The 57,309-nt window shown below is 59.6% G+C and carries 53 protein-coding genes and 2 pseudogenes (1 of these 55 only partly in view); 48 read left to right on the forward strand and 7 right to left on the reverse strand.

The window, feature by feature from the left end; genetic code table 11:
• The 9 genes from ACN0SC_RS07830 to ACN0SC_RS07870 form a co-directional block, all read left to right on the forward strand.
• Positions 1 to 181, forward strand: partial view of an ABC transporter ATP-binding protein gene (locus tag ACN0SC_RS07830; RefSeq protein ID WP_417249105.1) — the end only. Its footprint begins 899 nt before the window's first position; only the last 181 of its 1,080 coding nucleotides appear in the window; the start codon falls outside the window, past its left edge; its stop codon occupies positions 179 to 181.
• A gap of 274 nt (positions 182 to 455) precedes the next feature.
• A complete protein-coding gene (locus tag ACN0SC_RS07835) occupies positions 456 to 2,897 on the forward strand; it encodes a beta-mannosidase (protein WP_417249106.1) in 2,442 nt (813 codons plus the stop codon).
• A complete protein-coding gene (locus ACN0SC_RS07840; RefSeq protein ID WP_417249107.1) occupies positions 2,894 to 3,583 on the forward strand; it encodes a D-lyxose/D-mannose family sugar isomerase in 690 nt (229 codons plus the stop codon). The genes ACN0SC_RS07835 and ACN0SC_RS07840 overlap by 4 nt, the downstream gene beginning before the upstream one ends.
• Before the next feature lie 67 nt (positions 3,584 to 3,650).
• Entirely contained in the window at positions 3,651 to 4,406 is a 756-nt protein-coding gene (locus ACN0SC_RS07845) for a sugar phosphate isomerase/epimerase family protein (RefSeq protein WP_417249108.1), read from the forward strand.
• A 23-nt stretch (positions 4,407 to 4,429) separates the two neighbouring features.
• Positions 4,430 to 5,569 (forward strand): Gfo/Idh/MocA family protein, encoded by a 1,140-nt coding sequence (locus ACN0SC_RS07850; RefSeq protein WP_417249109.1) that lies wholly within the window; start codon positions 4,430 to 4,432, stop codon positions 5,567 to 5,569.
• 180 nt (positions 5,570 to 5,749) lie between these two features.
• Positions 5,750 to 6,793, forward strand: a complete 1,044-nt coding sequence (gene mgrA / locus ACN0SC_RS07855) for an L-glyceraldehyde 3-phosphate reductase (RefSeq protein WP_417249110.1) — start codon at positions 5,750 to 5,752, stop codon at positions 6,791 to 6,793.
• A gap of 163 nt (positions 6,794 to 6,956) precedes the next feature.
• Positions 6,957 to 8,573, forward strand: coding sequence for a glycoside hydrolase family 43 protein (locus tag ACN0SC_RS07860; protein WP_417249111.1), 1,617 nt, complete (start codon positions 6,957 to 6,959; stop codon positions 8,571 to 8,573).
• A 104-nt stretch (positions 8,574 to 8,677) separates the two neighbouring features.
• Positions 8,678 to 9,520 carry a TolB family protein gene (locus ACN0SC_RS07865; RefSeq protein ID WP_417249112.1) on the forward strand — a complete coding sequence of 281 codons (843 nt, stop codon included), beginning with the start codon at positions 8,678 to 8,680 and terminating at the stop codon, positions 9,518 to 9,520.
• Complete coding sequence (locus ACN0SC_RS07870) at positions 9,498 to 10,847, forward strand: cytochrome-c peroxidase (protein ID WP_417249113.1); 1,350 nt, start codon at positions 9,498 to 9,500, stop codon at positions 10,845 to 10,847. The genes ACN0SC_RS07865 and ACN0SC_RS07870 overlap by 23 nt, the downstream gene beginning before the upstream one ends.
• Positions 10,848 to 10,853: 6 nt before the next feature.
• On the opposite strand, the gene ACN0SC_RS07875 is transcribed toward ACN0SC_RS07870, so the two are convergent.
• Positions 10,854 to 12,374 (reverse strand): CRTAC1 family protein, encoded by a 1,521-nt coding sequence (locus ACN0SC_RS07875; protein WP_417249114.1) that lies wholly within the window; start codon positions 12,372 to 12,374, stop codon positions 10,854 to 10,856.
• Complete coding sequence (locus ACN0SC_RS07880; protein WP_417249115.1) at positions 12,371 to 13,645, reverse strand: ROK family protein; 1,275 nt, start codon at positions 13,643 to 13,645, stop codon at positions 12,371 to 12,373. Before ACN0SC_RS07880 ends, ACN0SC_RS07875 begins: the two co-directional genes overlap by 4 nt.
• Before the next feature lie 257 nt (positions 13,646 to 13,902).
• Here ACN0SC_RS07880 and xylF point away from each other — a divergent pair, with 257 nt between their 5' ends.
• From xylF to xylA, 5 genes are all read left to right on the forward strand, one after another.
• Positions 13,903 to 14,931: a D-xylose ABC transporter substrate-binding protein gene (xylF, locus tag ACN0SC_RS07885; protein WP_417249116.1), complete on the forward strand. Its 1,029-nt coding sequence runs from the start codon at positions 13,903 to 13,905 to the stop codon at positions 14,929 to 14,931.
• Positions 14,932 to 15,147: 216 nt separating this feature from the next.
• The gene (locus tag ACN0SC_RS07890) at positions 15,148 to 16,443 is read left to right on the forward strand and encodes a sugar ABC transporter permease (RefSeq protein WP_417249117.1); all 1,296 of its coding nucleotides are present in this window, start codon (positions 15,148 to 15,150) and stop codon (positions 16,441 to 16,443) included.
• A 1-nt stretch (position 16,444) separates the two neighbouring features.
• The gene (locus ACN0SC_RS07895) at positions 16,445 to 17,209 is read left to right on the forward strand and encodes an ATP-binding cassette domain-containing protein (protein ID WP_417249118.1); all 765 of its coding nucleotides are present in this window, start codon (positions 16,445 to 16,447) and stop codon (positions 17,207 to 17,209) included.
• Positions 17,209 to 18,648, forward strand: a complete 1,440-nt coding sequence (gene xylB / locus ACN0SC_RS07900; protein ID WP_417249119.1) for a xylulokinase — start codon at positions 17,209 to 17,211, stop codon at positions 18,646 to 18,648. Before ACN0SC_RS07895 ends, xylB begins: the two co-directional genes overlap by 1 nt.
• Positions 18,645 to 19,949 carry a xylose isomerase gene (xylA, locus tag ACN0SC_RS07905; RefSeq protein ID WP_417249120.1) on the forward strand — a complete coding sequence of 435 codons (1,305 nt, stop codon included), beginning with the start codon at positions 18,645 to 18,647 and terminating at the stop codon, positions 19,947 to 19,949. Before xylB ends, xylA begins: the two co-directional genes overlap by 4 nt.
• Before the next feature lie 108 nt (positions 19,950 to 20,057).
• On the opposite strand, the gene ACN0SC_RS07910 is transcribed toward xylA, so the two are convergent.
• Complete coding sequence (locus ACN0SC_RS07910; protein ID WP_417249121.1) at positions 20,058 to 20,963, reverse strand: sugar kinase; 906 nt, start codon at positions 20,961 to 20,963, stop codon at positions 20,058 to 20,060.
• 2 nt (positions 20,964 to 20,965) lie between these two features.
• Entirely contained in the window at positions 20,966 to 21,652 is a 687-nt protein-coding gene (locus ACN0SC_RS07915) for a GntR family transcriptional regulator (RefSeq protein ID WP_417249122.1), read from the reverse strand.
• 267 nt (positions 21,653 to 21,919) lie between these two features.
• On the opposite strand from ACN0SC_RS07915, the gene uxaC reads away from it, so the two are divergent.
• From uxaC to hypE, 28 genes are all read left to right on the forward strand, one after another.
• Positions 21,920 to 23,329: a glucuronate isomerase gene (uxaC, locus tag ACN0SC_RS07920; RefSeq protein WP_417249123.1), complete on the forward strand. Its 1,410-nt coding sequence runs from the start codon at positions 21,920 to 21,922 to the stop codon at positions 23,327 to 23,329.
• 45 nt (positions 23,330 to 23,374) lie between these two features.
• Positions 23,375 to 23,692 (forward strand): cupin domain-containing protein, encoded by a 318-nt coding sequence (locus ACN0SC_RS07925; RefSeq protein WP_417249124.1) that lies wholly within the window; start codon positions 23,375 to 23,377, stop codon positions 23,690 to 23,692.
• Between the two features lie 71 nt (positions 23,693 to 23,763).
• The gene (gene kduI, locus ACN0SC_RS07930; RefSeq protein ID WP_417249125.1) at positions 23,764 to 24,591 is read left to right on the forward strand and encodes a 5-dehydro-4-deoxy-D-glucuronate isomerase; all 828 of its coding nucleotides are present in this window, start codon (positions 23,764 to 23,766) and stop codon (positions 24,589 to 24,591) included.
• A gap of 9 nt (positions 24,592 to 24,600) precedes the next feature.
• Positions 24,601 to 25,344 carry a 2-dehydro-3-deoxy-D-gluconate 5-dehydrogenase KduD gene (gene kduD / locus ACN0SC_RS07935; protein ID WP_417249126.1) on the forward strand — a complete coding sequence of 248 codons (744 nt, stop codon included), beginning with the start codon at positions 24,601 to 24,603 and terminating at the stop codon, positions 25,342 to 25,344.
• A gap of 60 nt (positions 25,345 to 25,404) precedes the next feature.
• Complete coding sequence (locus ACN0SC_RS07940; protein ID WP_417249127.1) at positions 25,405 to 26,856, forward strand: mannitol dehydrogenase family protein; 1,452 nt, start codon at positions 25,405 to 25,407, stop codon at positions 26,854 to 26,856.
• Positions 26,849 to 28,039: a mannonate dehydratase gene (uxuA, locus tag ACN0SC_RS07945; protein ID WP_417249128.1), complete on the forward strand. Its 1,191-nt coding sequence runs from the start codon at positions 26,849 to 26,851 to the stop codon at positions 28,037 to 28,039. Before ACN0SC_RS07940 ends, uxuA begins: the two co-directional genes overlap by 8 nt.
• Before the next feature lie 69 nt (positions 28,040 to 28,108).
• Entirely contained in the window at positions 28,109 to 29,803 is a 1,695-nt protein-coding gene (ade, locus tag ACN0SC_RS07950) for an adenine deaminase (RefSeq protein WP_417249129.1), read from the forward strand.
• A 595-nt stretch (positions 29,804 to 30,398) separates the two neighbouring features.
• On the forward strand, positions 30,399 to 31,460 hold the full coding sequence (locus ACN0SC_RS07955; protein ID WP_417249130.1) for a Hint domain-containing protein: 1,062 nt from the start codon (positions 30,399 to 30,401) through the stop codon (positions 31,458 to 31,460).
• A gap of 319 nt (positions 31,461 to 31,779) precedes the next feature.
• Positions 31,780 to 33,111, forward strand: coding sequence for a sensor histidine kinase (locus ACN0SC_RS07960; protein ID WP_417249131.1), 1,332 nt, complete (start codon positions 31,780 to 31,782; stop codon positions 33,109 to 33,111).
• Complete coding sequence (locus ACN0SC_RS07965; RefSeq protein WP_417249132.1) at positions 33,108 to 34,100, forward strand: HupU protein; 993 nt, start codon at positions 33,108 to 33,110, stop codon at positions 34,098 to 34,100. Before ACN0SC_RS07960 ends, ACN0SC_RS07965 begins: the two co-directional genes overlap by 4 nt.
• Complete coding sequence (locus tag ACN0SC_RS07970; protein WP_417249133.1) at positions 34,097 to 35,527, forward strand: nickel-dependent hydrogenase large subunit; 1,431 nt, start codon at positions 34,097 to 34,099, stop codon at positions 35,525 to 35,527. The genes ACN0SC_RS07965 and ACN0SC_RS07970 overlap by 4 nt, the downstream gene beginning before the upstream one ends.
• Positions 35,527 to 37,749 carry a carbamoyltransferase HypF gene (hypF, locus tag ACN0SC_RS07975; protein WP_417249134.1) on the forward strand — a complete coding sequence of 741 codons (2,223 nt, stop codon included), beginning with the start codon at positions 35,527 to 35,529 and terminating at the stop codon, positions 37,747 to 37,749. Before ACN0SC_RS07970 ends, hypF begins: the two co-directional genes overlap by 1 nt.
• Positions 37,750 to 37,942: 193 nt before the next feature.
• Positions 37,943 to 39,031 carry a hydrogenase small subunit gene (locus ACN0SC_RS07980; RefSeq protein ID WP_417249135.1) on the forward strand — a complete coding sequence of 363 codons (1,089 nt, stop codon included), beginning with the start codon at positions 37,943 to 37,945 and terminating at the stop codon, positions 39,029 to 39,031.
• A 3-nt stretch (positions 39,032 to 39,034) separates the two neighbouring features.
• Positions 39,035 to 40,825 carry a nickel-dependent hydrogenase large subunit gene (locus ACN0SC_RS07985; protein WP_417249136.1) on the forward strand — a complete coding sequence of 597 codons (1,791 nt, stop codon included), beginning with the start codon at positions 39,035 to 39,037 and terminating at the stop codon, positions 40,823 to 40,825.
• A 16-nt stretch (positions 40,826 to 40,841) separates the two neighbouring features.
• Positions 40,842 to 41,414: a HupE/UreJ family protein gene (locus ACN0SC_RS07990; protein ID WP_417249137.1), complete on the forward strand. Its 573-nt coding sequence runs from the start codon at positions 40,842 to 40,844 to the stop codon at positions 41,412 to 41,414.
• A 10-nt stretch (positions 41,415 to 41,424) separates the two neighbouring features.
• A complete protein-coding gene (cybH, locus tag ACN0SC_RS07995; RefSeq protein ID WP_417249138.1) occupies positions 41,425 to 42,174 on the forward strand; it encodes a Ni/Fe-hydrogenase, b-type cytochrome subunit in 750 nt (249 codons plus the stop codon).
• 272 nt (positions 42,175 to 42,446) lie between these two features.
• A complete protein-coding gene (locus tag ACN0SC_RS08000) occupies positions 42,447 to 43,055 on the forward strand; it encodes a HyaD/HybD family hydrogenase maturation endopeptidase (protein WP_417249139.1) in 609 nt (202 codons plus the stop codon).
• A gap of 2 nt (positions 43,056 to 43,057) precedes the next feature.
• Positions 43,058 to 43,378 carry a HypC/HybG/HupF family hydrogenase formation chaperone gene (gene hypC, locus ACN0SC_RS08005; RefSeq protein ID WP_417249140.1) on the forward strand — a complete coding sequence of 107 codons (321 nt, stop codon included), beginning with the start codon at positions 43,058 to 43,060 and terminating at the stop codon, positions 43,376 to 43,378.
• Positions 43,375 to 43,761, forward strand: a complete 387-nt coding sequence (locus ACN0SC_RS08010) for a hydrogenase accessory protein (protein WP_417249141.1) — start codon at positions 43,375 to 43,377, stop codon at positions 43,759 to 43,761. Before hypC (ACN0SC_RS08005) ends, ACN0SC_RS08010 begins: the two co-directional genes overlap by 4 nt.
• Before the next feature lie 14 nt (positions 43,762 to 43,775).
• Positions 43,776 to 44,615, forward strand: coding sequence for a hydrogenase expression/formation protein (locus ACN0SC_RS08015; protein WP_417249142.1), 840 nt, complete (start codon positions 43,776 to 43,778; stop codon positions 44,613 to 44,615).
• A complete protein-coding gene (hybE, locus tag ACN0SC_RS08020) occupies positions 44,612 to 45,457 on the forward strand; it encodes a [NiFe]-hydrogenase assembly chaperone HybE (protein WP_417249143.1) in 846 nt (281 codons plus the stop codon). Before ACN0SC_RS08015 ends, hybE begins: the two co-directional genes overlap by 4 nt.
• On the forward strand, positions 45,450 to 46,343 hold the full coding sequence (locus tag ACN0SC_RS08025) for a hydrogenase expression/formation protein HupK (protein WP_417249144.1): 894 nt from the start codon (positions 45,450 to 45,452) through the stop codon (positions 46,341 to 46,343). Before hybE ends, ACN0SC_RS08025 begins: the two co-directional genes overlap by 8 nt.
• Entirely contained in the window at positions 46,336 to 46,677 is a 342-nt protein-coding gene (gene hypA / locus ACN0SC_RS08030; protein ID WP_417249145.1) for a hydrogenase maturation nickel metallochaperone HypA, read from the forward strand. Before ACN0SC_RS08025 ends, hypA begins: the two co-directional genes overlap by 8 nt.
• Complete coding sequence (hypB, locus tag ACN0SC_RS08035; protein ID WP_417249146.1) at positions 46,677 to 47,504, forward strand: hydrogenase nickel incorporation protein HypB; 828 nt, start codon at positions 46,677 to 46,679, stop codon at positions 47,502 to 47,504. Before hypA ends, hypB begins: the two co-directional genes overlap by 1 nt.
• A gap of 4 nt (positions 47,505 to 47,508) precedes the next feature.
• Positions 47,509 to 48,996: a sigma-54-dependent transcriptional regulator gene (locus ACN0SC_RS08040; protein WP_417249147.1), complete on the forward strand. Its 1,488-nt coding sequence runs from the start codon at positions 47,509 to 47,511 to the stop codon at positions 48,994 to 48,996.
• A gap of 2 nt (positions 48,997 to 48,998) precedes the next feature.
• Complete coding sequence (hypC, locus tag ACN0SC_RS08045; RefSeq protein ID WP_417249148.1) at positions 48,999 to 49,289, forward strand: HypC/HybG/HupF family hydrogenase formation chaperone; 291 nt, start codon at positions 48,999 to 49,001, stop codon at positions 49,287 to 49,289.
• Positions 49,286 to 50,428: a hydrogenase formation protein HypD gene (gene hypD / locus ACN0SC_RS08050; protein ID WP_417249149.1), complete on the forward strand. Its 1,143-nt coding sequence runs from the start codon at positions 49,286 to 49,288 to the stop codon at positions 50,426 to 50,428. The genes hypC (ACN0SC_RS08045) and hypD overlap by 4 nt, the downstream gene beginning before the upstream one ends.
• Positions 50,425 to 51,459, forward strand: a complete 1,035-nt coding sequence (gene hypE / locus ACN0SC_RS08055) for a hydrogenase expression/formation protein HypE (protein WP_417249150.1) — start codon at positions 50,425 to 50,427, stop codon at positions 51,457 to 51,459. The genes hypD and hypE overlap by 4 nt, the downstream gene beginning before the upstream one ends.
• Before the next feature lie 93 nt (positions 51,460 to 51,552).
• On the opposite strand, the pseudogene ACN0SC_RS08060 reads toward hypE, so the two are convergent.
• Positions 51,553 to 51,811 (reverse strand): annotated as a pseudogene (locus ACN0SC_RS08060) (helix-turn-helix domain-containing protein); the annotation flags it as partial.
• Between ACN0SC_RS08060 and ACN0SC_RS08065 the strand changes: the two are divergent.
• The 5 genes and pseudogenes from ACN0SC_RS08065 (at position 51,810) to ACN0SC_RS08085 (ending at position 54,963) form a co-directional block, all read left to right on the forward strand.
• Positions 51,810 to 51,989: a helix-turn-helix domain-containing protein gene (locus tag ACN0SC_RS08065; RefSeq protein WP_417249151.1), complete on the forward strand. Its 180-nt coding sequence runs from the start codon at positions 51,810 to 51,812 to the stop codon at positions 51,987 to 51,989. The pseudogene ACN0SC_RS08060 and the gene ACN0SC_RS08065 overlap by 2 nt on opposite strands.
• Positions 51,990 to 52,000: 11 nt before the next feature.
• A pseudogene (locus ACN0SC_RS08070) lies at positions 52,001 to 52,261 on the forward strand (integrase core domain-containing protein); the annotation flags it as partial.
• A gap of 479 nt (positions 52,262 to 52,740) precedes the next feature.
• The gene (locus ACN0SC_RS08075; protein WP_417249152.1) at positions 52,741 to 53,628 is read left to right on the forward strand and encodes a LysR family transcriptional regulator; all 888 of its coding nucleotides are present in this window, start codon (positions 52,741 to 52,743) and stop codon (positions 53,626 to 53,628) included.
• Between the two features lie 310 nt (positions 53,629 to 53,938).
• A complete protein-coding gene (locus tag ACN0SC_RS08080; protein ID WP_417249153.1) occupies positions 53,939 to 54,571 on the forward strand; it encodes a hypothetical protein in 633 nt (210 codons plus the stop codon).
• Positions 54,568 to 54,963 carry an MFS transporter gene (locus ACN0SC_RS08085; RefSeq protein ID WP_417249154.1) on the forward strand — a complete coding sequence of 132 codons (396 nt, stop codon included), beginning with the start codon at positions 54,568 to 54,570 and terminating at the stop codon, positions 54,961 to 54,963. Before ACN0SC_RS08080 ends, ACN0SC_RS08085 begins: the two co-directional genes overlap by 4 nt.
• Positions 54,964 to 55,268: 305 nt before the next feature.
• Here ACN0SC_RS08085 and ACN0SC_RS08090 read toward each other — a convergent pair whose 3' ends face one another.
• Entirely contained in the window at positions 55,269 to 55,661 is a 393-nt protein-coding gene (locus tag ACN0SC_RS08090) for a hypothetical protein (RefSeq protein ID WP_417249155.1), read from the reverse strand.
• 76 nt (positions 55,662 to 55,737) lie between these two features.
• Between ACN0SC_RS08090 and ACN0SC_RS08095 the strand changes: the two genes are divergently transcribed.
• A complete protein-coding gene (locus tag ACN0SC_RS08095) occupies positions 55,738 to 55,983 on the forward strand; it encodes a hypothetical protein (RefSeq protein ID WP_417249156.1) in 246 nt (81 codons plus the stop codon).
• Positions 55,984 to 56,478: 495 nt separating this feature from the next.
• Here ACN0SC_RS08095 and ACN0SC_RS08100 read toward each other — a convergent pair whose 3' ends face one another.
• Entirely contained in the window at positions 56,479 to 57,231 is a 753-nt protein-coding gene (locus tag ACN0SC_RS08100; protein WP_417249157.1) for an outer membrane protein, read from the reverse strand.
• Positions 57,232 to 57,309: the final 78 nt, after the last annotated feature.

Below are 57,309 nucleotides of genomic sequence, written 5' to 3' on the forward strand. Positions count from 1 at the left end.
CACCGCCGAGATCGTCGAGCCGATGGGCGCCGACACTCTGGTTTGGACCCATGTTGAAGGCACTCCGTTCCGCATCCGCCTCGATGGTCAGGCGAATGTGAAAACGGGTGACAAGCTGATCGTCGGCTTCGATCCCGTACGGGCGTCGATGTTCGACAAAGCGACCGAAGAGCGGCTCTGAGCCGCACGGGTTGCCATATCAATTGCGGGGGCGTGTGAAGCGTGCCCCCGTGCAAGACCCAAAAAACTCTGGCGAGAAGATCAGGTAAACTGACACAAGAGCCGCGCACCAAAACACCACCGATGTCGTGTCGTCCCCGTCATGGGCGCTGCGATGTCACCAAGTCTTACCGCGTGATTGATCAAGCCTGCGGGCAGGTCAAACTCAAGGTACGCGTCGGACCTTTGACGTTTTCGGGTCTGTCGCGGGCTGCGCATTAATGGAAACGATATCCATGTCTTACCCATTGAATTTGCACAATAACTGGAACTTCCGTGATGATGCGGGCGAATATTCCGTCCCTGTCACTTTGCCCTTTGACGCCGTGAGCGCGTTGCACGCGGCAGGGAAGATCGCGGACCCTTATTGGGGGCGCAACGAATATGACCTGCGCTGGATCGCCGAGCGCGACTGGGTAGCCACGTCTACCTTCACGCTGGAAGAAACGGGCGTCGAATTGCTCGTCGAGGGTCTCGACGGGGTGGTCGAGGTTTTCGTCAACGGCATGCGCATTCTGGAGGCCGACAATGCCTTTCGCACATGGCGTCTCGATCTGTCGGAAGTGGCACGTGTTGGAGAAAACGACATCGAGTTGCGCTTCCGTTCGATTGTGAGCGAGGCCAACGCGCGTCAGGCGGCGCAGCAATGGCATATCCCGGGGATCGCGGATCGCGAGGACGGGACCGTGCCGATCAAGAACGGCAATATGGTGCGCAAGCCGCAGTGTGATTTCGGTTGGGACTGGAACATTGCATTGGCGCCCTTTGGCGTCACGGGCGGGCTTTCCATCGAGCCCAAGAAGGCCGCGCGCCTTGATCACGTCATGGTCGAGCAACAGCACCACGATATCGAGAGCGACAGTGTGACGGTGATCGTCACCGCCCATATCGCGGGCGATGCCGAGGGTGATACCGTTGAGATGGCTTTCGGTGGCCGCACCCGCGAGGTTCAAGTCGCAGGCCGCCTGGCGCAGGCGAAGTTCTTTGTCGAGGTGCCCGAATTTTGGTGGCCCGCAGGGCAGGGGATGCAGCCTCTCTACGATCTCGAAGTGCGTCTCGCCGAGGATGTGATCGAGAAGCGGATCGGCTTGCGCCAGATCGAATTGGTCACGCAAGAGGACGATCACGGGCTGGGCTTCAAATTCCGCGTCAACGGGCGCGACGTGTTCGCCAAAGGGGCCAACTGGATTCCCGCTGATGCGCTTTCGGGGCGCATTGACCGCGAGGCGGTGCGCGACCAGTTGCAGTCGGCTGTTGACGCCAACATGAACATGATCCGTGTCTGGGGCGGGGGACGTTACGAGCCGACATGGTTCTATGACATGTGCGACGAAATGGGGCTGATGGTCTGGCAGGACTTCATGTTCTCCTGCAATCTCTATCCTTCCGACGAGGCCTTCCTCGAAAACGTCGAGCAGGAGGTGCGCGAGAACGTGCGCCGTATGCATCACCACGCTTGTCTGGCGCTGTGGTGTGGCGACAACGAATTGGTCGGTGCGCTGACGTGGTTCAAGGAAAGCATCGAAAACCGCGACCTCTATCTCATCATGTATGACCGTCTTAACCGCACCTTGCAGACGACGCTCAAGGAGGTCGATCCGACGGCGAACTGGTGGTTCTCTTCACCCTCGTCTGGTCCGCTCAACTTCGGCGATGCGTGGCATGATGACAGCTCGGGCGATATGCACTTCTGGTCGGTCTGGCACGAGAACCGCGAGTTCGCGCATTACCGCGACGTGCGTCCGCGTTTCTGCTCGGAATTCGGGTTCCAGAGCTATCCGTCAAACAATGTGATCGAGAGCTTCTGCGGCCCTGAAGATCGCAACATCGCGGCGCCCGTTCTGGAGAGCCATCAGAAGAACGTGGGCGGCAATGAGCGGATCGCGGCAACGATGTTCCGCTACTTCCGCTTCCCCGTGGATTTCGAGAATTTCGTCTATCTCAGTCAGGTCCAACAGGGGCTTGCGATCAAGACTGCCGTGTCGTGGTGGCGCTCGCTCAAGCCGCATTGCATGGGAACGCTGATCTGGCAGCTCAACGACACGTGGCCCGTATGTTCGTGGGCCTCGCTCGACTACGGCGGCGGGTGGAAACTGCTGCACCACATGGCGGAGAAATTCTATGCGCCCGTGCTGGTGACGGTGGCGCCCGAAGAGGGCAAGGACGTGTTCAAGGTCATCAATGATGGTGCGGAAAACGTCGATGTCGCCGTGCAGGTAGCTGCCGTGAACATGGCAGGGCAGACGCGTCCCTTGGCGGATGCGACGATTTCTGCATGGCCCACGAAGGCATTGGAACTCCTGTCGCTGGAGCAAGACCTGCTGGCCGATGACGAGGTTTATGCCTTCACGTGGCAGGCCATGGATGAGGATGGTGAGGTCACGCATGGCGGTGATATCTACGCGCCGAAGCCGTGGAAAGCCTACGACCTTCTCGCGCCTAAGATCGCGCATGATGTGAAGGCGGTTGAAGGGGGCTATGAGATTACACTCACGGCGCAGGCTCTGGCGCTTTACGTCTCCTTGGAGGCGAGTGTTGCGGGACGTTTCTCGACCAATGCTTTCACCATTCTTCCCGGACAGGAGGTCAAAGTGATCTTCACGCCGAAAGACACGGAAACCACACCGGAATTCACGATCCGTGATCTGCATTCCGCCACCTACGGAGACGCAAAATGAAGCGGTCTATCGTCAACGAGATCATCGCCGAAAGCGATGCCTTCATGCGCAGCCACGGCTTCGTCATGCCGCCCTTTGCCTACCTCGATCCGAAGGGGTTGAAGGACTATGTGGCCACGGGTGGTGCGATGGTGCGCGACAATATGTTGGGTTGGGACATCACCGATTACGGTCAGGGGAATTACGAGGATCTCGGCCTCTTTCTCTTTACCGTGCGCAACGGCTCGGAGGCCAATGTGGCCAAGGGCATGGGGATGCTCTACGCCGAGAAGATGCTGATTTCCAACGAGAACCAGATCAGCCCGATGCACCATCATATCAAGAAGACCGAGGACATCATCAATCGCGGTGGTGCGCGGCTTGTTATCGAGCTGTTCACCCGCGCAGAGGATGGCTCCTGCGACCCGTCCGCGCCTGTCGAGGTGCTGACCGACGGACGGATGCGCAGGCTCAAGGCGGGCGAGCATCTCGTGCTGGAACCCGGCGAGAGCGTGACGCTTGAGCCGTGGCACTGGCATGCGTTCTGGGGCGAGGGCGGACGGGTTCTCATTGGCGAGGTTTCCAACGTCAATGACGACCGCACCGACAACATATTCCGCGAACCTATTGGGCGGTTTTCCACAATAGACGAAGACACTGATCCTACGCATCTACTCGTGTCGGATTACGAGACATGGCTCGCGTAAACGCGCGTGTCGAAGAGGTAGACTTGGCCCCGCGAAAGCTCGCGGTGGCCGTTTAAGGGAGAGAACTATGACCGACTTTTCATACCAGCTTTTTAGCTCGCGCAACTGGGGACAGGAGGAGACGCTCGATATGATCGGCGATCTCGGCTACGCCCAGTGCGAAGGCTATGGCGCCTTTTACAACGAGCTCGACCAGCTTGACGCGCTCAAGGAGCGTCTGGCCAAGAATGGTCTGCACATGAAATCGGGCCACTTCGCGCTTGATATGGTGGAGGACAACCCCGAGCGCGTTCTGCAAATCTGCCGCGAGTTGAACATCGAGCATGTCTATGTGCCATTCCTGATGCCTGACCAGCGTCCCACGGACGCCGATGGTTGGCGCGCGTTCGGCAAGCGTCTTGCGAAAGCGGGCGAGCCGATCGTAGCGGCAGGGCTGACATTCGGCTGGCACAACCACGACTTTGAATTTGTGGCGCTGCCGACAGGTGAGCTTCCCGAGGATCTGATCCTTGAGGGGGGCGATCACATCAATGTCGAACTGGACATCGCATGGGTCGTGCGCGGCGGGGCGGACCCCGTCGAGACGGTCAAGAAATACGGCAAGCGCATCACCGCGATCCACGTCAAGGATCTCGCCCCCGCAGGCGAGAAAGAGGACGAAGGCGGATGGGCCGACGCAGGCACGGGCACGATGGACTGGCCTGCGATCTGGGCTGCTGTGCAGGAACACACCTCGGCGGAGATTTTCGTGATGGAGCATGACAACCCCTCCGATCACGCACGTTTCGCCAAGACCGCCATTGCCAACGCGCGCAAATTCTAAGTCGCGTTTAAGGGAGAAAATACATGGAAAAACTAGGCGTTGGCATCATCGGATGCGGCAACATCTCAAAGGCCTATCTCGATCTGGCCCCCAACTTCAAAGCGCTCGAAGTGCGCGCTGTGGCTGATATCAACATGGACGCGGCCAAGGCGCGCGCAGCCGATTACGAGGGCGTGCGGGCAATCACCGTTGACGAGTTGATGGCGGCCGATGACGTGGATCTGATCATCAACCTGACGATCCCCGCGGCCCACTTTGAAGTGACCAAACGCGCGTTGGAGAATGGCAAGCACGCCTACTCGGAAAAGCCCTACGTTCTCAGCCTCGAAGAGGGCGAAGAGCTTCGCAAACTTGCTGAAGCAAAGGGTCTTCGCGTTGGCTCCGCGCCCGACACTTTCATGGGCGGCGCGCACCAGTTTGCACGTCACATCATCGACAGCGGACAGTTGGGTCAGATCACCTCCGGCACTTGTCACTTCATGGGGCCTGGCATGGAAATGTGGCACCCCAATCCCGACTTCTTCTTCCAGCCCGGCGGCGGTCCTGTGCTCGACATGGGACCCTATTACATCACCAACCTCGTGCAGCTGCTCGGACCGGTGAAGTCGGTTACGGCGATGTCGAACAAGGGCAAGGACAAGCGCACCATCACCACCGATTGCCCGCGTAAGGGTGAGGTGCTGGACGTGGTTGTTGACACCAATGTTCACGCGCTGGTCGAGTTTGTTTCGGGTGCCAATATCTCCATGACGCTTTCGTGGGATGTCTGGGGCCACAAGCATCAGAACATGGAGCTTTACGGCACCGAGGGTGCGATCTACGTGCCTGATCCGAACTTCTTCGGCGGGGAAGTGACCACTATCGGCACCGACTGCGAGGAAGTTGTGGAGGAGCAGTGGGATCATCCGTTCTCCATTCTCAACCACGATTTCGACAAGCCCATCCATCGCGCCAACTACCGCACCGCGGGCGTGGCTGACATGGCGCAGGCTATCGTCGAAGGGCGTCCGCATCGTTGTTCGATTGAGCTTGCCACCCATGTGATCGAGGTGCTGACTGCGATCCTCAAGTCGGGCGAGACCAACACCAATGTCGCGATGACCACGACCTGTGAACGTCCTGCGCCCGTCACTCCCGAAGAGGCGCACGCGCTTCTGGGCTAAGGCGGTCTGACTTTCCACATTGCTGGCCCGTCCCGATATCGGGGCGGGCTTTTTCATGCGCTGCGTTTCCCGTCATTTGCCTGCGTGTTTTCCGCCCTGCGCAAGGGGTGGGCGCAATCACCAGTGGCCGCAGGCCATTGATGCGCTAGAATGTCACCAAATGCATAAGGGAGAAGTTCAATGAAGCCATATGTCCCCGCCGCCGACCGATATGAAAAAATGGTTTATCGCCGCTGTGGCAATTCGGGCCTCAAGCTGCCCGCCATTTCGCTCGGCCTTTGGCACAACTTCGGAGGCGACACGCCGCACAATCTCAAACGCGAAATCCTGCGCACCGCTTTTGACCACGGCATCACCCATTTCGATCTCGCCAACAATTACGGCCCGCCTCCAGGCAGTGCCGAATTTGCCTTTGGTTCGATCCTGAAGGAAGACTTCAAAGGGCTGCGCGACGAGATGATCATCTCGTCCAAGGCGGGTTACTACATGTGGGATGGCCCCTACGGGGAGTGGGGGAGCCGCAAGAATCTCATGGCGTCCATCGACCAGTCTCTGACTCGCTTGGGGATTGATTACGTCGATATCTTCTACTCGCACCGTTTCGATCCCGACACGCCGCTTGAGGAAACCATGGGCGCGCTCGACAGCATCGTGCGTCAGGGCAAGGCGCTCTATGTGGGGATTTCGTCCTATAACTCCGACCGCACCCGCGAGGCTGTGCGTATCCTCAACGAGCTTGGCACGCCCTGCGTCATCCACCAGCCGAGCTATAACATGCTCAACCGCTGGGTCGAACGTGACGGGTTGAAAGACACTCTGCGCGAACTGGGTGTGGGGTCGATTGCCTTTACGCCGCTGGCGCAAGGGATGCTGACCAACAAGTATCTCGGCGGCATTCCCGAAGGATCGCGCGCCACACAAGGTAAGTCGCTTCTCCCCGAATTCATTTCGGATCGCACAGTGGAGAACCTCAACAAGCTCAACGATATTGCCCAGAAGCGCGGCCAGACGCTGGCGCAGATGGCGATTGCGTGGGTCTTACGCGAGGGCGGGATCACCACGGCGCTCATCGGTGCCTCCAAGCCGCAGCAGGTCATCGACTGTGTGGGTGCCGTCGGCAATCTGGAGTTCTCGGAAGAGGAGTTGAAGCTGATTGACGAATACGCGGACGAGGAGAAAATCAACCTCTGGGCCAAGTCCTCTGAGGAAAGCGGTGAATCCTAGGTTTTCGATTAATTTCGAGACTCGAAAAAATTAAATCGCGGAGCGCTGCAACCTGTGGCGCTCCGCTTTTTGATGGGGCAGTATGCCTCAGATCACGCGCGCTCAGGCCCGTGTGTGCGGGCCGATTGCCCGAAAATATATGCAGATCGCTGGAGGAGCACGCATGATCCGCAACCCTATTCTTCCTGGCTTTAACGCTGATCCGTCCTTTCTTCGTGTGGGCGATGATTACTATATCGCGACCTCGACCTTCGAGTGGTATCCAGGGGTGCAGATCCACCATTCGCGCGATCTTGTGAACTGGGAGCTTGTGAGCCGCCCACTCAACCGTGAGGCCCTGCTCGACATGCGCGGCAACCCCGATAGCTGCGGCATCTGGGCCCCTTGCCTGAGCCATGACGGGGAGAAGTTCTGGCTGGTCTATACGGATGTCAAACGTCTGGCGGGTAAGTTCAAGGACGCCCACAACTACATCACCTGTTGCGAGACCATCGACGGGGAGTGGTCGGACCCGTGGTATGTGAATTCGAGCGGCTTCGACCCGTCGCTCTTCCACGATGATGACGGCAAGAAATACTTCTTGAACATGCAGTGGAACCATCGCGGGGCGGGCACGGGCGGCAATCCCAAGCACTCTTCCTTCGATGGTATTCTCTTGCAGGAATGGTCGCCCGAGACGGGGCTGACGGGGGCGGTGAAAAACGTCTATCCGGGCACGGCGCACGGGCTCACCGAGGCGCCGCATATCTTCAAGCGCAACGGTTATTACTACATGACCACCGCCGAAGGTGGCACGGGTTATAACCATGCGGTCACGCTGGCGCGGTCCAAGTCGATCTGGGGGCCTTACGAGGATCACCCTGATCGGCACGTCATTTCGACCAAGGATGTGACGATCATCGACAGCCCGATCCAGCGCACGGGCCACGGGCAATATGTCGAGACCCCTGATGGCGAGGTCTATCACACCTTCCTGATGGGCCGCCCGATCCAGAAGAAGGGCGTGGGCGCGCTCTACTGTCCGATGGGGCGTGAGACGGGCATCGAGAAATGCGTCTGGCGTGATGACTGGCTCTATCTGGAGACGGGCGGCATGGTCCCGCGTGTCGAGCTTCCGGGGCTAGCCGATGTCGAGCCAACACCGCCGCGCGCCTCGGTCTACGACTTTGCGGGCACGGAGTTGCCTAAGGATTTCCAATGGTTGCGCCACCCGCATCCCGAACGCCTGTTCTATGTCGATGACGGGCTGCACATGATCGGACGGGAGAGTTTCGGCTCGTGGTTTGAAAACAGCCTCGTGGCGCGGCGTCAGGAGCATTTCACCTTCACCGTCGAGACCACGCTGGCGGAAGGCTATGATCCCGACACCTATCAGCAGGCGGCGGGGCTGACCTATTATTACAACACTCACAAGTTCTACAAACTTCTGGTGGGCTATGAGCCAGAGATCGGGCGTTGCGTGCAGCTTGTGGCCTGTCAGGGCGACTGGCAGCACAATGACCTGACGTGGCTCGACGACAAGTTCGCCATCGAAGACGGGGCGGTCGAGTTGAAAGTGGAAGTCGACCACGCCACCGTGCGGTTCTTCTACAAGCAGGAAGATGGCGACTGGGTCCAGATCGGCGGCGACGAGGATGCGACGCTGATCTCCGACGAGGCGGGCTTCGGCGAGCATGGTTCCTTCACGGGGGCTTTCGTCGGCGTCTATGCGATGGACATCACGGGGCAGGGCAAGGAAGCAACCTTCTCGCGCTTTGAATATCGCCCTGAAGGCGCGTAGGTTCGCCCGAGGGATTGTGACATCAGGGAAGGGCGCGCGAATACCGCGCGCCCGTTCCGCCACCTCCCGCGACCGTCGCGGAAGGGGCATATGGGAGGACAGGCATGGCCAATTGGACATCGCGGATCATGATCTACGACTTCGAGGAGGGGGCATCTTTTCCCGTTCTCGAAACAGATATGCACATTGAGGCACCCAACTGGACGCCCGATGGCGAGGCACTGATCGTCAACGGCGGCGGGCGACTGTTCTGGGTTGAACTGGATGCACCCGCGCTTGACGAGGTGGACACGGGGCTGTTGATCAAACTCAACAATGACCACGGCATCTCGCCAGATGGCAGCACGCTCATTATCTCCGATCATACGATGGGTGGTGGGTCGTCGATCTGGACGATGGACCTTGATGCAGAGGTAGCCGATCCCGTGCGCGTTACGGAGAAGACGCCGAGCTGGTGGCATGGTGTTTCGCCCGATGGCCGCACACTGGCCTATACCGCAATGCGTGAAGGGCGGTTCGGTATCTGGACCTGTCCGATTGAGGGCGGCACGGAGACATGCGTGATCGAGAGTGACCACCACTATGACGGGCCGGATTATACGCCTGACGGGCAGTGGATCTGGTTCAACTCGGAGCGGGGCGGGCCATCGTCCGACCTGTGGCGGGTGCGCGTGGATGGAAGTGATGCGCAGCAGATGACCGACGACGAGCGCGTCAACTGGTTCCCGCATCCAAGCCCTGATGGGGCCAAGGTGGTCTACCTCGCCTATCCTGCGGGGACGGAAGGGCATCCGCCCGATCTCGACGTGGAGTTGCGCCTGATCGGCCCCGAAGGTGGGACGCCCGAAACGCTTGTTTCGCTATTTGGCGGGCAGGGCACGATCAACGTGCCGTCGTGGTCGCCTGACAGCGGAGCCTTTGCCTATGTCGAATACGCCCGCAAATAGGCTGACCGCCGCGCTCGCGGCTCTCGCCTGTTTTGGCGGTGCGGCGGCGGCCGATGACCCGCGCGCCGCGCGTCTTCCCGCACCGCTGACGGATGCGGATTTCATGGTGGTGGATATGGATCAGGCGCGGCTGGGCCAGCTTCTGTTTTATGATCCGATCCTGTCGGGGAACAAGAATATCTCTTGTTCAACCTGCCACCATCCCAAGCACGGCACCTCGGACGGTCTGCCTCTGGGCATGGGCGAGGGGGGCGTGGGTTTGGGGCCTGTGCGTGTGGGCGATCCTGACAATCCTCCCGAGGCACGTATCCCGCGCAATTCGCCTACGCTCTATAACCTCGGTGCGCTGGAATACCGCGCGATGTTCCATGACGGGCGGGTGGAGACCCGCGCTGACGGCTCCCTGCGTGTGCCTATAGAAGACCCTTTCTTTGACGAGGTGTCGGGAGTTCTCGCCACGCAAGCTGCCTTTCCCGTGCTGTCGCCTGATGAAATGGCGGGGCAGGTGAACGAGAACGAGATTTCCAAAGCCGTGCGCAAGGGGCGTTTTTCGGACGAGGGTGGCGCGTGGGATCTGATTGCCAAGCGTGTGGCCGCGATCCCCACCTATGTAGAGATGTTCGCTGGGGCCTTCCCCGAGATTGCCGAAGGTCGCGAAATCCGTTTTGCCGATATTTCCAACGCCATCGCCGCCTTCATGGCCTTTGAGTTCCGTGCCGACGACAGCCCCTTTGACCGCTATTTGCGCGGGGAGGGTGAGCTCTCGGAGGAGGCGCTTGCGGGGGCGGAGCTGTTTTACGGCGATGCGGGCTGTGCCTCCTGCCATTCTGGCCCGCTTCAGACTGATCACGAATTCCACGCCATGGGCCAACCACAGTTCGGGCCGGGCAAGACCTTGCCCTTCGAGCGGGGAACGGCGGACCTCGGGCGGTTTCTGGTGACGGGGCGGGCCGACGATCTCTACGCCTTCCGCACGCCGTCCTTGCGCAATGTGACGCTGACCGCGCCCTACGGGCACACGGGAGCCTATGCGGACCTGTGGGAATTCGTCTCCGACCACGCCACCCCGCACGCGGCTTTCGAGGCGTGGCAGCGGGACTGGGTGACGATGCCCGAGATTGTGGACGTGTATGGCAAGGGCGATTGGGATGTCATGGATGACCCGCGCGAGCGCGCCGCCATTCTCGCCGCCATCGAAGTTGAGGATCGCGCCCTGAACGCCGAACAGGTCGACGCGCTGGTGGCCTTTCTACACGCGTTGGAGGATGAGCCTGAACGTCTCGGCGTGCCTGAGCAGGTGCCCTCGGGATTGCCCTTCGAGCGGTAGGCGACCCTAGCGGGTCAACTCGATCCAGCGGTTGAAGTCGGTGATTTCCCCCCAGTCGCTTTGCTCCCCGTCGGGCCATGTCACGCGCAACTGCGCCTTGACCGCATTGGCCAGACCGAAGTGCAAAGGCACCGCCGCACCCGAGACATGGCCGCCGCCGATGGTCACTTCCTGCACTTGGAGGCCGCGGTTGGTGAGGATTTCCACTGTGCTGCCGACCGCGCGAATGTTCGGGGCGGGTTGTTTGAGCGATATGGCGAGATATTGCCCCGCGCCTTCGGTGGTATTCTCGTATAGTTCCATCGGCCCGCCACGGTTCACCACCACCAGATCAAGCCGCCCGTCGCCATTGAGATCGACCAGCCCCGCGCCGCGGGATTTGGCCATAGAGGCCACGCCCGCCTCGATGGATATCTCGTCAAACCGCCCGTCCTCGCGCTGCCGCAGCAGGTTGTTGGGATCACGAGCGGCATTGCCTGGCATTTGTTCGACATTGCCCTTGGCGATGAAGAGGTCCACTCGCGCGTCATTATCAAGATCGCCCCATGCGGGATGCCACCCCGTCGAGGCGCGCCCGTCATCTCCGAGATGCGGGCGGTGCGCATAGGTGCCGATGTCATAGGGCGCGTCGGTGTAGCCGCCATCAGGCGTGCCGAACTGGAGAAGCTGGTCGCCCATGGAGGTCAGCATCACATCGGGCACAGCATCCCCGTCGATATCGCGCTCGGCAATGCCCATGCCCCACAAAGAGACCCGCCGCCATCCGTCCTCGTCACCGAGGAAGCGGTTCTCGGTGAGGTCGTAGAGTTGCTCGTAGCCGCCTTTGACGTAGTAGTGGCGGTCGTTTGAAATACGCAGCATCGGGTGCGGGTGGACGCCCTTCGAGATGAGCGCGGAGAGGGCACAAAAGCCTGGCTCTAGCGGGGTGCGCGTCCAGCCACCTCCCGCTTGCGGGCGGTGCAGCGCATTGGCGTCGCAGGCCTCAAACGGGCCGTCCTCAATGTCGCGGTTGACGTAGTTGCCCTCGAACAGGGTAGGGCGATCCGCGCCTCCTTCCCACGTGGCCGCGAAGGCGGTGGTCCAGCGGTCCGAGCCGTCAAAGCCCCACTCCGCGCTTGCGTCCTCAAAGGTGCAATCAGGCCCGCCGCGCAGGAGCATATTCGCCCCCACCTGCAACACCGCGAGGTCAAGATGTCCGTCACTGTCGATGTCGAGCGGATAGGCGCCCGTGACGCCTGTAATTTCGGGCAGGGGCGCTGCGGCGAAGGAGAGCGCACCGCCGCGCGTGGAACGGTTGACCATGAGTTGCGCGGGGTTGTCGCCGCCTGCGGCAAAGAGGTCGGGCAAACCGTCGGCGTTGCAGTCAAGCACCGCCACGCCGCCACCAACAAAATGCTCCCAGCCGCCCGTGTAGCTGTGCGCGGGCAGGGTGTCGGAGCGATCGGTGAAACGGACGGTTGGATTGGCGAACAAGGGTTGCACGAGGAGGGGGGCCGCAAGCGCGGCAATCAGGGCAGGGCGGATCATCCCAGAAGTATCTCCGTTGCATGATCGAGCGCCAAAGCCCCAGCACCCTGCGCCCAGATTAAATCGCCCCACGCATGGACCTCAACGGGTGTCGGCGGGCGGCCTGGTTTGCGGGTCAACTCGCGGAATTCGGTCAGCACTTCCTCGGCGTAGAGATAGTCGTATCTCAGACGGTCGCCCGACAACAGGATCAGGGCGGGGTCGAAGAGGGTGACGATATTCGCCAGCCCCGAGGCCAGATAACGGCCCGCGCGTGAGAAGATCGCCTTGGCCGCCGCGTCGCCGCTTTTGGCGCGGGCGAACATGGTCTCAAGCATGTCATTATAGGGAATGGCCTCGCCCGTTGTCGGCTGGTTGAGCACCACATGGGCCTCGCGCACCAAGGCATAGTCGGCGACATAGGCCTCAAGACATCCGCGCTTTCCACAGCGGCACAATGCGCCATCCATTTGCACATTGATATGGCCCAGTTCCATACCATGCCCCATGCCGCCCCGTTGCAGCGTCTGGTTCAGCACGAAGCCTATGCCCACGCCGTGTTCGATGGAGACCACAGCAAAGTTGTCGAGTTCGCGCCCCACACCGAACCACAACTCGGCCAGCGCCAGAAGGTTGGCGTCGTTGTCGATGGTCACGGGCACGTTGATGCGCTCGGCCAGTATCTCGCGCAGAGCCACGTCGGCCTCTTCCATAAAGGGACACCAGATGACGCGCCCAGCCTTGTGGTCGACCATCCCCGGCGCTCCGATGGCGAGCGAAGAGAGTTGGCTGCGTTCGATGCCAGCATTGGCAAGCGCCACATCAACGGTGGTTTCGATCTCGTCGAGGATCTCTTGCGTGCTGCGGCGTTGCGGCGGAGCGGGGAGGCTGGCGCTGCCGATCCGCTGGCCAGCCATGTCGAGCACAACGGCGGTGTTCACGCGGTCGGAAATCTTGATCCCGATCACCGCACCCGCGCGGCCTTCGATACGCAGGCCCACGGGCGGACGTCCGCGTGCACTGTCGCCATCGCGGCGTGGCAGTTCGGTCTCAGATATCAATCCCGCAGCAATCAACTCGGTGGACAGCGTCGTGACGGTTGCGGGCGAAATGCTCAGCTGCTTTGCGATGTCCACGCGGGCGATCACACCCGCCGCGCGAATGGTTTCGTAAAGCTGACGCCGCAGGGGGCGCACGAGTGTTTCTGTGGGGCCCGCCACGGGACCACAGCCAGACACAGGGTCCAGCGAGAGGTCGCGAACGCTCGTATTTTTCGTCTCCCGATCGGGCATGTGAAATTTCACCAACTTAACAATAGGGTGGATGCTCTTCGTTAAATGCGGCTTATTGCGGCATTAAAGCAACATCGTTGCGCGTGAATCTAGCAAGGTTTTCACGATGTGGCCAATATTTTATTTTGCGACCGAATTAAAATATGCCATCATGATCCTGCCCGACGACTCGGGTGTCCGCGTGTGGCTTGTGCTTTCATTATTTGTGGAGGTGTCGGGTTACGGTTTTCTCGCGGATTTCAATTGGGAGGATATCAATGCGTAAATCCATGTTAATGGCGGCAACCATCGTTGCTGCCGGCTTCACCACCACCGCTTTCGCTGCTGACCTGACGGTCGGTGTGAGCTGGTCCAACTTTCAAGAAGAGCGCTGGAAAACCGACGAGGCCGCGATCAAGGAAGCCCTTGATGCCGCTGGCGCCGAATACGTGTCCGCCGACGCGCAGTCGTCCTCGGCCAAGCAGCTTTCCGACATCGAATCCCTGATTGCACAAGGCGTCGACGCACTCATTGTGCTTGCGCAAGACACGCAGGCCGTGATCCCCGCTGTTCAGGCTGCCGCTGACGAGGAAATCCCCGTTATTGCCTATGACCGTCTGATCGAGGACGACCGCGCCTTCTACCTGACCTTTGATAACGTCGAGGTTGGCCGCATGCAGGCGCGTGCCGTGTTCGAGGCACAGCCCACGGGCAACTACGTCATGATCAAAGGTTCCCCGACCGACCCGAACGCAGACTTCCTGCGTGGCGGTCAGCAAGAGGTGCTGCAAGCGGCAATCGATGCGGGTGATATCACCATCGTGGGCGAGGCCTATACCGATGGCTGGCTGCCTGCCAACGCGCAGCGTAACATGGAGCAGATCCTGACCGAGGCCGACAACAATGTAGACGCTGTTGTGGCTTCCAATGACGGCACCGCAGGTGGTGTAGTTGCTGCTCTGACCGCGCAAGGTATGCAGGGCATTCCCGTGTCGGGTCAGGATGGCGACCACGCCGCTCTGAACCGTGTGGCACAGGGCACGCAAACGGTCTCCGTTTGGAAAGACGCGCGTGAGCTTGGCAAGAACGCCGCCAAGATCGCTGTCTCGCTGGCCAACGGCACCGCGCCGACGGACATTGAAGATGCGGTGAAATTCACCACGCCCGGCGGCAACGAGATGGACGCCGTGTTCCTCAAGCCCGTCCCCGTGACCGCCGACAACCTGTCTGTTGTGGTTGATGCTGGTTGGATCACCCAAGAGGCGCTTTGCCAAGGCGTCGAAAACGGTCCGGCACCTTGTAACTAAGGCCCGGAGCCCGATTTCGATTGGGAAATAGGGTGCCCCTTTCCGCCACGCGGGAGGGGGCATTCTTTCGAGGCCGCCGTCACAGGAACGGCAACGCGCGCGGGGCTGCGCGCGATGTGAGGCACCCTTCGGGTTGAGCCTCGATACGGAAACTCGGAACTGGATCGGGCGGGCAGAAACGGACCGCTTCATCCATCCCCTGAAAGGGAAAACCATATGGCAGATCAAGCGCAAGACACGCGGGGCGTCACGCCGAAGAGGGGTCTTATGGCCCAACTCGAATTTGACACCCGTTTGCTGGGTATGATCGGGGCGCTCGTCGTGATCGCTCTGGTCTTCAACGTATTCACCGACGGCCGTTTTCTCTCGGCCCGTAACATTTTCAACCTCACGATCCAGACGGTTTCTGTGGCCATCATGGCGACGGGCATGGTCTTTGTCATCGTGACGCGCCACATCGACCTCTCCGTGGGCGCGGTGCTGGCTATTTCCTCGGCGATGATGGCGATGATGCAGGCACGCTGGCTGCCTGGCTGGGGTGTTGAGCTCGGCTCGCCCGTGATTGCACCCGTTGCCATGCTGACAGGGCTGGCCGTGGGCACCGTGATCGGGGCTTTCAACGGCTGGCTGATCGGCTACCAACGCATTCCGGCCTTTATCGTCACGCTCGGTGGCTTTCTGGTGTGGCGCTATGCGGGGTGGTATCTGACCTCGGGCCAGACCATCGCGCCGCTCGACGGCACCTTCATCATCTTCGGCGGCGCCGAAGGGACATTGGGGGAGACATGGAGCTGGATTGTCGGTGTGCTGGCCGCTACCGCCGCAGTTTATGGTGTATGGCAGGCCCGTCAAAATCGCCTGCGCCACGATTTCCCGCTCAAGCCGCTATGGGCCGAGTTTACGCTTGCGGGCACCGCGGTTGCGGTGATCCTCGGCTTTGTCTGGATCCTCAATTCCTATGACATTCCCAAAGGCAAGCTGCGCCGTATGTTCGAGGCGCGCGGCGAGGTGATGCCCGATGGCTTGTCCATTGGCCACGGGCTGCCGATCTCGGTGCTGATCCTGATCGTTGTGGCGATCACCATGACCATCATCGCGCAGCGCACGCGGTTGGGGAAATACATCTTCGCCACGGGCGGCAATCCCGATGCGGCGGAACTGTCGGGCATCAATACGCGCTTTCTGACCGTGAAGGTCTTTGCGCTCATGGGCTTCTTGTGCGGCCTGTCGGCCATCGTGGCGCAGGCACGCCTGCAAAGCCACGCCAACGACATCGGCACGCTCGACGAGTTGCGTGTCATCGCGGCCGCCGTGATCGGCGGGACCGCGCTTTCTGGCGGGGCAGGGACGATCTACGGCGCCATTCTTGGTGCGGTCATCATGCAGTCGCTCACCAGCGGCATGGGCATGGTGGGCGTCGATAGCCCGCTGCAAAACATCGTGGTCGGCTCTGTTCTGGTGCTGGCCGTGTGGATCGACATTCAGTATCGCAAACGTGCGGGAGTGAAGTGATATGAACAAGAAACCCACTGGAACCCCGCTTGTCGAAATGCGCAATATGTCCATCTCCTTCGGGGGTGTGCATGCGGTCGACGATGTGAGTATTGACCTCTACCCGGGCGAAGTTGTGGGCCTTCTGGGTCACAACGGTGCGGGTAAGTCGACCCTGATCAAGATGCTCTCGGGGGCTTATACGCCCGACGCGGGGCAGATATTGATCGACGGCAAACCGGTCGAAATCCACAACCCGCGTGACGCTCGTGCGCAGAATGTCGAGACGATTTACCAGACGCTTGCGCTGGCCGATAACCTCGATGCCGCCTCGAACCTCTTTTTGGGGCGCGAATTGGTAACGCCGATGGGCTTTGTCGACGAGGGCGCGATGGAAAGCGAGACGCGCAAGATCATGGCGCGGCTCAACCCGAACTTCAAAAAGTTCAAAGACCCCGTGAGCGCACTTTCGGGTGGTCAACGCCAGTCGGTCGCCATTGCGCGTGCGGTCTACTTCAACGCCCGCATTCTGATTATGGATGAGCCCACGGCAGCGCTTGGTCCCCATGAGACGCAGATGGTTGCGGAGTTGATCGAGGAGTTGAAACGTCAGGGTCTCGGCATCTTCCTCATCGAGCACGACATCCACAATGTGATGAAGCTGTGCGACCGCGCGATGGTGATGAAAAACGGCAAGTCCGTTGGCACCGTTAACGTGGACGAGGTGACGGATGACGACATCCTCGGAATGATCATCATGGGCAAAAAACCAGAGGCGGCATATTGATGTACATCGGACTTGATCTGGGGACTTCGGGTCTCAAGGCGATCCTTATCAACGAGGCGCAGGAGATCGTGGCGGAGGCCAATGCGCCCCTGACCAACGAGCGCCCGCATGATGGCTGGTCGGAGCAAAGCCCCGAAAGCTGGCTTGCGGCCTGTGACGCGGTGATGGGTGAGCTTGGAGCAAAGGCGGACCTGTCAGGCGTGGCGGGTATCGGGCTTTCGGGCCAGATGCACGGCGCAACCTTGCTTGATAAGGACGACAAGGTGCTGCGGCCTTGCATCCTGTGGAACGACACGCGCAGCCACAAGGAAGCCGCCGCCCTCGACGCCGATCCGCGTTTTCGCGCGGTGACGGGGAATATCGTTTTTCCGGGTTTCACCGCGCCGAAACTGGCATGGGTGAAGAACAACGAGCCCGAGATTTTCGACCGCGTGGCCAAGGTGCTGTTGCCGAAGGATTACCTGCGGCTCTACCTGACGGGCAACTATGTGGGCGAGATGTCGGACAGCGCGGGCACCGCGTGGTTTGACACGGGGGCGAGGGACTGGTCGGACGAGCTTCTCGCCGCCACCGACCTCAGCCGCGATCACATGCCCGAACTGGTGGAAGGCTCGGAAGCCTCTGGCCAATTGCGCGCCGAACTGGCGGGTAAGTGGGGCGTTCCCGCGTCTTGCGTCATCGCAGGCGGGGGCGGGGACAACGCCGCCTCGGCCATCGGTGTGGGTGTTGTGAAAGCGGGGCAGGCCTTTGTCAGCCTCGGCACATCGGGTGTGCTTTTCGCCGCCAATGACGGCTACCAGCCCGATGCGGGCACGGCGGTGCATACCTTCTGCCACAGCCTTCCCGACACATGGCACCAGATGGGCGTGATCCTTGCCGCAACGGACGCGCTCAACTGGTATGGCCGTTTCGTAGGCAAGGGGGCGGCGGAACTGACGGGCGCCCTCGGTGGGTTGCAAGCGCCCTCAAAGACCCGCTTCCTGCCTTATCTCGGTGGCGAGCGCACACCGCTCAACGATGCCGCAATTCGCGGTTCCTTCGTCGGGCTGGAACATGCCACGGATACAGCCGCAGGCACGCGCGCGGTGCTTGAGGGCGTGACCTTCGCGATCAAGGATTGTGCTGAGGCACTGGCGGCCACGGGCACGCGGATCGAGCGTCTTCTGGCGGTCGGTGGCGGGTCCAATTCGGACTACTGGTGCGAAGCAATTGCGACCGCGCTCGATTGCCCTGTTGATCTCCCTGTTGCGGGTGATTTCGGCGGAGCCTTCGGCGCGGCACGACTTGGCCAGATGGCGGCCACGGGGGGCGGGGTCGAACTGGCCGCATCGCCGAAAACCGAGAAAACCATCGACCCGAACACAGATTTAACAGCGGCATTCTCCGACGGGTTCGCCCGCTACAAGGATGCACAACGAGCAATCAAAGGACTGACATGACTGATTTTTTCAAAGGTATCCCGAAGATCAAATACGAGGGGCCTGACAGCGAAAACGAGTTTGCCTTCAAGCACTACAACCCCGATGAGGTTGTGATGGGAAAGCGCATGGAGGATCACCTCCGTTTCGGTATCGCGTACTGGCACTCCTTTGCATATGAGGGCGGCGACCCCTTCGGCGGGCGCACCTTTGATCGTCCGTGGTTCGACAAAGGCATGGAAGGCGCGAAGATGAAGGCCGATGTTGCCTTCGAGATGTTCGACATTCTCGACGCGCCCTTCTTCTGCTTCCACGATGTAGACATTCGCCCTGAGGGCAATACCTTCGCCGAGAACAAGCGCAACCTTGAGGCCATCGTTGATATCTTCGCTCAGAAGATGGAGACCTCCAAGACCAAGCTTCTTTGGGGCACGGCGAACCTCTTCACCCACCGTCGTTTCATGGCGGGTGCGGCGACCAACCCCGATCCCGATGTTTTTGCCTATTCGGCGGCCACGATTAAATCCTGCATGGATGCGACGATGAAGCTCGGCGGCGAGAACTATGTGCTTTGGGGCGGTCGTGAAGGCTACGAGACGCTGCTCAACACCGACCTGACCAAAGAGGCCGATCACGCCGCGCGGATGCTCGAAATGGTGGTCGAGTACAAGCACAAGTGCGGCTGGGACGGTCAGATCCTGATCGAGCCGAAACCGCAAGAGCCCTCCAAGCACCAGTATGATTTCGACGTGGCAACGGTCTACGGCTTCCTCAAGCGTTACGGCCTTGAGAACGAAGTGAAGATGAACATCGAGCAGGGCCATGCGATCCTTGCGGGTCATTCCTTCGAACACGAGTTGGCTCTGGCTGGTTCGCTGGGAATGCTCGGCTCCATCGACATGAACCGCAACGACTACCAGTCGGGCTGGGACACGGACCAGTTCCCCAACAACGTGCCGGAAATGACGCTGGCCTACTACGAAGTGCTCAAGGCGGGCGGCTTCACCAAGGGCGGCACCAACTTCGACGCGCGTGTGCGTCGTCAGTCGCTTGATGCCGAGGATCTCATTCTTGCGCATGTTGGCGGGATGGATTGCTGTGCCCGTGGCCTCAAGGCTGCTGCTGCGATGCTCGAAGACGGCAAACTGGAAGCCGCCCGCGACGAGCGTTACGCCGATTGGGACAAACCCGCGAACGTCGATATGGTCGAGAACGGCGATCTGGAGAGCATTCAGGAGCGTGTAATGGCCGAGGACATCAACCCCGAGCCGCGTTCGGGTCGTCAGGAGCGTCTCGAAAATCTGGTGAACAGCTACCTCTAAGGGCGGTGCAGGAGGCAGGGCTTCCGCACCCCACAACGGAGAGGAAATGAGAAAGGGTGGCGCGTGATGCGTCGCCCTTTTGCGTCGGCTGTGTCTGGCGGGAGCGGGTCAGAGATCGACCAGCGCCCCGCGATGCATCACGACTTGTGCCGAAAGCGCCATGCCCGCTTTCAGCGAGTCCGTGAGGTCGGCACCTTTCATCCGCGCGGCGATGTAGCCCGCGTTGAAACTGTCGCCCGCGGCGGTGCTGTCGACGGGTTGCACAGGATCGGGGTGGAGTGTGAAACCGCCTTCGCCCTTGGACCATGCGTAAAGCTCGGAGGCGCCGTTTTTGACGATCACCGTGTGTGCGCCGAGATCGCGGTAGCGCAGAGCGGTGTCGGCAGGGCGCTTGTCACCGAACATGACCTCTTCCTCGTCGAAGGAGGGGAGCATGATGTCGGCAATCTCCGCTGCTCTTGCAAGCCAGTGCTTTGTCGCCTCGGGGCTTTCCCACAGGCGCGGGCGGATGTTGGTGTCAAAGACCACTTCCGCCCCTTTCGCGCGCGCACGGGCCAGTGCGTCGATCAGGTTCTGGCGATGTTCGGGGGCGAGAATGGCCAGCGTAATGCCCGAGAAGGCGAGGATCTGGTCGCCTGAGAAGGCCGCGTCGAGGCGGTCAGGGTCGGCGGCCAGCATTTTGGCGGCAGAGGTGTCGCGCCAGTAGGCAAAGCTGCGCTCGCCATTGTCGAGCTGGATCATATAGAGACCCACGGTGCGCTCGGGCAGCCGCGCGATGTTGTCGGTGCCAAGGCCGGAGTTGGCCAGAAACTCAATCATGCGATCGGAGACAGCATCTGTGCCGACGCAGGTCATGTAGCCCACCTCGTAACCAGCGTCCTCGCCCAATGCGCGGCGCGTATACCACGCGGTGTTGAGCGTATCGCCCGCGAAGTTCATGTCGTATTTTCCGGCTCCGTCAGGGGCCATTTCCACCATGCATTCGCCGATGGCGAGAAAGCGTTTATGCGCCAATGTCAGTCCTCATCTTCAAAGTATTCCGCATGATCTGCGCGGATTTGGTGGATGGTTTTGCCGATGCGCATCAAGTGGCTTCGGATTTCGGAAATTGCGGTGTCGGGATCGCCCGAGCGGATCGCGTTGAAAATTTCGATATGCTCGTCATAGGCAAATTGAGCGCCCTGTCCGAGCGACAGAAAGCGGACGCGGTCCATATGGGCCTTGTTGTCACGGATGAGTTGCCAGACTTCAGGCTCGCCGGCTATGACGCAGAGTTCGCGGTGAAACGCATCGTCGAGCGCGTGGAATGTCTCTCGGTCGTCTTCGTCGACCGCCTTCTTCTGGGCGTCCATATTGGCCGCAAGGCGTGCCAAGTCTTCATCAGTGATGACCTCCAGCACCGTGCGCATGATCTCGACCTCAAGCGCGGTGCGGATGAAACGGGCGCGGAACACGGCCTTGGCCGAGATCGGGCGCACCGTCGTGGCGCGTTGTGGACGTATCAGCAGGAAACCTTGCTGCGACAGGCGGTAGAAGGCATCGCGCACGGGCTGGCGCGAGACGCCGAGCTTTGCGGCGACATCGGCCTCCGACAGCTTTGTTCCGGGCGGCAGTTCAAGGCTGACGATACGATCATAGAGCGCCTTAAATACCATATCCGTCACCGAGGGGGCGGGGGGCGGGTTGAGGCTGGACAGGGTCATTGTCGGGTCTTGTGGCATCTCTTTCCCTGCGACCTCTCTCTATCCCGTTTCAAAAGTGTGGTGGTGCGTCGACCTAGCTACTGCGCGGCGTGGAGCGGCGCAATAGAGGGGGCGCGTTGACTTGGATCGGCAACTAACATATTAGCCTATCAGAGGGAAGGCCAGAGTTTCGCGATTCCGTTTCGGCGCGCGGTGCAGGGCATTCAGGAGACAAGCAGCACGGATGCGCTCGGCGAAGAAAGCCTGCATCCTGTGGGGGAGGCATCAATGGCATTGCTTGACGACAACAGGCTCTTTCCGACCGACAGCCGCGTTCGTGGACTGGCGCAGGAAATATATTCTGGGATCAAGGGGCTGCCGATCATCTCACCGCATGGTCACACTGATCCGCGCTGGTTTGCGCTTGACGAGAAGTTCCCCAATCCCGCGCGCCTTTTCGTTCAGCCCGATCACTATGTTTTCCGTATGCTCTGTTCGCAGGGTGTGGATCTCGATACGCTGGGCATTCCTCGTGCCGACGGCTCCGAAGGCGAGAAAGACCCGCGCAAGATCTGGCAGGTGTTTGCGGAGCATTTCTATCTGCTGCGCGGAACGCCCTCATGGATTTGGCTCAATCACGCATTTCAGGAGGTGTTTGGGCTGACCGAAACTTTCGGCCCCGACACGGCTGCCGACTATTACGATCATATCGACGTCTGCCTGAAGTCCGACGATTTCCGCCCACGTGCCTTGTTCGAGCGGTTCAATATCGAGGCGCTCTCGACCACGGAGATGGCACTCGACGACCTGAAATATCACAAGATGATTGCCGAGAGTGACTGGCAGGGGCGTGTGATTTCCGCCTATCGGCCTGATAACGTGATTGATCCCGATTTCGACGGATTTGCCGAGAACCTCGACACCTTTGGCGATCTGACGGGCGAGGACACGGGCCGTTGGCAGGGTTATCTCAATGCGCATCGTGTGCGGCGGGCCTATTTCAAGGAGGTGGGCGGCGTCACCTCATCCGACCACGGCCACCCGACCGCGCGTACCGAGAACCTCGACGCGGGCGCGGCGGCGGCGTTGTTTGATCGTGTGCGAAGCGGCAAGGCGGATGCCGAGGAGCGCGATGCCTTCCGCGGACAGATGCTCACCGAGATGGCGAAAATGTCGCTTGAGGACGGGCTGACCATGCAAATCCACGCAGGCTCTCATCGCAACCACAGCCAGCCGATGCTTGAACTCTTCGGGCGCGACAAGGGATTCGACATCCCTACGCGAACAGATTTCGTCAACAATCTCAAACCTCTGCTGAATGCAGTTGGTATGGAGCGTGATCTGACCGTAATCGTCTTCATGCTCGACGAAACCACGCAGAGCCGCGAGTTGGCCCCGCTTGCGGGCGTCTATCCCGCCCTGCGTCTGGGGCCGCCGTGGTGGTTCCACGACAGCTACGAAGGCATGAAACGCTTCCGCGAAAACGTCACCGAGACTGCGGGTTTCTATAACACCGTGGGCTTCAACGACGACACGCGTGCCTTCTGTTCCATCCCCGCCCGTCACGATGTGGCGCGGCGTGTGGATGCTGGATACCTCGCCGAACTGGTTGCCACGGGGCGGCTGAACGAAAGCGAGGCCCATGAGGTCGCACGTGATCTTACCTACAATCTGGTCAAAGCCGCCTACAATCTCTGATCCCCGCACCAGTTTCCAGACACAGTTTCGAGAAAGGACATCGAGATGACATATGTCAGAACCTACCCCGCCGTGACCGTGGACGAGCATGTCACCCGTCAGGTGCTTAGCGAGAATGATGCGCTGATGGTGGTGCGCTTTGATTTCGCCAAGGGCGGGGTGGGCGCGTTGCATTCGCACCCGCATGTCCAGTCCACCTATGTCGAGAGCGGACGGTTCCGCTTTTCCATTGCGGGTGAAGAGTTCGAGGTCACGGCGGGCGACAGCTTCGTTATTCCCTCGAATGCCGAACATGGCTGCACCTGTCTTGAGGCGGGGCGGCTTGTGGACACTTTTACGCCGCGCCGTGACGATTTTCTCTAACGCCGAAACAGAGACCGTGACCGCAGCCCTTTGTGCGCGGTTCACCCGACCCATTGCCAAAGGAGACGAAAATGACCGTCAACGTTGAAACCCGCCACGCCATCCATCCCGAACATGCCAAGGGCATGGATACGGCCGAGCTTCGCAAGCATTTCCTGGGCGAGGGCATGTTCAAGGACGGCGAAATCCGCCTCATCTACACCCATTACGACCGTTTCACCGTGGGTGGTGCCGTGCCTGCGGGCGGGGCGCTGACGCTCGACAAGATCGACGAGACCCGCACCGCGACCTTCCTTGAGCGCCGCGAGATGGGCATCGTCAATATCGGCGGCAATGGCACGGTCGAGGCGGGCGGCGAGAGTTACGCGATGAAGCAGGGCGACGTGCTCTATCTGGGCAAGGGCACGGGGGCTGTGACCTTCAAGGGGGAGGGGCGGTTCTACATCACCTCTTGCCCTGCGCATCATAGCTATCCCTCGCGCCTCATTACCGTGGAGGAGAGCAATCAGGTCACGATGGGCGATCCCGCGACCTCCAACAAGCGCACGATCAAGATGTTCATCCACCCGCTTGTCATGGAAAGCTGCCAGCTTGTGATGGGTTATACCTCGCTGGAGGAAGGCTCCGTCTGGAACACCATGCCCGCCCACGTCCACGACCGCCGTATGGAGGCCTATCTTTACTGGGGCATGGACGAGGACTCGCGCGTGTTGCACCTGATGGGCGAGCCGCAGGAAACCCGTCATCTCTTCGTGGCCAACGAGGAGGCGGTGATTTCTCCCACGTGGTCGATCCACTCGGGCGCGGGTATTGGCGAATACACTTTCATCTGGGCCATGGCGGGCGACAATGTCGACTATACCGACATGGATTTCGTGCAACCGTCCGAGCTGCGCTAAGGGGGCACCATGTCTGATCTGTTTTCTCTTGAGGGGCGTAAGGCGCTGGTGACAGGTGCCAACACGGGCATCGGTCAGGCCATTGCCGTGGCGCTTGCGGGGCAGGGTGCCCATGTCGTTTGTGCGGGCCGTCGTGCCTGCGACGAAACCGTGGCCGCGATCGAGGCGGCGGGCGGGCGTGCCGAAGCGCTTTTGCTCGACTTCTCCGACCCGATGGCTGCGCGTGATACCTTCAAGGACGCGGGCTACTCCATCCTCGTCAACAACGCGGGTATCATCCGCCGCGCCGATAGCGTGGACTATTCCGAGGAGGACTGGGACGCGGTGATCGACGTGAACCAGAAGGCGCTCTTCTTCACCTGTCAGGCCTTTGGCAAGGAACTCATGGCCAAGGGGCAAGAGGGCGCTATCGTCAACATCGCCTCACTCCTGTCGTTTCAGGGCGGCATCCGCGTGCCCGCCTATACCGCGTCGAAACATGCGGTGGCGGGGATCACGAAGATCCTTGCAAACGAGTGGGCGGCGCATGGCATCACGGTCAATGCCATCGCGCCTGGGTATATCGCCACGAACAACACCGAGGCGCTGCGAAACGATCCAGAGCGCAGCGAGGCCATCCTTGCACGCATCCCCGCGGGGCGTTGGGGTGACGCCGAAGACATCGGCGGCACGGCGGCTTACCTTTGCTCACGGGCGGCGAAATACGTCACGGGTGCAGTGCTTAACGTCGATGGTGGTTGGCTGGCGCGCTAGTCGCTGGTCGCAGTGGCGAAAGCGCGGGCATATAGGCCCGCATGTAAGGCAGGAGAGAAGATGATAGACGTAACCCAATTGCCACGCATGGCGCGTAAGGGAGGCGACCTTCCCGGTGTTGGCGTGGTCCACCTCGGACTTGGAGCCTTCTACCGCGCCCATGCGGCGATCTACATTGCCGAGGCGATGGCGACCTCGGGTGGCGATTGGGGGATCATCGGCGTCTCGCTCAAAAGCCCCACGCAGGCCGAACGGCTCAAGCCGCAGGATTGTGTCTACACGGCGGTTGAAATGGCACCCGATGGCACGATCCCGCATCGCGTCGAGGTGGTTCAGGACGTGTTGGTCGCTCCGCATGATCCTGCCGCCGTGCTGTCCGCCATGGCGGCCGAAAGCGTCAAGATCGTCACCATGACCGTCACCGAGAAGGGCTATTGCCACGAACCTGCGACTGGAAAGCTCAACCGCGACCATCCCGATATTCTGGCCGATCTGGCCAACCCCGATGCGCCCGCTTCTGCACTTGGCTATCTCGTGCGGGCGCTTGAATTGCGGCGTAAGGCGGGGCTGCGGCCATTTACCGTGCTGACCTGCGACAACCTTCCCGACAACGGCCATGTGGTGAAAGGCGTGGTGTTGGAACTGGCGGGACTGATCGACCCTGACCTGCGCGACTGGATTGCGGCGGAAGGGGCGTTCCCCTGCACCATGGTGGACCGCATCGTGCCCGCGACCAAGCCTGAGGATATCGAGGCGCTCGGGCAGCTTACGGGCTATTATGACGCCAGCCCCGTGATGATGGAGCCTTTCCGCCAATGGGCGGTGGAGGACAATTTCGTCGACGGGCTGCGCCCTGATCTTGGTGCGGTCGGGGTGGAGCTTGTCTCCAACGTCACGCCGTTCGAGGATATGAAGCTGCGCTGTCTCAACGGCACCCATTCGACGCTGGCCTATCTGGGTTATCTGGGCGGGTTGGAAACGATCTGCGACGCGGTGTCGGACCCCCATTATGCCGCCTTTATCAAGGACGTCTGGGCCAAGGAAATCGTGCCGGGAGTGACTGCGCCCGAGGGCGTCGATCTCACGGCCTACACCGCGCAACTGTTCGAGCGCTACGCCAATCCCGCGATCCGTCATCTGACGTGGCAGATTGCCATGGATGGCAGTCAGAAGCTGCCACAGCGCATCCTGTTCCAGCTTGAGGAAGCCTTCGCCGCAGGCCGCGCCATGCCGCGCCTCACCCTCGCCGTGGCCGCATGGATGCGCTACGTGGGCGGCACGGATGACGCGGGCCAGCCCATCGACGTGCGCGATCCCTTGGCCGAGCGCTTGCGGGCGCTTTCGGACGGGGCTCAGACAGCCGCCGACAAGGTGGCAGCACTCTTGTCCGTGCGCGAGGTGTTTTCGGATGCCCTGCGCGGCAATGCGGATTTTGTGGCTGACGTAACCGCCGCTTACGAGGGGCTCGCTGCCCACGGGGCGCGCGCCATGGTGGAGAAATACAATGCGTGAGAGCTGGCGGTGGTATGGGCCACTCGACAAGATCGAACTGGGCGAGATTGCGCAGACGGGGGCCTTTGGCATCGTCAACGCGTTGCATGAAATTCCCTATGGCGAGGTCTGGACCCGCGAGGCGATTGCCGCGCGTAAATCCCTGATTGCGCAGGCAGGTCACGGTCAGGAATGGCTGGTGGTCGAGAGCCTGCCGATCCATGAACGCATCAAGCGCGGCGATGGCGACCTGTCGGAGCTGTTCGCCAGCTACCGTCAATCCATGGCCAATCTTGCCGCCGAAGGGATCACCACGATCTGCTACAACTTCATGCCGCTGGTCGACTGGACGCGCACGGTGATCCGCAATCCGCTGCCCCACGGCGGATCGTCGTTGCGCTTCGAGCAGGCGCAATACGCCGCGCTGGAGTTGTTCATGCTGGAGCGGGAGGGGGCGTCTTTCTCCAACGAGATTACGGCGGCAGCGAAGGAATGGTTCGACGCCTCCACCGAGGAGGATCGCGAGGCTTTGGTCGCCGCTGTGATGGCGGGGCTTCCAGGTGCCTTCGAGCGCTATGACGTGCCCGCGCTCAAAGAGGCGCTGAAGCTCTATGACGGGATGGGAAAGCAGGACATCCGCGCCAATTACGCGCGTTTTCTGACCGAGGTCATTCCCGCCGCACAGGACTTGGGGATGCGGTTTTGCGTCCATCCCGACGACCCTCCGCGCGATGTGTTTGGTTTGCCGCGCGTGGTGTCCAATGCCGAGGATATCCAGTGGGTGTTTGATCAGCAGGACGTTGTGGAAAACGGGCTGACGCTGTGTTCGGGATCGCTTGGCGCGAACCCCGCCAATGACGTGCCCGCGATTGCCTGCCGTTTTGCCGAGCGCATCCACTTCGTCCACCTGCGCAATGTGCGCAAGGATGCGGACGGATCTTTTGAGGAGGCCGCGCACCTTGAGGGAGACACCGATATGGTTGCTCTGGTGGCAGCACTTCTCGACGAAGAGGCTCGCCGCCGCAAGGAGGGGCGTGCGGATGCCGAGATCGTTTGGCGGCCCGATCACGGCCACGAATTGCTCTCCGACATCGGGCGCGGCACCCATCCGGGCTATCCGCTCATCGGGCGGATGCGAGGGCTGGCGGAGATGCGCGGTGTGATCGCGGCGCTCGGTCATGGCGCGGTGCGTTTCAACGGGTGATGGTTTGCGCTTGGCGCGCGGGAAGGGCGTGCTATCGTAGGGCAAATCCCCGCGAAAAAGAGGCGCCCCATGAATGACATCGAAACCCGTATCGCAACCGCCCGTGGCGAGGTCAAAGCCGATATCGTCCTGAAAAATGGACGTATTTTCGACCTGATGACGGGCGAGTTGGTGCAGGGCGACGTGGCGATCTGCGGCGACCGCATCGCGGGGGTGTTCGAAAGCTACGAGGGCGAGCGTGAGATCGACGTGTCAGGCAGGGTGCTGGTGCCCGGTTTCATCGACACCCATCTGCATATCGAGTCGAGCCTCGTGACACCCTTCGAATTCGACCGTTGCGTGACCCCGCGCGGTGTGACCACGGCGATCTGCGACCCGCACGAGATTGCCAATGTGATTGGCTCGCAGGGTGTGCGCTATTTCCAAGAGGCCTCCGCCCATACCCTTATGGATATTTGCGTGCAAATTTCCTCCTGCGTGCCGTCCACACATATGGAAACGGCAGGGGCGGAACTGCTGGCCGAAGACATCGCCAAACTTGTCGGACATCCGTCGGGAATCGGTCTGGCAGAGTTTATGAATTACCCGGGCGTGATCCACCGCGACGCGGAGGCGATGAAGAAGATCCGTCTCTTCGAGGACGCCCATATCGACGGCCACGCGCCGCAACTGTCGGGCCGCGATCTCAATGCCTATATCGCGGCGGGCATCCGCACCGAGCATGAGGCGACGACCTTCGAGGAGGCGCGCGAGAAGCTGCGCAAGGGGATGCGGGTGCTGATCCGAGAAGGGTCGGTGTCCAAAGATCTCGTGGCGCTGCAACCGCTTCTGACCCATCTGACCGCGCCCTACATGTGCCTGTGCACCGACGACCGCAACCCGCTCGACATTGCGGAGGCGGGCCACCTTGATCACATGATCCGCGAGTTGATCGCGCGTGGCTGCCCCGCGCTGGCGGTTTACCGCGCCGCTTCGCTTTCGGCGGCGGAAGCCTTCGGCCTGAAGGATCGCGGTATGATCGCACCTGCCAAACGTGCCGATATCGTGGTGCTTGACAGTCTGGAAAGCTGTCGTGCGCAGATGGTCTTTGCGGGTGGGGTGGAGGTCACGGATGCGGCTTTTGACGCGCGCGAGACCATCCCGCCCGTGGGCCGCAATTCGGTGCAGGCCCCGCGCGTCTCCCCGCAGGACTTCCGCACCACGGGCAACCGCGAGGAAACGGATGTCATTGGCATCATCGAGGGGAAGATCATCACCGAGCATCTGCACGAAACGGTGGCTTTCGAGGATGGTGACAAACGCCCCGATCCGTCACGCGATCTGGCGCGGATCACGGTGGTGGAGCGGCATGGCAAGAACGGCAATATCGCCAGTGGTTTCGTGCGCGGATTCGGGATCAAGGGTGGGGCGATTGCCTCGACCGTTTGCCACGACCATCACAACATCGTCTCGGTCGGGGTGGATTACGAAGACATGGCGTTGGCCGTGAACCGCTTGAGCGAGATCGAGGGCGGCTTTGTCGTGGCGCGGGACGGCAAGGTGCTGGCCGAATTGTCGCTGCCCGTGGCGGGGCTGATGAGCCTTGAGCCGTTCGAGGCGGTCCACGCGCGTCTGGTGGAGCTTCGCGAAGCGGCGGCCTCGCTTGGCGTAACGCTGGAAGAGCCCTTTCTACAACTGGCCTTCCTCGCACTCCCCGTGATCCCCGCGCTCAAAATCACCGACCGCGGCATGGTCGATGTGACGAAGTTCGAGATTATCTCCTGACTGCGCTTGCTGTTTTCTGACGCGGCGCGTGCAGGGCGGCCAAGGCGGTTTGCCGAGGCGGGCCAAAAGGGAATTCTTGCCGAGGCTTTTTTTTCGCGGCACTTGGCGCCGTAAAATGTTGGTTTCATGCATGCACTGCATTGCGCGAAGCCTCCAAGTTGTTCGTGAATCCCTGACTCTTAAACGGGGTGAATTTCACTGGTTAAGAATATCTGAGTGGTGAAGTTTGCAAAAATGGGAAGCCGAAATGCATGAGTGCAACCGGCCTAAAACGATCCGATAGCAAAATCTGGATCTCGTTCACCCTCATCAAAGTTGGTGTCAGGCAAGGCTCCCCATCCGATTGCCTCCAGCTTGAAACTGAAGATTCAAGATTATCACGCGTCAGCAGCTTGATTGTTTCCATGACGTAAACAGTGACCAAATTTTGAGCACTGCATTTGGCTACTTCGGGGGGAATACACTTTTAGGTTGCATTGCGGTGGTTCGTAGGGCCTTCTGTATTAAGAATTTTGAATCATTCCCTTTTCTTCCGTATGAACTTCTTTTCTACTTTAGAGAGAAAAGATCGTGCGCGGGCTTCTGGAGGACCACAATGGTTACGCGCAGCACAACAATCGACGATCTCAACTCGTACCAAGGCAGTCTACTTGGGTTGGGCCAGACCTATGTCGTAAGTGCATTTTCCAGCGAGGCCAACGCAACGCTGACTTTCAATGATGACAATGGCGATCACGTCATCGATTCATCCGAATTGACACAGCTCGATGGAGAGACTGTCGATGCGGTCTACAGCGGCACATCGACTGTCGGCGTTGACCTCTTGGGCATTGAGGTCAACCTATCCTCACCTGCTGCCGTTAACGTCTATGAGGTCGATGGCGTTTCATATGTCGAGTATGTCGACACAACGCAGGCAGCGCTGCTTGACGGTCTGGCATCGCAAATTCTCGCCACACCAGCACTTTCTTTTACACTCGGTGTGCTCGGACTTAGCAACGCAACGCTGCTTGTTGCCTATCTCGAAAGCAACGCAGTTCTGACCTTCGATCTGACACCTGGAGCCGACTTCCCAGTTTGCTTTGCCCAAGGGACACGGATTATTACGCGAAAAGGGGCGCTTCGCGTTGAAGACCTGAGCATCGGCGACTTGGTGATGACAAGGGACAACGGCTATAAGAAAATTCGATGGATCGGGAATAGCACTGTCGCGGCCTATGGGAAATTCGCGCCGATTGTCTTTCGTCCCGGCGCCTTGGGAAATCAGACCGAGCTCCTTTTGTCTCCCGAACACCGCGTTTTGACGTGCGGATGGGAATGTGAACTGCTCACTGGTGAAACCGAGACCTTGATTGCAGCCAAGCATTTTGTGAGCAACCCATTGGTTGAGCGCCGCCCTGGCGGGTTGATCACCTACTACCATGTTCTCTTCGACCAGCATGAAGTGGTGATGGCCAACGGTGTCGCCTGCGAGAGCTTTTTTCCAAACGATATGGCCATGCAAGCCTTGGACAGGTCGAGCCGCGACGAGGTCATGTCGTTGTTTCCAGAGCTGAACCCACGTCACCACAAGACGCCTCTGGCCGCACGCAAAATTCTGCGCAAATTCGAAGCGCAACTCGTCGTCCGCGATATGTCGCGAGCTTCCTCGCGATAATAGGGCTTCATTGCGATCTCCAGAAATGCGTTCCGAATGTTGTGCTAAGGCAGCAGCAAATTGAACGGCTGTCATCGCATTGAGAATTCCTACCTTCCGCGCTACCGCCTAACATTTTGAACATTATTGTTACGACCTGTGGTCTAGGCGTATCTCCCCAATAGCGCGCTCATAGCGTGGATGAATGGTTGCTGCGGCGCTGAGTTTGAGGGTGGTGGCGTAGCAGGGTATTTCCTAACTGATTGACGCTGGATGGTTTGATGGGTTTATTTTCAATCCAAATTGTACGATCCTGAAGTCCCCAATACAGGTAGTGAACATGGAACTCGGTAGATATCAGGCGGATATCCAGACTGATCCCGGGGTCGGAGATAAGGCTTGGGCCAATGTGCTTGAGGCTATGGACCGGACCTATGCCGAGCTGGTGGACTATCAGGAGGAGTTGGAGGCACGGAACGCCGAGCTGACGAACCTGCGTCACTTCCTTTCGTCGATCATGACTTCCATCAGCGACTTTCTGATCGTCGCTGACAAGAGCGGGCGAATTGCGGATGCGAGCGCGTCTTTCTGCCGCCTGCTTGGATTGGAGGTCGGTGATCTCGACAAATGGCAGCTTTCCGATTTCTTCGAACCCGATGATCGCGATCGTATCATAGGTGTGGTTTCGCGGGTGATCTCCATGCGGCAGGAGCAGACGGTCAGCGTCGATCTGAAAACCCCAGAAGGGCGCGACCCAGTCGAGTTTCGTATTTCGCCGCGTCTCGACCGACGGAAGAAATGCACGGGTGTTGTCCTTACGGGCCGCCCCTTGGGGGAGTTGCGGCGCGCCTATGCCAAGTTGGAGACCAGCCACAAGGAATTGAAGGAAGCGCAGGGACAGCTTGTCCGCAACGAGAAGATGGCCTCTCTTGGCCGCCTTCTGGCGGGGGTGGCGCATGAGTTGAACAACCCGATCAGCTTTGTCTATGCCAACACCCATACGTTGGAGAAATACATCGACCGCTTCGAGACCTACTTCGAAACGGTGCAGGCAGGCGCCAGCCGCGAAGAGTTGATCGCCTTGCGCAAGGAATTGCGTCTTGAGCGGAACCTACAGAACCTTCGCGGCGCCGTGCGTGGTGCGCATGAGGGGGCCGAGAGGGTGCGCGACATCGTGGAGGATCTGCGCAAGCTGTCGGCCGAAGGCTCCGGCGAGATGGTGCGGTTTGACCTTGCCGAAACGGCGCGTCTTTCGGCGCACTGGATCGAACGCGGCAACAAGTCGGGGACGAAGATCACCTTCTCGGGCGAGGAAACCTGCTTCGTTGTCGGGCGGCCTGGACACATCCAGCAGGTTTTGATGAACCTCTTTCAAAATGCGGTGGACGCGATGGACGGAATGGAGACGCCCGAGATCAGTATCCATCTCGACCATGACGAGGACTGGGTTGCGATGGACGTGTGCGACTGTGGCCCTGGCATTGCGCCAGGGGACGAGGAGAAGATCTTCGATCCTTTCTTTTCCACCAAGGAAGTGGGCAAAGGCACAGGGCTGGGGTTGGCCATCTCCCACAAGATCGTCGAGGAACATGGCGGGCGGCTGGAACTCGTGCGTCAGCAGATGCTTGGTGCCCGCTTCAAAATCACCTTGCCGCGAGGAGACCGTCCATGAACATTCTGTGGCTGCAATCGGCGGGCTGTGGCGGCTGCACCATGTCTCTGCTCTGCGCCGAAGACCCCAATCTGTTCGATATTCTGGACGGCGCGGGGCTGGAATTTCTCTGGCATCCGACACTGAGCGAGGCAACTGGCGCGCCTGTGCGGCGGATGTTGGAAGACATCGTGGAAGGCCGTCAGAAGCTGGACATCCTCTGTGTCGAAGGCTCCATCGTGCGCGGCCCCAATGGCACGGGGCGCTTCCATATGCTGTCGGGGACGGGGAAGTCGATGCTGGAGTGGGTGCGCGATCTGGCACCAATGGCGCAATACGTTGTCGCCGTTGGCACCTGTGCGACCTATGGCGGCGTGACATCGACGGGTGAGAACCCTGCCGATGCGGTCGGGGTGCAATATGATGGTGCGCTTGCGGGTGGCGCTCTGCCTGCTGATTTCGTCAGTCGTGCGGGGCTGCCCGTCATCAACGTCGCGGGCTGTCCGACGCATCCCGGCTGGGTGACGGAGACCCTGCTTATGTTGTCCGCCAATGAGCTGGGAGCCGAACAGCTCGACAGCTTTGCGCGCCCGCGTTTCTACGCCGATCACCTTGTGCATCACGGCTGCCCCAAGAACGAGTTCTATGAATACAAGGCCAGCGCCACCAAACTGTCCGAGGTCGGGTGTATGATGGAGCATCTGGGCTGTATCGGGACGCAGGCCGTGGGCGATTGCAACATTCGCAGTTGGAACGGCGAGGGCAGTTGCACCCGCGCCGGATACCCCTGCATCAACTGCACCGCACCAGAATTTGAAGAGCCTGGTCACGGTTTTACGGAGACACCCAAATTCGCAGGCATCCCAGTAGGCTTGCCCTCGGACATGCCCAAGGCGTGGTTCATCGCGCTGGCGAGCCTGTCCAAAGCGGCCACGCCGCCGCGCATTGCGGAAAACGCCGTGTCGGACCGTATCACCGTGCCACCCAGTCAGAAGAAGCCCAGACCGTGACGGAAACTCAACTGCTTGTCGGGCCTTTCAACCGAGTTGAAGGCGATCTTGAAATCCGGTTGGACGTGGCCGATGGTCGGGTCAGTGCGGCCTATGTGAATTCGCCGCTGTTTCGCGGGTTTGAGCGGATGCTGCTGGGAAAGGTTCCGATGGATGCCTTGACCATCACGCCGCGCATTTGCGGGATTTGCTCGATCAGCCAATCTGCTGCGGCGGCGCGGGCGCTGGCGGATGCGGCGGGGCAGGCGCCCTCGGTTGAGGGGGAAAAGGTCGCGGCGCTCCTGCACGCGGTCGAGAACCTCGCCGACCACATGACCCATTTCAACCTGTTCTTCATGCCCGATTTTGCCCGCCCCGCCTATGAGGGGCAGCCGTGGCACGACCGCGCTGTGGCACGGTTCACGGCGATGAAGGGCTCGGCGTTGCATGGCGCGACCGAGGCGCGGGCGCGGCTGTTGCATATCGTTGGGCTCTTGGGGGGGAAGTGGCCGCATACGCTTGCGATCCAGCCTGGCGGCGTGACCCGTGCGCCAGCGATGCGTGACAAGCTGCGGATCAAAGCCAGCCTGCGGGCCTTTCGCTCCTATTTGGAGACCGAACTTCTGGGTGGAAGCGTTGAAGCCTTTGCCGAACTTCCCGACCGCGCCGCGCTTGAGGCGTGGACGGCGGGTGATGCGGGGTTGTTCCTCGAAATCGCCCGATCTCTGGATCTGGAAGAGGCGGGCAAGGGCGGTGAGCGATACCTCTCTTTTGGTGCCTATCCAAAGGCAAACGGGCCGATGTTTGCTGCGGGTGTCTGGGCCGATGGCGCTGCGGCCCCGCTCGATACCAGTGCGATATCCGAAGATCTCAGTCATGCGTGGATGCTTGGGGAGGACAGCCACCCCGAAAAGGGTCAGACCCTGCCCGACGAAACCATGCGCGACGATGCCTATAGCTGGTGCAAGGCACCGCGCCTTGGCGGGCAGAGTTTCGAAACAGGCGCTCTGGCGCGGCAGATCGTCGATGGTCATCCGCTGGCGCTTGATCTCGCGAAGGAAGCAGGGGTGCGGGCGCGGATCGTCGGGCGGCTTTTGGAAATTGCTCGCACGCAGATCGTGCTTGAGCAGATGATTGACGATATCGATCCGAAGGCCAGCTTCATGGACCGCGTGGAATTGCCTGACACGGGGCAGGGCGCGGGGCTGGTCGAAGCGGCGCGTGGCGCTCTGGGCCATTGGATACGGATCGAGGACGGGCGCATCGCCTCGTATCAGATCATTGCGCCGACCACGTGGAACTTCAGCCCGCGTGATCGCATGGGCGTTCCTGGTCCGGTCGAGGCGGCGCTGCAAGGTGCGCCTGTGCGCGAGGGTGAGGACACGCCGCTCTCGGTGCAACACATCGTGCGCAGTTTTGACCCCTGCATGGTCTGCACGGTTCATTGATGAAGGGCCGCCGCATCCGTGTTCGTGGGCAGGTGCAGGGGGTCGGCTTTCGTCCCTTCGTCTGGCAGCTTGCGCAGCGCTTTGATCTGCGCGGAGAGGTGCTAAACGACCCCGAGGGGGTTCTGATCCTTGCCGCAGGGGAGGCGTTGGACGCTTTCGAGGCGGCACTGGTTGCGGAAGCGCCGCCGCTGGCGCGGGTCGATGCGGTGGAAAGCGCCCCTTCGGATGTCCCAGAGGCAGAAGGCTTCACCATCGCCGCATCGCAAGGAGTAGGGGCCGAGACCCGCGTGACGCCTGACGCTGCGACTTGCGGTGATTGTCTGAAAGAAATTCGAACCCCGTCCGACCGCCGACACGGTTATTCCTTCGCGAACTGCACCCATTGCGGGCCACGCTTCACCATCCTGCGCGGGTTGCCCTATGACCGCGGGCAGACGACCATGGCCGCGTTTGAAATGTGCGCCGACTGTGCCGCGGAATATGCCGATCCTGCAGACAGGCGGTTTCATGCGCAGCCCGTAGCCTGTCCAGCCTGCGGCCCGCGCCTTTGGATCGAGCCGTCGGGGGGTGGCGACCCGATCACTGAAGCAAGCGCGAGGCTCTCTCGTGGTGCGGTGCTGGCGATCAAGGGGCTGGGCGGATTTCATTTGGCGGTGGATGCACGCAACGCGCAGGCGGTGGCGTTGCTGCGCGCGCGCAAGCACAGGCCGTCCAAGCCTCTGGCGCTGATGGGCACGATGGCGATGATCGAGACCCACGCCGACCCGAACGATGCCGACCGTGCCCTGCTTTCTGATCCCGCCGCGCCGATTGTCCTTCTGGATAAGGCGGGAGAACCTCTGCCCGAGGAACTCGCCCCGGGACAGGCCAGCCTTGGCTGGATGCTGCCCTATACGCCTTTGCACCACCTGTTGCTGGATGCCTTCGATGGTCCTCTGGTGATGACCAGCGGCAACCTGTCGGGGGAGCCACAAGTGATCGGCAATGAGGAGGCTCGCGAGAAACTGGTGGGCTTTGCCGATGCCTTCGTGATGCACGACCGCGACATCGCCCGACGGCTGGATGACAGCGTGGAGCGGATCACGCCACAGGGACCGATGGTGCTGCGCCGTGCGCGCGGGCGGGTGCCCGAAACGCTGCCCTTGCCTGAGGGTTTTGAGGACGCCCCGCAGGTCGTGGCCTATGGGGGGCAGATGAAGGCCGCGATCTGTCTTTTGAAGAACGGGCAGGCGTTGCTGGGCCATCACCTTGGCGAACTGGAAGACCCGCTAACCCGCGAGGCCTTCGAACAGGCCGATGAGGATTACGCCGCACTCTTCGATCATGCGCCCGAAATCGCCGCTTGTGACCTGCATCCCGATTTCCACGCCACGCGCCATGCGCATTCCACAGGGCTGCCTGTGGTCGAAGTGCAGCATCACCATGCCCACCTTGCCGCCTGTTTGGGCGAGAACGGTTGGCCGTTGGAGGGCGGCAAGGTTGCGGGGATTATCCTCGACGGGCTGGGGCTTGGTCCTGACGGCATCGTGTGGGGTGGGGAACTCTTGCTCGGCAACTACCTTGGCTACGAGCGACGCGCATGGCTCAAGCCCGCGCCATTGATCGGCGGGGATCGGGCGCAATCCGAGCCGTGGCGTAATGCGCTGGTGCGGCTGGATCAGGCGGGGCTTTCGGATTGGGCGGATGCGCTGTTTGCCGACAAGCCGCTGGGGCTGGCGCGGCAGGCGGCGGAGAAGGGGATCAACGCCCCTCTGTCGTCGAGCGCTGGGCGGCTGTTTGATGCGGTGGCGGCGATCCTTGGCCTTTGCGCAGACGGGCAGAGCTTCGAGGGCGAGGCTGCGATGCGGCTGGAGGCGCTGGCTGAACCTTGCGCGGATGGCTTCGACATGGGTGTGCAGGGGGGCGAGATCGACCCGTCGCCCGTTTTCCACGCGCTTCGGGAGGGGATGGATGCTGGCCTCCCTGCTGGGGAGGTTTCGGCGCGGTTCCATGCGGGGTTGGCGCAGGCATTCGCCGATCAGGCGCGGGCATTGCTGGACAGTGGCGAGGCGCAGGTCGTCGCCCTTTCGGGTGGCTGTTTCCAGAACGCGCGGTTGCTGGCCGAGACAATGGAGCGGCTGGACGATGCGCCTGTTCTGCTCCACCACAAGACGCCCGCCAATGATGGCGGATTGGCGCTCGGGCAGGCGTTGGTCGCTGCCGTAAGGGCGGCAAGTCTGTAACCAACTGGCCTGTGCCGTGGAAGGTTCGTCACCATGGCGAGTTGGGCGAAAACTATACAAATAATTGATATGAAATAGAAATATACATTTTCTTCCAAGTGTAGCTTTGCGTTCACGTCGAAACGCAAACCCGCTTTCCTGTCTGTGATCGGGTGTTTGAGCCCGAAACGAGGATCAGGATGGAGGAACTGCCTTGAGCAACATCGAGACATTCTATGATGTGATGCGGCGTCAGGGGATCACCCGACGCAGTTTCATGAAATACTGTTCGTTGACGGCGGCGGCTTTGGGGCTGAGCCCTGCAATGGTGCCCAAAATCGCCCACGCGATGGAGACCAAGCCGCGCACGCCAGTGATCTGGGTGCATGGGCTGGAATGCACGTGCTGTTCGGAGAGCTTTATCCGCTCGGCGCACCCGCTGGCCAAGGACGTTGTCCTGTCGATGATCTCGCTGGACTATGACGACACGCTGATGGCTGCGGCGGGTCATGCTGCCGAGGCGGCACTTCAGGACACGATCGATAAATACAAGGGCAACTACATCCTCGCCGTCGAGGGCAACCCGCCGCTCAACGAGGACGGGATGTATTGCATCGTCGGCGGCAAGCCTTTTGTCGATCAACTCAAACATGCGGCAGAACATGCCAAGGCGGTTATCAGTTGGGGAGCCTGCGCGTCCTACGGCTGTGTGCAGGCGGCCAAGCCCAATCCGACACGCGCGACGCCCGTTCACAAGGTCATCACCGACAAGCCGATCATCAAGGTGCCAGGCTGTCCGCCGATTGCGGAGGTCATGACTGGCGTTATCACCTACATGCTGACCTTTGACCGTCTGCCTGAACTTGACCGTCAGGGCCGTCCGAAAATGTTCTATTCCCAGCGGATTCACGACAAATGCTATCGCCGCCCGCATTTCGATGCTGGCCAGTTTGTCGAGGCCTGGGACGACGAGAACGCGCGCAAGGGCTACTGTCTCTACAAAATGGGCTGCAAGGGCCCGACCACCTACAACGCCTGTTCGACGGTGCGTTGGAATGAGGGCGTGAGCTTCCCGATCCAGTCGGGCCACGGCTGCATCGGCTGTTCCGAGGATGGTTTCTGGGATCAAGGCAGCTTCTATGACCGCGTGACGGACCTGACCCAGTTCGGGGTTGAGGCGAATGCGGACAAGGTCGGTCTGGCCGCGGCAGGTGTCGTTGGCGGTGCCGTAGCTGTTCACTCCGCGATCACCGCGCTGAAGGCGGCGCAGAAGAAAACCCAGTCAGCGAAAGAGGAGGCCTGATAGATGGTTTCTACCCCAAACGGTTTCGACATCGATAACTCTGGCCGCCGCATTGTTGTGGACCCTGTCACACGGATCGAAGGCCACATGCGCTGCGAGGTGAACGTCGATGATGACGGCGTCATTCGCAACGCGGTCTCCACAGGCACCATGTGGCGCGGGCTGGAAGTGATCCTCAAGGGGCGCGATCCACGCGACGCTTGGGCCTTTACGGAACGGATCTGCGGCGTCTGCACGGGCACCCACGCGCTGACGAGCGTGCGCGCGGTTGAGGATGCACTCGGGATCACTATCCCCGACAACGCCAACTCGATCCGTAACATCATGCAGCTGAACCTCGAAATCCACGACCACGTCGTGCATTTCTATCACCTGCACGCGCTGGACTGGGTGAACCCTGTCAATGCGCTGAAGGCCGATCCGAAGGCCACCAGCGAATTGCAGCAGAAGGTCTCGCCCAGCCACCCGTTGTCCTCACCTGGCTATTTCCGCGATGTGCAGAACCGCCTGAAGAAATTTGTGGAATCTGGTCAGCTTGGCCTGTTCAAGAACGGGTATTGGGATAACCCCGCTTACCTTCTGCCGCCCGAAGCCGACCTGATGGCGACCACGCACTATCTGGAGGCGCTCGATCTTCAGAAGGAGATCGTGAAGGTTCACACCATCTTCGGCGGTAAGAACCCGCACCCCAACTGGCTGGTGGGTGGCGTTCCGTGCCCGATCAACGTGCATTCCACGGGAGCCGTGGGCGCGATCAACATGGAACGGCTGAACATGGTCTCGTCGATCATCGACAAGTGCCACGAGTTCAACGTCAACGTTTATCTGCCCGACGTGAAGGCAATCGGCGGTTTCTATCGCAATTGGCTCTATGGTGGCGGCTTGTCCTCGCAGGCGTGTCTTGCCTATGGCGACATTCCCGAGAACGCCAACGACTTCAGCGCCGAGAACCTGCATCTTCCGCGCGGTGCGATCATCAACGGCGACCTGTCGCAGGTGCATGATGTTGACCAGCGCGACCCAGAGCAGGTGCAGGAGTTCGTCGATCACAGCTGGTACACCTATGGTGAGCCAGGCAAGGGGCTGCATCCGTGGGATGGCGTGACCGAGCCGAACTACGAACTCGGGCCGAATGCCAAAGGCACGCGGACCAACATCATCGAACTTGACGAGGCCGCGAAATACTCGTGGATCAAGGCACCCCGCTGGCGGGGCCACGCGATGGAGGTCGGGCCGCTGGCGCGCTACATCGTCGGCTATGCCAAGGGGCACGAGGACATCAAGGATCAGGTCGATCGCTTCCTCGGTGACATGGGGCTGCCCTTCGACGCGATCTTCTCGACCCTTGGCCGCACGGCGGCGCGCGCACTTGAATCCGAGTATTGCGGGCGCTTGCAGCGGCACTTCTTCGACAAGCTGGTGCAGAACATCAAGAACGGCGATGAAAGCACTGCAAACGTTGAGAAATGGGATCCTTCTACATGGCCGAAAGAAGCCGTCGGCGTCGGCGCAACCGAAGCGCCGCGTGGTGCGCTTGGTCACTGGATCCGCATCAAGGATGGTCGGATTGAGAACTACCAATGCGTGGTGCCGACCACATGGAACGGCAGCCCGCGCGACACCAAGGGCAACATCGGTGCGTTTGAGGCGTCCTTGATGAACACGCCGATGGAGCGACCCGATGAACCGGTCGAGATCCTGCGCACCATCCACAGCTTTGACCCCTGCCTTGCATGCTCCACGCATGTCATGTCGCCCGATGGCGATGAGTTGGCGCGGGTCAAGGTCCGTTAAGGGAGGAGACAAGACAATGAAAAAGACACTTCTTGGTTTGGCGCTTGCCACGTTCGCTGCACCTGCCATGGCTCACACGGGCCATGGCGCAGCAGAGGGCCTTGTTCACGGCCTCGGACACCCGCTTCTCGGGGCCGATCACCTGCTGGCGATGCTGGCGGTCGGGCTTTGGTCGGGGCTAGTCCTGCCTTCGCGGGTCTGGTCGGGCGCTACGGTTTTCATGGCTGCCATGGTGGTGGGCGGAGCTATCGCGCTGTCGGGAGTTGCCCTGCCAATGGTTGAGGGCATGATCCTCGCCTCCGTTCTGCTGTTCGGGGCGCTGGTGCTGGTATCCCGTCGCGGGCAATCTAAGCGGCTGACGGCGCTTTCACTGGCGGCGATTGGCTTCTTCGCGGCCAGCCATGGTTTTGCGCATGTCACTGAAATGAGCGGGATGTTCGTTGCCTATATGGCCGGCTTCCTGATTTCGACGGCGGCTCTTCATCTGGTGGGCATCGCGATTGCGCGCCTCGTGGCTGGTCGTCCCTTGGCTCAGCAGGCCCTCGGCGGGGCAATTGTCCTGTCGGGGCTGACGCTGGCCGCATCGTAGGGGCGGGCCAATGACTGACACAAGCAACCACACTGCGCCGATCGCTGCTGATGCGGATCCGACCGAGCTGGCCGATGTCAGCCGCCAGACCTCTGTCTATGTCTACGAGGTTCCGGTTCGCATCTGGCACTGGATCAATGCCGCCGCGATCATATTGCTTTGCGTGACGGGCTACTTTATCGGCTCGCCACCGCCCTCGATGCAGATCGCCGAAGCCACGCACCAGTTCGTCTTCGGCTACATCCGTTTCGCCCACTTCGCCGCGGGCATGATCCTGACGGTGGGCTTTCTGGGGCGGATGTATTGGGCGATTTTTGGAAATCACCACTCTCGGCAGCTTTTCTATATCCCCTTCTGGCGGAAGGCCTATTGGGCCGAGGTCTTGCACGAGGTGAAGTGGTATCTGTTTCTGGCGCGTGAGCCGAAGAAATACGTGGGTCACAACCCGTTGGCGCAACTGGCGATGTTCTTCTTCATCACTATCGGCGTCAGCTTCATGATCGTGACGGGGCTTGCGCTCTACTCCGAGGGGCTGGGCTATGACAGTGTGCTGAACCAGATGTTCGGCTGGGTCTTTACGTTGTTCGGGAACAACCCGCATATCGTTCACACCCTGCATCACCTTGGCATGTGGTGGATCCTGATCTTCATGATCATCCACATTTACGTGGCTATCCGTGAGGACATTATGAGCCGCCAGTCTATTGTCTCGACCATGATTTCCGGTCATCGCACCTTCAAGGATGACCGGCCGGATTGATAGGCCGAGAAACGCGGATTTGGGCGGGCGGAGCGAGAGCTTCGCCCGCTCTGTCTTTTAAGTTTCCAAAATTTCGTAAAAGTGGATTATAACTTTTCACTGGGTACTATTTGTCGCACCCCAAGGATTCAATAATATCAAGCAATGTCAATAATATGAAAGAAATTGTGCAATCCGCGCAGAATGGTTGTCGTTTTCAGTGTGCAACGGGATACCTTCCAATTGAGGAAGAGTCGGAAAGAAATAATCACTTTTCGAGCGGGAGGAAAATCATGTCTGGAAGGGTACTTGTTCTTGGCATCGGAAATGTTCTTTGGGCGGATGAGGGCTTTGGCGTGCGTTGCGTCGAGCGGTTGGCCGAGAACTGGAGTTTCACCGACGATGTCCGTCTGATGGATGGCGGCACACAGGGGCTTTATCTGCTGCCATTTCTCGAAGAGGCCGACATTCTGGTGGTGTTTGATGCCGTTGATTACGGGCTGCCACCGGGCACGATGAAAATTGTCGAGAACGACGATGTGCCCCGCTTTATGGGTGCCAAGAAGATGAGCCTGCACCAGACCGGATTTCAGGACGTGATCGCAACGGCGCAACTCATGGGCTACTGCCCTGAAACCCTGCTGCTGATCGGCTGCCAACCCGAAGAGATCGAAGACTACGGCGGAGGCCTGCGCGACATTGTGGCGGCGCAGATTGATCCCGCCATCGACTACGCAATCCAACGTCTGCGTGGCTGGGGCATCGAAGTTCGGCAAGGGCAGGGCGATGGTTCGCTGCTCGCGGATGAGGCGATCCGACGGAGTGCCTATGAACATGGCCGCCCCAGTGACGACGAGGCCTGCCGCGTCGGGGACGACCGCTTCTTTCCGGCGGCGGACTGACCATGTGCGTTGGTATCCCCATGCAAATCCTTTCCGTCGATGGCATCGCGGCGCAGGCCACTGACGGGCGCGAAGAGGCGGTCATTGACCTGTCGCTTGTCGGTCCCGTTGCGGAAGGCTCTTGGGTGTTGACCTTTCTGGGCGCAGCCCGCGAGGTGATCGACGCCGAGGAAGCCAGACAAATTTCCAAGGCACTGGAAGGGCTGCGCTCGGTCTTGGCGGGAGGTGATCTGGGCGATGCTTTCGCCGATCTCGACGCGCGTGAACCGCAACTGCCACCACACCTGCGCCAAGCCCTTGAAAACGGAGAAACGCAAGCATGACCCATCCACTGATCGATAGATTGACCACTGAAATGGGCTGGCCGCGGCTGGCCACGCGCCCCGAACTTGAGGCCTTCATTACGTCACCAGGAGCACACGCCCTGTTCGTGCCAGGCGATCCCAAGCGCAACCTCGAAACCGCCGATGTCGCTGTGATCCTGCCTGAGTTGAAACTGGCGTTTCAGGGCAAATTCGACTGTGCGGTTGTGGATGACGCCATCGAAACCGAGCTGCGCGAAGAAACCAAGGTTCTCAAGACCCCCAGCATCATCTTCTACCGTGATGGTGCGTTGATCGGTGCCTTGCCCAAAGTGCGCGACTGGGACGAATACATGACACGGATTGCACAAATCATCGCCCGGCCCGTCGCCGCGGCAGAATAAGGGAGACAGACGATATGGTCAGCAATTTCCATCTGCCGCCAATGGGTTACGGTCCCGGTTCGCAGCCGCCTGAGGAAGACGGTGCTGAACTTGAATACCTGCCGATGCCGCAGGACATGCGCGCCTATAGTCCGCATGTGCCTGACGTTGATAATCCCGACAAGTATACCCCAGCACTGACCCTTCTGGCTGAAGTCGCCGCTGCATCCGCACAGGCGGGCAAGGGCGGCGAGAATAAGGTTTTCGACCTGTCGGAGCTTGATGCCGACAACCGTGGGCTGATTGCCGAAACCATGGGCGAGGGTGAGGTCGCGGCCAAATTGCATGGCGTCCCTGCGGTGGCCGCACAGGAAAGCGTCTTTGCAGGGGTCTGGGTGATGCACGGGGCGGGGCTTGATGCGCTTGAGGTGGGGCCTGCTCCCAGCCTTGCGTTCGAGCGTGCCTTTGTCCCGCGCAAGCCCGCGCTTGGCGATGCCGCGGAAAAGGTTCCCGGCGTCGTCAATGCGCCGCCGCTTCTGGTCGAGCTGCTGGACAAATCGGAGGCCTACAAGCCCGACACCGAGGTTCACGTCATCAACCTGACGCTCTTGCCCCATACCGAACAGGATCTGGTTTGGCTTGATGCCGCTCTGGGCACTGGCTCGGTCGATGTTCTGTCGCGCGGCTATGGCAACTGCCGCATCACCGCGACCGCCACGGAGAATGTCTGGCGGGTGCAGTTCTTCAATTCGATGGACACACTTATCCTTGATACTTTCGAGGTGACGAACATGCCCGAAATCGCATTGGCCGCCCCCGAAGACTTGATCGACAGCGGTGCGCGCATTCTTGAAGTTCTGGAGGCGATCCGATGAGCGGGTTCGAGGGGTCGTTTCTGGGCGCGAATGACAAGATCAGCCCGCAGGCGATCATGGAGTGCAAGATCTGTTGGACACCCTACGATCCGAATGAAGGGGACGATACGCGACAGGTTCTCCCTGGCACGCCTTTTCTCGATCTTCCCGACGACTGGAAGTGCCCCAATTGCGACGCGCCAAAGGAACAGTTTCTGGTCGCGGAAGACCCTGGTTCGGACGCCATGCGCGACGCGGCGATGATCGGGGAAAAGACCAAGGCTCTGGTCGAAGATTTCACAGAAGTCTGGCATGCCAAAATGCGGGACGTGCCGATGGTGAACAAAGTGCTGCATGTGCAGGCCGTGGCGTTTCAACGGTATGAGGGACGGCCTCTGGGCGTGCTGATCAGCCCGTGGTTCATGAATCTGGTGATGCTGCCCGCCGATGATGAGGACTGGTCGAAGCTCGTGGCTGGCGAGAAGGAAACCATCGGCTTTCCGTCTGGCGAGTATGAATTCATCCACAACACCCGCGAGATGGTCGGCGGTTACAAGGCGTGCTCTCTGTTCTCTCCCATGGGCGAGTTCAAGACGCAGGCTCAGGCCGTAGAGGTCGCCGAGGCGGTGATGGTGGCGCTCTTTCAGGAAGAGCACCGCGAGGAAACGGATCGGCGGGAAGACATCCGCAGCAACCGTGAAGAAGAACTTGCAGCTCTGGAAGCGGCAGAGCAGGACAAGGAACATCTGGATGAAGGAGAGTTGAGCGAAGAGATAAATGACGAAGACGCGGAGGGCGGTGCGCTGGCTGGTGAACCGTCCCGCCGCACGGTGCTGACGGTCGGGCTTTCGGACGATGGCTAACGCAGCTTCAGATCGACAGGACGCGTGCTCGTGCCTTGTTGCGCAGGTGCCCGACCCATTGCCGGTCGTGGGATTTCTGCGCGGCAAGCCCGTGGAGGCCGTCCTTGATCTGGTGCCGCGTCTTTTCAACCTGTGCCGCGAGGCGCAAACGCAGGCAATGCGTCTGGCTTTCGGGCTGGACCTGCCCGACCCGGAGGCCATCTACCGCGAGATCAAACGCGAGCATGTCCTGAAATTGGCCGTGACTTTGCCCCATGCTCTCGGGATGGCACCCATAGATTTCCCTCGCGGTGACAACGCAGACCTGACTTTGGCGCTGTTCGGCGCAGCGCGGTTCCCTGAAACGGAGGCGCAATTCGAGGCTTTCTTGCAAAGCGGGCAGGGCATCGCACCAGTCCTTGCCGAAGTCAGCCGCCGCTTTGCCCCCCAAGAGGCGGTGGTGTCGCGACTGCCCGCGGCTTGGGACAGCGTGATCTTTTCCAACCAAGCACTGGAAAATTCGGTCGCGGCCCGTCACATCGATCACCCTGTCATGCGGTATGTGGAGACGCGCTACGGGCGCGGCCCGCTTTGGCGCATCGTGGCCCGTGCGCTTGATCTTGAGGCGGTGACGGATCGGCGTTTACCTGGTCCTCGCAAGATCGCCGAAGGAACGGTGGTCGTGCCTGCTGCGCGCGGGCTCTATGCGGTCAAGGTGCAGGTGGAAGACGGCAAATTGGCGGATATGGTGCGAATGACCCCGACCGATCACCTTTTGGCGCGGGGCGGCATTATGGAGCAATCTCTTGCGACATTGCCGCGAAACAAGCACGATCATTCCAAAGCGGTGCTCAGCATTCTCGATCCTTGTGTGCCTGTCCAGATCACGGAACAGAACGATGCATGAAATGTCTCTCTGCGAAGGTATCCGCGAGGTGATCGAGCAACAGGCCCGCGACCATAACGTCAAGGCCGTGAAACGTGTGCGCCTTGAGATCGGACGTTTTGCGGGGGTGGAGAAGCCGGCGCTGGAGTTTGCCTTTGAAGTCGTGATGCGTGGGAGCGTGGCCGAGAAAGCCGTGCTCGAAATGATCGACCTGCCAGGTCAGGCGATGTGCTACGACTGCATGAAAGAAGTGGAGATCGACACACGGCTTGCCCCCTGTCCAGATTGTGGCGGCGGGCGTCTGATGCCAGTGTCGGGCGATGAGATGAGAATTAGGGATATGGAGGTGGTCTGATGTGCAATGTGTGTGGATGCGGAACCGGAAGCGTGGAGGGTCACGCTCATGACCATGGTCATAGCCATGACCACGGGCACGATGACCATCATCATGGGCAGGACATGCATTTCGGTCACGGTGCGGCGGGAGTTGCCGTGCCGGGTATGACACAGGAGCGGTTGATCGAGATCGAAACCGATGTCATGGCCAAGAATGACCGTTATGCCGCGGAGAACCGCAAGCTGTTGGCAGGTCTGGGTGCCTTGGCGGTCAATCTCGTATCCTCGCCGGGTTCGGGCAAGACGACGCTGCTGTGCAAGACCATTGAGGCATTGGGTGATCATCCGCTGGCGGTGATCGAGGGTGATCAACAGACCGCCAACGATGCCGACCGCATCCGTGCGACAGGTGCGAAGGCGGTGCAGGTGAACACTGGAAAAGGTTGTCACCTTGACGGGCACATGGTCGGTCACGCCATGGAGCATCTTGAACTCCAGCCCGAAAGCTTCCTGTTCATTGAGAACGTCGGAAATCTGGTCTGTCCTGCGGGCTTCGATCTGGGTGAGGAATGCAAGGTGGCGATCCTGTCTGTGACCGAGGGTGAGGACAAGCCGCTGAAATATCCCGACATGTTCACCGCGTCGCGGCTGGCTTTGCTCAACAAGATTGACCTCGCACCTCATTGCGATGTGGATCTTGATCTTTATGAGGCCAACCTGCGTCGCGTGAACCCTGCTATCGAGGTGATACGCGTATCGGCCCGCACTGGCGAAGGCATGGAGAACTGGCTGAACTGGCTGCGCGGCGCGTTGACGCGCAAGGCTGGCAAGGCAGCGGCAGAGTAGGGCCATGGCGGATACCTTGCCCACCATCCTGCTGGTCGATGACGAAGAGCACTCTCTCAACGCCATGCGCATGGCGCTGGAGGACGATTTCGAATGCCTTATGGCGCTCAATGCCGACGAGGCTGGCGCGTTGATGGAGCAGCACGACGTTCAGGTGATCTTTTGCGATCAGCGGATGCCCGGGCGCAGTGGGGTGGAGTTTCTGGCCGAGGTGCGTGATCGGTGGCCCGAAACTGTGCGCATTATCATCACAGGCTACACGGAAACCAGCGACATGATCGCGGCGATCAATGAGGCTGGCATATACCAGTTCGTGACAAAGCCGTGGCACCCCGACCAACTGGTCATGACGGCCAAAAATGCGGCCGACCTGTTCAGGCTCAACCGCGAGCATGAGCGGATGTCGCTGGAAATGCGCTATCTGGCGCGCAGCGTGGAAAACAAGCTCGAAGAAAAGCGCCGTGCGCTTCGCGAAGGGCTGGGGTTCGAGAACGTGATGCGCGCCCCCAATTCGCCGATGAACGCGATCATCGCACAAGCGAGGCAGTTCGCCAGCTTCGACGTGCCGCTTCTGATCGTGGGGGAGGCGGGCACTGGCAAGACGGATCTCGCCCGCGCGATCCATTATTCCTCGCTGCGATCCGACAGACCCTTTTACGAGATCAACTGCACGGGCGTTGATGACGAGGTGTTGGCGGTCGAATTGTTCGGTGCCCGTCACGGCGCGGTGCCTGGTATCACGAACAACAAGGCGGGGCTGCTGCGCAAGGCTGATAGGGGAACGATCTTCATCAACGGGATCGCTGATCTATCGCCAGCCATGCAGCTTTCACTGCTGCGGGTGGCCACGGAAGGTCGCTTTCGCCCGTTGGGCAGCCATGAAGAGCAGACCACCGATGCGCGTCTGTTAACGGGGGCCTGCCGCGACCTGCGTGTCGATGTTGCGAATGATCGGTTCCGCTCGGATCTCTATTATGCGCTGGCGCGGGCGGTGGTCACGGTGCCGCCCCTGCGTGAGCGGCGCGAAGACATCGCCGTCCTTGCCCAGCATTTGCTTTTCGAGGCGGCTTCGACCCATGGCAAGATGGTCCACGGCCTGTCCGAAGACGCGCTTCAGTTTCTCGTGGACTACAGCTGGCCCGGCAACCTTCGCGAGCTGGAGAACGAGTTGGTGCGCATGTTGATCTTCTCGCAGGACGCAATCATCGGACCCGAGGTGGTCTCGCGCCATATCCTGCAATCCGCCCGTCAACCTGGAGACAGCGACCACGACGAGGGGCTGGACACGATGTTGGTCGGTTCGGGCACGTTGAAGGACAGGGTCGAACAGATCGAGATGCGCATTCTGCGCGAAACGCTAACGCGGTTGAAGTGGAACAAAAGCCGCGCCGCGGCCGAGCTAGGCCTCAGTCGGGTTGGTCTGCGCGGAAAGCTGGAACGCTACGGTATTGTCGAGAACGGCAAGGCCGCTCAGGAAACGAGGGAGGACTAGCCATGTGTCTGGGAATACCAGGTCAAATTACGCAGATCACCGATGACGCGCGGATGATGGCGATGGCCGAAGTGTCGGGTGTGCGCCGCGAGGTCAATGTGGCGCCTGTCGCCAACGGACCGCTTGAGGGGCTGGTTGGTGCTTGGGTTCTGATCCACGTTGGCTTTGCCATGAGCGTGATCGACGAGGATGAGGCGGAAAAAACACTGGCCGCGCTGCGCGATCTTGGTGAGGCGCAGGAAGCGCTGGAAGCCATGGCCGCGGGTGATGCCGCATTGGAGGGGACAGCATGAAATTTGCCGAGGAATTCCGCGACCCCGACGCAGCACGCGCCCTGTTGAACAAGATTGCCGCGCTGACGGATGAGATTGGCGCAAGTGCCGAAAAGCCGTTGCACATCATGGAGATATGCGGCGGGCACACTCATGCGATCTTCCGCTACGGGTTGGACAAGCTGACCCCTGACGGCATCGAGTTCATCCACGGGCCGGGCTGTCCCGTCTGCGTCCTGCCCATGAGCCGTGTCGATGAATGTGTTGAGTTGGCCGAGCGCGAGGAGGTGATCTTCACCACCTTTGGCGATGCGATGCGGGTGCCTGGAACCAAGAAAAGCCTGCTTCAGGCCAAGGCGGACGGAGCCGATATCCGCATGGTCTACTCGCCGCTGGACGCGCTGGAACTGGCCCGCCGCAATCCCGACCGCGAGGTGGTGTTCTTCGGCCTCGGCTTCGAAACGACCACGCCTTCGACCGCTTTCTCGATCCTTCAGGCGGCAGAGGAGGGGCTGGCCAACTTCACCGTCTTCTGCAACCACATCTTGGTGCCGCCGCCGCTTAAAGTATTGCTTGACGATCCGCATATGGTGCTCGATGGCTTTGTCGGGCCGGGTCATGTGTCGATGGTGATCGGTGTCCATCCCTATGACTTCATCGCGCAAGACTACGGCAAGCCCATTGTCGTGGCGGGCTTCGAACCGCTCGACCTGCTGCAATCGGTTCTGATGGTTTTGGAGCAAATTCGTGACGGCCGCGCCGAGGTGGAGAACCAGTATTCCCGCGTGGTGCCCGAGCACGGGAACCCCGCCTCAATGGCGGCGATGGACAAGGTCTATGAGCAGCGGCCCAGTTTCGAATGGCGCGGCTTGGGCGAGATTGACGCCAGCGGGTTGCGCATCCGCCCTGCCTATGCCGCCTTCGACGCCGAGGCGAAATTCGGAATCGGATATGGTGCGAAGCGTCGTCATGTCGAAGAGCCCGAGGGCTGCGCCTGCGGTGCTGTGATGACTGGTCGGGTCAAGCCCGTCGATTGTCCGCAATTCGGGCGTGGCTGCACGCCTGAGACCCCACTTGGTGCGTTGATGGTCAGCTCCGAAGGGGCCTGCGCCGCCTATTACCAGTATGGCGGTGCCCGAGCAGTGGAGCCTGCACAATGAACATGCAGCGAAAGTCACCCAAGGGAAACGTGACGCTGGCCCACGGGGGCGGCGGCACAGCCATGCGTCAGCTGATCGAAAGCGTTTTCACGGATGCTTTCCGCCCCGACGGAATGGAGGATCAGGCCCGCCTCATGGATGCCGCCCTTCAGGAACCCGGTGTGCGGCTGGCCTTTACCACTGACAGTTTCGTGGTCGAACCGGTGGAATTTCCAGGCGGCGACATCGGCAAGATCGCCGTCTGTGGAACGGTCAACGATCTGGCCGTGGGCGGCGCGCGTCCTCTGTGGCTCTCGGCGGCCTTTATTATCGAGGAGGGGACTGAGATCGCCCTGTTGCAACGCGTCGTGGAGTCTATGCGGATCGAGGCTGAAAGAGCAGGGGTTCGCATCGTGACTGGCGACACGAAGGTGGTCGGGCGCGGCATGGCCGACAAGCTGTTCGTCACCACCTCGGGCGTGGGAGTGATCCCGCCAGGCCGCGATCTGGCGGCCAGCCATATCCGCCCTGGTGATGTGGCCATTGTTAATGGAGTGCTTGGCGATCACGGCGCGGCCATTCTTGCAGCGCGCGGGGAAATGGCGCTTGCCGCCGAGATCCCTTCGGATTGTCAGGGGCTTGGGCACCTTATGGAAGCCGTCATCGCAGCCGCCCCCGAGACACGAGCGGCACGGGATGCAACGCGCGGTGGCGTGGCATCGGTGCTCAACGAAATGGCGGAGGCCGCAGGGATCGGGATCGAAATCGAGGAAACGGCCCTGCCGCTGCGCACCGAGGTGAAAGGCATGTGCGAAATCCTCGGCCTCGATCCGCTCTATCTCGCCAACGAAGGCACCTTGGTCGCATTCGTGCCCGAAGAACAGGCCGAGGCAGCCCTGCAAGCCATGCGCGATACTCCCGAAGGCCAGAACGCGGCTATTATCGGCCGTGCCACAGAAGGCCCCGCAGGCAGAGTCACCATGCGCACCCTCTTCGGCGGTCAACGTGTCGTGGACATGATGGTTGGCGAGCAGCTGCCTCGGATTTGCTAAGGTTCAGAAAACACGGGTGCAGTGGTGGCGCACAATCAGGGGCGTTGAGTACACCTTGAATTGCACTGGGTTTTGAGGTGGAGCCTCGCCGCATGGCCCCAGATGAAACTTGCTGCGCAGATACAGAACCTTCTCGACGATTTCAGCAGGTGTTTGATTGGCTAGGTTCTTCGGAATTGATTTGGCATTCTTCAAGCCAGCCTCACCATGCTTTTGGTAGGCATCCTGCCATCTAAAAAAAGCTGGATCTCCCAATCCCAAAATACCGGCATGCTTTGCGTACATTGCCGATCTTCTCGGCGTGTTGGAGAACTCTCAGCTTGCGTTGAGTGTCTCGGTCTTCTTTCGGCATGATTACTTCCTCCATCCCAAGTCAGGGGATTTACAGGAAGTGTCCCGAGAGTCCGTACATTTCTACTTTGGCCAAGCAGGGCATCCCCCGGACCACTTTCTATCGCTGGTACGATCGAGACTTGCAACGTGGTGAGGCTGGCTTGCAGGATCAATCCGCCAGGCCCAAACACGTCTGAAATCGCATCCTGTACGAGGCGCGCTGTATCACCCGCAGACCCAAGGCAAGACCGAGAGTTGGCATCAGACATTGAAAAATCGCGTCTTATTGGAAAACCACTTCCTGCTCGGCGATCTCAAGGCCCAGATCAAGGCCTTCGTCGATCATTACAATCATCGGCGCTACCATGAGAGCCTGAATAACGTCACGCCGTCGGATGTTTGCTTCGGACGGGACAAAGCCATTCTACAATAACGAGAAAGGATCAAACGAAAAGCACTCGAAGCATGATGCTTGCATCACAGACAGCGCGCAGCATAATCATACCAACAAGATGAGCCAAACTCTCTCTTGGATTAGGCCGCCTTTGGTGCCTACAAAACTGATGATGGGCAGTTGTTGCGGGTACTTCCAGTCTAGAGGATAGGTTTATGTCGGAGGCGTCGGGAGAACACGTTCGCCATGTCTTCGACAGCTTCACGTTTCCATGTGGTCACCTGGTTGGGGTGAAGCTGATGCGTCTATGCGAACTCTTTGATCGTCTTATCGCCCTGCAGTGTTTCCATTTCCACCTTAGCCTTAAATTGATCCGTAAAATTTCGGCGTTTCACCAGTCTCGTATCCCTTCAAGGGCTCGGGATTCACCGTAGTTCACAGTCCGATTTCAAAGATCCGATTCACCAGATCACTTTGTCTTATTACATATATTGATCAAAAATACTTGCTTTTGATCAAACATGATAACAGGATGGGGTGAAAAGGTACCTGCCATGAATCTTAAGAGCTTAGAAACATTCATATGGTGCGCACGGCTCGGTAGCTTCAGCGCAGCGGCGCTAAAGTTAAATGCGACTCAGCCAACAGTTTCGATGCGAATTAAGAACCTCGAAGCAACATTGGGCATCGACCTTTTTGATCGCACTCACAAGTCGAACAAGCTTACCCCGAAGGGGCGTGAACTTTTACAATATGGCGAAAGCATCATAAAGCTTGTAGATGAGGCAACGTCGCGCGTGGCCAATACTTCGCATGTCTCTGGTCATGTGAAGCTGGGGGTGACCGAAACTGTAGCCATGACCTGGCTGCCAGATTTGGTCAGACAACTCGATACCAATTTCCCAAGATTGAGGGTTGAGCTGGAAGTTGGCTTAACCAATGTGGTCTGGTCACAACTTCTGAGCGGAGAGATTGACTTGGCTCTACTGCCTGGCCCGGTAAGAGGAGTTGGGCTCGTGTCGCATAGTCTTGGACTTGTAGACTACAAGTGGATGGCAAGCCCGAAGCTTGAGTTGCCAGACAGAGATCTGACGCCAGCCGATCTCAAATCACAGTCTATCATAACTCTGTCTGCGCATTCCAACCTTCATAACGTCATTAGTGATTGGTTTAAACAATCGGGGGCTGATCACTGGAGGGCAACTGTTTGCAACAGCCTTTCTGCGGTTTCTAGTTTAACAATAGCAGAGTTAGGCGTTAGCTTGATGCCGCCTGAAATTTTCCAAGATCAACTATTGGCAAACAAGCTAAAAGTGGTCGAAACAAATCTGCCCCTTAACCCGATAGAATTCGTTAGCTGCTATCCGGCAACGGGACAGCCGATAGCGGCACAAATCGCCCTTGCGGCCCAAAGTTGCAGCACATTTCGTCGTTTGAATTAAACCTACCTCTGATCGATGTCCCTTTCGTTTTTTATACGCTTCATGGCGCCATTGAGGGCCTTTGGAATACAGAATTTGGGCAGAACATGAGTTTAAAAAGAATACTAGCCACAGGCAGATTTGGCTTAATCAGTGTGCCGGCAGCAAAGAAATCAATAGTCGAAGCGGGTGATGCGTGACTTTTGTAAGACGGAACAGTGTGCTTTGGGGCGCAGCGCTCTTAACCTTTGGTCTCGGATCGATACATGCATTTTCGGTTCTACTGCTAGCGATAGAGGCGGAACTATTCGTTTCGCGCAGTTCGGCAAGCATGACTTACTCTATCGCATTGGCATCGCTTGCAGCATCGGTTTTTTGGGGGCACAGGCTGTATGATCGTGTAACCCCAGCCATCTATGTTGCAATTGTTGGTACGGTTGCTGCAGTGGGATGTGCGGTGGCTGCACTCGGTTCATCAATTGTATTCGCGTGGATAGGGTTCGGTGTGGTTTTTGGCGGTGCGAACGGCATGGGCTATGGCTATGCGCTTCAATTAGCAGGGAGAGCATTCCCACAGGGCAAAGGCTTTGCGATGGGAATTGCCACCGCTTCTTACGCTTTGGGGGCTGTGGTATTCCCTCTTCCGCTTCGCATTGCGATCGACTTTGGCGGGTGGACTGCTGCGCTTCTTTTTCTGGCGGTTTGTTTGGTGGTGTTCTCCGCAGCAAGTGCTTTGGTTCTTTCGCGATCCCTATTTATGTATTTCTCTGGTGCTGACGGTAGCGTCGATATTGGTGTTGGTACTCTGTCCCGCCCCCAAACCATCTGGTTGTGGCTCAGCTATTGTGGTGCCGTAACTGCAGGCCTCATGGCTATTGGCCATGCCTCAGGCCTGACAGACTCTAGGGGAGGGGGGCGTTTTGGAGCATCGGAGCGCCCGTCGTCATCGCGTTTTCGAATATGATTGGTAGCTTGATGGCAGGCGTTTTGACAGACAAAATCGGCGGGCGGCTTGTCTTGGCTTCTCTTGCGGGACTGTCATGTGTTGCCTTGCTATTTATGGCAGCTATAGCTGAACTGAATATAACGATAGTCGGACTGGCAATTGTTGGTTTCACATATGGTGGGACCATTGCAGCGTACCCAGCCTATCTTTCTCATCGTTTTGGTGTGACTCTCGGAACGATCGTTTATTCTCGGGTTTTTACGGCATGGGCAATTGCCGGACTGTTGGGGCCTTATTCTGCAGGCATACTGTTTGACATATTTCAAAACTATCAAGCGGCATTGATGTTTGCGGCATTTGGCGCGGCGTTTTCTTTCTTATTAATCCAAACAAAGGCTAGCAAAGGATAGAAGAAGGCCAGTATCAGAATTTCTGATCTTGGGCGTTCGTGTGAACGTTTGGAGCTATTGTCAAATCTGGTTTTCAAGTTTTTTCATGCGATGGCCTGATCTCGTTGCTCTGCTGCCCAATTGCAAGCTGCCAGACCATGAGGTCCACGCCTCTACATTGTTCAAGGCCTAGGCAAGAACAATTTATGGCAACCTATAAGTTGATCGTGGAACGGAGACTTGGAGATAGTGGTCGTTTCAGATGGAGGCGGCAGAGAGGAAGAGGATACCCCGCCACCTGTAGCGGGCGTGTCATGCGCACGCGGTCATGGAGATACCTCGTATGCTGCAAAGCCGCCTTGGGCCGTGTCAGTTCCGTCTGGCGTAGTCAGATCGGCGTTGAGATCACCCACTTTCGCACCGAAGTAGCCATATTCGTAGAATTCCCCTTCGAGCATTCCGTCAATGCCGATGGTGTCGCCTGCGTCAATCAAGTCGCCGGAAGCTCTAGCTGTAAAGCCCGTGCTTGTTACGGATCTAGGCCCACCCGTGATTTCCAGATCGCGGCCTATAGAAATCTGTTCACTGCCGTTGCTGACATAGAAAGCAGAATTGTACGCATCACCATGTACGGTGCCGCCGCTGAAATCGAAAGTGAGTTCAAGGTCGTTGATCGCGACTTCGTCTTCGTTTTCGCCGACTTCGTCTACGCCAATCACACCCCTCATTAGCGTCATGGGGCGGAAGGAGTTACTGGATGCGGTGTTCAACTCGCCCGCAGCGGAGCATCCCTATATGGCGCTGCTTGAACGGCCCGATTTCACCCTGACCCCGCATGTCGGGAAGGCGGGTGCGGCGGTGGTGCAGATCGTCGCCGATAGCGTGATGGAGGGGGCGACGCCGTGGTTTTGGTGTCGGGAATGGCCCCGCCACGTCAATGGCTGGACCAGCAGAGATCAAAGAGGCGTCGCTCCTAATGCACTGACCAGCAAACAAATTGTGCGGTCGCGCCATATTTTCCCCAAAGTCATGACGAGCTGAAGCGTGATAGTCATTGAGTTAAGCTGGGGTGTCCTATCTAACAACTAAGCTGGCGATGGTGAACGGGGCGAGGAATGCTGCTAGATCGATTTAGGTCGCAACGGTTCATCTGGAAGGGCAGCAATGTCGGGCGTTGACGATCTCGAACGGGCTGCGGCCGACTCGACGCAACCTTGCTCCCAGAGAACTTTTTGTAAAACAGTACTAATCCTAGGGTCCCTCTTTGAAGGGGGGGGTAGAGCGCTCAAGTTCGGGGCGGCGGTGATACCTACGCTTCGAACACGCTTCATCCATTAGCGACTGCGAACCCGAAGTTTCAAGCGGGGGGCGCAGTCATCTATTATGGGAAATCTCTGGGAGTGCATCAGACCTGTGGCAGGCCAATCCACATAGCTCTTTGGTTGAGAAAACCAAGAGCTATGTGGTGTTTACGAAATCTATTGAAGTTCGGGCAGTTGCCCCTCGGCTTCTAAAGGAATTCGTCTGGATATCGGATCAGAACTTATAGCTAACTCCCAAACGCACAAGTGTACCGGTCCCGCCTCCTGTTGCTTCAGCAGCGGAGTATGTGCCACCAGTGTGTTCTAGGCTGTAATCAGCGCTTCCGAAATCAGCGTAATTTACTTCGGCCCGCAGCAACCAGTCATCGGTAAGGGCATATTCGACCCCAAGGCCGATGACTCCCCCAATTTGGTAATTGTCACCTTTGAAAACGGCTCCCGTAGAATGGGTTGCGTCGATGCTAATTTCAGCACCAGCAAGACCAACGGCGCCATAGAACATTGCTCGGTTCATTGTGTAGCCCAATCGGGCACGCAACTGCGCCATTTTCCCATAGGAGATGTCAACCGTTGATCTACCGTCAGTTGCCAGGTACGAACCGTCGACCGTACCAGCAAGGCTTACCTCTCCTTCAATCCCCAAAATCCAATTTTGGCGGACATTCCAGTTATACCCCGCATGGATGGTGCCTAGTGGGCCATCTAGTGAAAAATCACTATTAAAAATACTGGCCCCGGTTCCAAGATCTGCTTGAATGACATCCTTTGCAAACGCATCACCGGCGCCGTAGCCCAAACCGACGCCAACATATGCGCCGCTCCAATCAATATTAACTGGCTGAGGTGCTGCATCCACAGGAGCGGACGGAACTGGTTCAACTATTGGGTCACTCAAACTACCCGCTGTCAAAACTATCGGGAAAGTTGAGGCGGCTGTGGCGCATAGCAGTGTGAAACCACGAAGCATTTGATTACTCCTTACAATATTTAACGGTGATTCAGCCTTTGTTTGCCTAAAGGCCAAACAACATATTTAATATTCAGA

Source organism: Celeribacter sp. (genome assembly GCF_048261515.1).
Classification (GTDB): domain Bacteria; phylum Pseudomonadota; class Alphaproteobacteria; order Rhodobacterales; family Rhodobacteraceae; genus Celeribacter.

Bases quoted from the DNA above. Each gene is read 5' to 3' on its own strand.
- ACN0SC_RS07835 (WP_417249106.1), top strand. From the start codon at position 456: ATGTCTTACCCATTGAATTTGCACAATAACTGGAACTTCCGTGATGAT.
- ACN0SC_RS07840 (WP_417249107.1), top strand. From the start codon at position 2,894: ATGAAGCGGTCTATCGTCAACGAGATCATCGCCGAAAGCGATGCCTTC.
- ACN0SC_RS07845 (WP_417249108.1), top strand. From the start codon at position 3,651: ATGACCGACTTTTCATACCAGCTTTTTAGCTCGCGCAACTGGGGACAG.
- ACN0SC_RS07850 (WP_417249109.1), top strand. From the start codon at position 4,430: ATGGAAAAACTAGGCGTTGGCATCATCGGATGCGGCAACATCTCAAAG.
- mgrA (WP_417249110.1), top strand. From the start codon at position 5,750: ATGAAGCCATATGTCCCCGCCGCCGACCGATATGAAAAAATGGTTTAT.
- ACN0SC_RS07860 (WP_417249111.1), top strand. From the start codon at position 6,957: ATGATCCGCAACCCTATTCTTCCTGGCTTTAACGCTGATCCGTCCTTT.
- ACN0SC_RS07865 (WP_417249112.1), top strand. From the start codon at position 8,678: ATGGCCAATTGGACATCGCGGATCATGATCTACGACTTCGAGGAGGGG.
- ACN0SC_RS07870 (WP_417249113.1), top strand. From the start codon at position 9,498: ATGTCGAATACGCCCGCAAATAGGCTGACCGCCGCGCTCGCGGCTCTC.
- ACN0SC_RS07875 (WP_417249114.1), bottom strand. From the start codon at position 12,374: ATGATCCGCCCTGCCCTGATTGCCGCGCTTGCGGCCCCCCTCCTCGTG.
- ACN0SC_RS07880 (WP_417249115.1), bottom strand. From the start codon at position 13,645: ATGCCCGATCGGGAGACGAAAAATACGAGCGTTCGCGACCTCTCGCTG.
- xylF (WP_417249116.1), top strand. From the start codon at position 13,903: ATGCGTAAATCCATGTTAATGGCGGCAACCATCGTTGCTGCCGGCTTC.
- ACN0SC_RS07890 (WP_417249117.1), top strand. From the start codon at position 15,148: ATGGCAGATCAAGCGCAAGACACGCGGGGCGTCACGCCGAAGAGGGGT.
- ACN0SC_RS07895 (WP_417249118.1), top strand. From the start codon at position 16,445: ATGAACAAGAAACCCACTGGAACCCCGCTTGTCGAAATGCGCAATATG.
- xylB (WP_417249119.1), top strand. From the start codon at position 17,209: ATGTACATCGGACTTGATCTGGGGACTTCGGGTCTCAAGGCGATCCTT.
- xylA (WP_417249120.1), top strand. From the start codon at position 18,645: ATGACTGATTTTTTCAAAGGTATCCCGAAGATCAAATACGAGGGGCCT.
- ACN0SC_RS07915 (WP_417249122.1), bottom strand. From the start codon at position 21,652: ATGACCCTGTCCAGCCTCAACCCGCCCCCCGCCCCCTCGGTGACGGAT.
- uxaC (WP_417249123.1), top strand. From the start codon at position 21,920: ATGGCATTGCTTGACGACAACAGGCTCTTTCCGACCGACAGCCGCGTT.
- ACN0SC_RS07925 (WP_417249124.1), top strand. From the start codon at position 23,375: ATGACATATGTCAGAACCTACCCCGCCGTGACCGTGGACGAGCATGTC.
- kduI (WP_417249125.1), top strand. From the start codon at position 23,764: ATGACCGTCAACGTTGAAACCCGCCACGCCATCCATCCCGAACATGCC.
- kduD (WP_417249126.1), top strand. From the start codon at position 24,601: ATGTCTGATCTGTTTTCTCTTGAGGGGCGTAAGGCGCTGGTGACAGGT.
- ACN0SC_RS07940 (WP_417249127.1), top strand. From the start codon at position 25,405: ATGATAGACGTAACCCAATTGCCACGCATGGCGCGTAAGGGAGGCGAC.
- uxuA (WP_417249128.1), top strand. From the start codon at position 26,849: ATGCGTGAGAGCTGGCGGTGGTATGGGCCACTCGACAAGATCGAACTG.
- ade (WP_417249129.1), top strand. From the start codon at position 28,109: ATGAATGACATCGAAACCCGTATCGCAACCGCCCGTGGCGAGGTCAAA.
- ACN0SC_RS07955 (WP_417249130.1), top strand. From the start codon at position 30,399: ATGGTTACGCGCAGCACAACAATCGACGATCTCAACTCGTACCAAGGC.
- ACN0SC_RS07960 (WP_417249131.1), top strand. From the start codon at position 31,780: ATGGAACTCGGTAGATATCAGGCGGATATCCAGACTGATCCCGGGGTC.
- ACN0SC_RS07965 (WP_417249132.1), top strand. From the start codon at position 33,108: ATGAACATTCTGTGGCTGCAATCGGCGGGCTGTGGCGGCTGCACCATG.
- hypF (WP_417249134.1), top strand. From the start codon at position 35,527: ATGAAGGGCCGCCGCATCCGTGTTCGTGGGCAGGTGCAGGGGGTCGGC.
- ACN0SC_RS07985 (WP_417249136.1), top strand. From the start codon at position 39,035: ATGGTTTCTACCCCAAACGGTTTCGACATCGATAACTCTGGCCGCCGC.
- ACN0SC_RS07990 (WP_417249137.1), top strand. From the start codon at position 40,842: ATGAAAAAGACACTTCTTGGTTTGGCGCTTGCCACGTTCGCTGCACCT.
- cybH (WP_417249138.1), top strand. From the start codon at position 41,425: ATGACTGACACAAGCAACCACACTGCGCCGATCGCTGCTGATGCGGAT.
- ACN0SC_RS08000 (WP_417249139.1), top strand. From the start codon at position 42,447: ATGTCTGGAAGGGTACTTGTTCTTGGCATCGGAAATGTTCTTTGGGCG.
- hypC (WP_417249140.1), top strand. From the start codon at position 43,058: ATGTGCGTTGGTATCCCCATGCAAATCCTTTCCGTCGATGGCATCGCG.
- ACN0SC_RS08010 (WP_417249141.1), top strand. From the start codon at position 43,375: ATGACCCATCCACTGATCGATAGATTGACCACTGAAATGGGCTGGCCG.
- ACN0SC_RS08015 (WP_417249142.1), top strand. From the start codon at position 43,776: ATGGTCAGCAATTTCCATCTGCCGCCAATGGGTTACGGTCCCGGTTCG.
- hybE (WP_417249143.1), top strand. From the start codon at position 44,612: ATGAGCGGGTTCGAGGGGTCGTTTCTGGGCGCGAATGACAAGATCAGC.
- ACN0SC_RS08025 (WP_417249144.1), top strand. From the start codon at position 45,450: ATGGCTAACGCAGCTTCAGATCGACAGGACGCGTGCTCGTGCCTTGTT.
- hypA (WP_417249145.1), top strand. From the start codon at position 46,336: ATGCATGAAATGTCTCTCTGCGAAGGTATCCGCGAGGTGATCGAGCAA.
- hypB (WP_417249146.1), top strand. From the start codon at position 46,677: ATGTGCAATGTGTGTGGATGCGGAACCGGAAGCGTGGAGGGTCACGCT.
- ACN0SC_RS08040 (WP_417249147.1), top strand. From the start codon at position 47,509: ATGGCGGATACCTTGCCCACCATCCTGCTGGTCGATGACGAAGAGCAC.
- hypC (WP_417249148.1), top strand. From the start codon at position 48,999: ATGTGTCTGGGAATACCAGGTCAAATTACGCAGATCACCGATGACGCG.
- hypD (WP_417249149.1), top strand. From the start codon at position 49,286: ATGAAATTTGCCGAGGAATTCCGCGACCCCGACGCAGCACGCGCCCTG.
- hypE (WP_417249150.1), top strand. From the start codon at position 50,425: ATGAACATGCAGCGAAAGTCACCCAAGGGAAACGTGACGCTGGCCCAC.
- ACN0SC_RS08065 (WP_417249151.1), top strand. From the start codon at position 51,810: ATGATTACTTCCTCCATCCCAAGTCAGGGGATTTACAGGAAGTGTCCC.
- ACN0SC_RS08075 (WP_417249152.1), top strand. From the start codon at position 52,741: ATGAATCTTAAGAGCTTAGAAACATTCATATGGTGCGCACGGCTCGGT.
- ACN0SC_RS08080 (WP_417249153.1), top strand. From the start codon at position 53,939: ATGACTTACTCTATCGCATTGGCATCGCTTGCAGCATCGGTTTTTTGG.
- ACN0SC_RS08085 (WP_417249154.1), top strand. From the start codon at position 54,568: ATGATTGGTAGCTTGATGGCAGGCGTTTTGACAGACAAAATCGGCGGG.
- ACN0SC_RS08095 (WP_417249156.1), top strand. From the start codon at position 55,738: ATGGCGCTGCTTGAACGGCCCGATTTCACCCTGACCCCGCATGTCGGG.
- ACN0SC_RS08100 (WP_417249157.1), bottom strand. From the start codon at position 57,231: ATGCTTCGTGGTTTCACACTGCTATGCGCCACAGCCGCCTCAACTTTC.